At 66.4% G+C, this 57,671-nt stretch carries 49 protein-coding genes (2 of these 49 only partly in view); 35 read left to right on the plus strand and 14 right to left on the minus strand.

The features are described 5' to 3' along the window. Nucleotides 1-2,412, plus strand: partial view of a type I DNA topoisomerase gene (gene topA / locus RAH32_RS09405; protein WP_306607407.1) — the 3' portion only. It extends 267 nt beyond the left edge of the window; only the last 2,412 of its 2,679 coding nucleotides appear in the window; its start codon lies beyond the left edge, outside the window; it ends in the stop codon at nucleotides 2,410-2,412. On the opposite strand, the gene RAH32_RS09410 is transcribed toward topA, so the two are convergent. Further along, the gene (locus tag RAH32_RS09410) at nucleotides 2,409-3,125 is read right to left on the minus strand and encodes a prephenate dehydrogenase (protein WP_306607410.1); all 717 of its coding nucleotides are present in this window, start codon (nucleotides 3,123-3,125) and stop codon (nucleotides 2,409-2,411) included. The genes topA and RAH32_RS09410 overlap by 4 nt on opposite strands. A gap of 248 nt (nucleotides 3,126-3,373) precedes the next feature. Here RAH32_RS09410 and RAH32_RS09415 point away from each other — a divergent pair, with 248 nt between their 5' ends. The 21 genes from RAH32_RS09415 (at nucleotide 3,374) to RAH32_RS09515 (ending at nucleotide 23,123) form a co-directional block, all read left to right on the plus strand. After that, nucleotides 3,374-4,078, plus strand: coding sequence for a CoA transferase subunit A (locus tag RAH32_RS09415; RefSeq protein WP_306607412.1), 705 nt, complete (start codon nucleotides 3,374-3,376; stop codon nucleotides 4,076-4,078). Then, nucleotides 4,078-4,719, plus strand: coding sequence for a CoA transferase subunit B (locus RAH32_RS09420; protein ID WP_306607414.1), 642 nt, complete (start codon nucleotides 4,078-4,080; stop codon nucleotides 4,717-4,719). Before RAH32_RS09415 ends, RAH32_RS09420 begins: the two co-directional genes overlap by 1 nt. Before the next feature lie 98 nt (nucleotides 4,720-4,817). Next, nucleotides 4,818-5,393, plus strand: a complete 576-nt coding sequence (locus RAH32_RS09425) for a hypothetical protein (RefSeq protein ID WP_306607416.1) — start codon at nucleotides 4,818-4,820, stop codon at nucleotides 5,391-5,393. Then, nucleotides 5,390-5,785 (plus strand): tol-pal system-associated acyl-CoA thioesterase, encoded by a 396-nt coding sequence (gene ybgC / locus RAH32_RS09430; RefSeq protein WP_306607418.1) that lies wholly within the window; start codon nucleotides 5,390-5,392, stop codon nucleotides 5,783-5,785. The genes RAH32_RS09425 and ybgC overlap by 4 nt, the downstream gene beginning before the upstream one ends. A 118-nt stretch (nucleotides 5,786-5,903) precedes the next feature. After that, nucleotides 5,904-6,623, plus strand: coding sequence for a protein TolQ (tolQ, locus tag RAH32_RS09435; RefSeq protein ID WP_373429692.1), 720 nt, complete (start codon nucleotides 5,904-5,906; stop codon nucleotides 6,621-6,623). Nucleotide 6,624: 1 nt separating this feature from the next. Further along, a complete protein-coding gene (locus RAH32_RS09440) occupies nucleotides 6,625-7,080 on the plus strand; it encodes an ExbD/TolR family protein (protein WP_306607420.1) in 456 nt (151 codons plus the stop codon). A gap of 4 nt (nucleotides 7,081-7,084) precedes the next feature. Further along, a complete protein-coding gene (locus tag RAH32_RS09445; protein WP_306607422.1) occupies nucleotides 7,085-8,968 on the plus strand; it encodes a protein TolA in 1,884 nt (627 codons plus the stop codon). A 38-nt stretch (nucleotides 8,969-9,006) separates the two neighbouring features. Continuing rightward, a complete protein-coding gene (gene tolB / locus RAH32_RS09450) occupies nucleotides 9,007-10,314 on the plus strand; it encodes a Tol-Pal system beta propeller repeat protein TolB (RefSeq protein ID WP_306607750.1) in 1,308 nt (435 codons plus the stop codon). 25 nt (nucleotides 10,315-10,339) lie between these two features. Next, nucleotides 10,340-10,876 carry a peptidoglycan-associated lipoprotein Pal gene (gene pal / locus RAH32_RS09455; RefSeq protein ID WP_306607424.1) on the plus strand — a complete coding sequence of 179 codons (537 nt, stop codon included), beginning with the start codon at nucleotides 10,340-10,342 and terminating at the stop codon, nucleotides 10,874-10,876. Then, nucleotides 10,873-11,763, plus strand: a complete 891-nt coding sequence (locus tag RAH32_RS09460) for a tol-pal system YbgF family protein (protein ID WP_306607426.1) — start codon at nucleotides 10,873-10,875, stop codon at nucleotides 11,761-11,763. Before pal ends, RAH32_RS09460 begins: the two co-directional genes overlap by 4 nt. A gap of 7 nt (nucleotides 11,764-11,770) precedes the next feature. Continuing rightward, the gene (gene tilS, locus RAH32_RS09465) at nucleotides 11,771-13,006 is read left to right on the plus strand and encodes a tRNA lysidine(34) synthetase TilS (RefSeq protein ID WP_306607428.1); all 1,236 of its coding nucleotides are present in this window, start codon (nucleotides 11,771-11,773) and stop codon (nucleotides 13,004-13,006) included. Between the two features lie 56 nt (nucleotides 13,007-13,062). Continuing rightward, nucleotides 13,063-14,952 (plus strand): ATP-dependent zinc metalloprotease FtsH, encoded by a 1,890-nt coding sequence (ftsH, locus tag RAH32_RS09470; RefSeq protein WP_306607430.1) that lies wholly within the window; start codon nucleotides 13,063-13,065, stop codon nucleotides 14,950-14,952. Between the two features lie 97 nt (nucleotides 14,953-15,049). After that, the gene (locus tag RAH32_RS09475; protein WP_306607432.1) at nucleotides 15,050-15,349 is read left to right on the plus strand and encodes a chorismate mutase; all 300 of its coding nucleotides are present in this window, start codon (nucleotides 15,050-15,052) and stop codon (nucleotides 15,347-15,349) included. Then, nucleotides 15,346-16,239: a bifunctional methylenetetrahydrofolate dehydrogenase/methenyltetrahydrofolate cyclohydrolase FolD gene (gene folD / locus RAH32_RS09480; protein WP_306607434.1), complete on the plus strand. Its 894-nt coding sequence runs from the start codon at nucleotides 15,346-15,348 to the stop codon at nucleotides 16,237-16,239. Before RAH32_RS09475 ends, folD begins: the two co-directional genes overlap by 4 nt. A 542-nt stretch (nucleotides 16,240-16,781) precedes the next feature. Continuing rightward, nucleotides 16,782-17,549: a 7-alpha-hydroxysteroid dehydrogenase gene (gene hdhA, locus RAH32_RS09485; protein WP_306607436.1), complete on the plus strand. Its 768-nt coding sequence runs from the start codon at nucleotides 16,782-16,784 to the stop codon at nucleotides 17,547-17,549. A 34-nt stretch (nucleotides 17,550-17,583) separates the two neighbouring features. Next, nucleotides 17,584-18,378 (plus strand): SDR family oxidoreductase, encoded by a 795-nt coding sequence (locus RAH32_RS09490; RefSeq protein WP_306607438.1) that lies wholly within the window; start codon nucleotides 17,584-17,586, stop codon nucleotides 18,376-18,378. Beyond that, a complete protein-coding gene (locus RAH32_RS09495; RefSeq protein WP_306607440.1) occupies nucleotides 18,375-20,150 on the plus strand; it encodes an alginate export family protein in 1,776 nt (591 codons plus the stop codon). The genes RAH32_RS09490 and RAH32_RS09495 overlap by 4 nt, the downstream gene beginning before the upstream one ends. A 24-nt stretch (nucleotides 20,151-20,174) precedes the next feature. Then, nucleotides 20,175-20,642 (plus strand): hypothetical protein, encoded by a 468-nt coding sequence (locus tag RAH32_RS09500; protein ID WP_306607441.1) that lies wholly within the window; start codon nucleotides 20,175-20,177, stop codon nucleotides 20,640-20,642. A gap of 145 nt (nucleotides 20,643-20,787) precedes the next feature. After that, nucleotides 20,788-21,360 (plus strand): helix-turn-helix domain-containing protein, encoded by a 573-nt coding sequence (locus RAH32_RS09505; RefSeq protein ID WP_306607443.1) that lies wholly within the window; start codon nucleotides 20,788-20,790, stop codon nucleotides 21,358-21,360. Between the two features lie 83 nt (nucleotides 21,361-21,443). After that, complete coding sequence (locus RAH32_RS09510; RefSeq protein ID WP_306607445.1) at nucleotides 21,444-22,052, plus strand: hypothetical protein; 609 nt, start codon at nucleotides 21,444-21,446, stop codon at nucleotides 22,050-22,052. A 15-nt stretch (nucleotides 22,053-22,067) separates the two neighbouring features. Next, nucleotides 22,068-23,123 carry an SDR family NAD(P)-dependent oxidoreductase gene (locus RAH32_RS09515; RefSeq protein ID WP_306607447.1) on the plus strand — a complete coding sequence of 352 codons (1,056 nt, stop codon included), beginning with the start codon at nucleotides 22,068-22,070 and terminating at the stop codon, nucleotides 23,121-23,123. A gap of 416 nt (nucleotides 23,124-23,539) precedes the next feature. Here RAH32_RS09515 and ruvB read toward each other — a convergent pair whose 3' ends face one another. The 5 genes from ruvB to dnaE form a co-directional block, all read right to left on the minus strand. After that, nucleotides 23,540-24,571 (minus strand): Holliday junction branch migration DNA helicase RuvB, encoded by a 1,032-nt coding sequence (gene ruvB, locus RAH32_RS09520; protein WP_306607449.1) that lies wholly within the window; start codon nucleotides 24,569-24,571, stop codon nucleotides 23,540-23,542. Next, a complete protein-coding gene (htpX, locus tag RAH32_RS09525; RefSeq protein ID WP_306607451.1) occupies nucleotides 24,568-25,473 on the minus strand; it encodes a zinc metalloprotease HtpX in 906 nt (301 codons plus the stop codon). Before htpX ends, ruvB begins: the two co-directional genes overlap by 4 nt. Before the next feature lie 9 nt (nucleotides 25,474-25,482). Then, nucleotides 25,483-26,181, minus strand: a complete 699-nt coding sequence (gene ruvA, locus RAH32_RS09530; protein ID WP_306607452.1) for a Holliday junction branch migration protein RuvA — start codon at nucleotides 26,179-26,181, stop codon at nucleotides 25,483-25,485. After that, nucleotides 26,178-26,672 (minus strand): crossover junction endodeoxyribonuclease RuvC, encoded by a 495-nt coding sequence (gene ruvC / locus RAH32_RS09535; RefSeq protein ID WP_306607454.1) that lies wholly within the window; start codon nucleotides 26,670-26,672, stop codon nucleotides 26,178-26,180. Before ruvC ends, ruvA begins: the two co-directional genes overlap by 4 nt. A 127-nt stretch (nucleotides 26,673-26,799) precedes the next feature. Beyond that, entirely contained in the window at nucleotides 26,800-30,270 is a 3,471-nt protein-coding gene (gene dnaE, locus RAH32_RS09540) for a DNA polymerase III subunit alpha (RefSeq protein WP_306607456.1), read from the minus strand. A 99-nt stretch (nucleotides 30,271-30,369) separates the two neighbouring features. On the opposite strand from dnaE, the gene RAH32_RS09545 reads away from it, so the two are divergent. From RAH32_RS09545 to RAH32_RS09560, 4 genes are read left to right on the plus strand one after another with little or no spacing between them, the layout of a single operon-like run. After that, nucleotides 30,370-31,887 (plus strand): ABC transporter ATP-binding protein, encoded by a 1,518-nt coding sequence (locus tag RAH32_RS09545; RefSeq protein WP_306607752.1) that lies wholly within the window; start codon nucleotides 30,370-30,372, stop codon nucleotides 31,885-31,887. Continuing rightward, on the plus strand, nucleotides 31,884-32,960 hold the full coding sequence (locus RAH32_RS09550) for an ABC transporter permease (protein ID WP_306607458.1): 1,077 nt from the start codon (nucleotides 31,884-31,886) through the stop codon (nucleotides 32,958-32,960). Before RAH32_RS09545 ends, RAH32_RS09550 begins: the two co-directional genes overlap by 4 nt. Beyond that, nucleotides 32,957-33,844: an ABC transporter permease gene (locus tag RAH32_RS09555; RefSeq protein ID WP_306607460.1), complete on the plus strand. Its 888-nt coding sequence runs from the start codon at nucleotides 32,957-32,959 to the stop codon at nucleotides 33,842-33,844. The genes RAH32_RS09550 and RAH32_RS09555 overlap by 4 nt, the downstream gene beginning before the upstream one ends. A 30-nt stretch (nucleotides 33,845-33,874) precedes the next feature. Next, entirely contained in the window at nucleotides 33,875-34,954 is a 1,080-nt protein-coding gene (locus RAH32_RS09560; RefSeq protein WP_306607462.1) for a BMP family ABC transporter substrate-binding protein, read from the plus strand. A 285-nt stretch (nucleotides 34,955-35,239) separates the two neighbouring features. Here RAH32_RS09560 and purU read toward each other — a convergent pair whose 3' ends face one another. The 4 genes from purU to RAH32_RS09580 all read right to left on the minus strand — a co-directional run bounded on the left by purU (nucleotide 35,240) and on the right by RAH32_RS09580 (nucleotide 40,933). Beyond that, complete coding sequence (gene purU / locus RAH32_RS09565; RefSeq protein WP_306607464.1) at nucleotides 35,240-36,124, minus strand: formyltetrahydrofolate deformylase; 885 nt, start codon at nucleotides 36,122-36,124, stop codon at nucleotides 35,240-35,242. A gap of 116 nt (nucleotides 36,125-36,240) precedes the next feature. Then, on the minus strand, nucleotides 36,241-37,407 hold the full coding sequence (locus tag RAH32_RS09570) for a M20 aminoacylase family protein (RefSeq protein WP_306607466.1): 1,167 nt from the start codon (nucleotides 37,405-37,407) through the stop codon (nucleotides 36,241-36,243). Nucleotides 37,408-37,555: 148 nt separating this feature from the next. Further along, nucleotides 37,556-38,896 carry a PRC-barrel domain-containing protein gene (locus RAH32_RS09575; RefSeq protein ID WP_306607468.1) on the minus strand — a complete coding sequence of 447 codons (1,341 nt, stop codon included), beginning with the start codon at nucleotides 38,894-38,896 and terminating at the stop codon, nucleotides 37,556-37,558. 204 nt (nucleotides 38,897-39,100) lie between these two features. Continuing rightward, nucleotides 39,101-40,933 carry an ABC transporter ATP-binding protein gene (locus tag RAH32_RS09580; RefSeq protein WP_306607470.1) on the minus strand — a complete coding sequence of 611 codons (1,833 nt, stop codon included), beginning with the start codon at nucleotides 40,931-40,933 and terminating at the stop codon, nucleotides 39,101-39,103. A gap of 257 nt (nucleotides 40,934-41,190) precedes the next feature. On the opposite strand from RAH32_RS09580, the gene RAH32_RS09585 reads away from it, so the two are divergent. The 8 genes from RAH32_RS09585 (at nucleotide 41,191) to RAH32_RS09620 (ending at nucleotide 51,626) form a co-directional block, all read left to right on the plus strand. After that, nucleotides 41,191-42,894 carry a peptide ABC transporter substrate-binding protein gene (locus RAH32_RS09585; protein ID WP_306607472.1) on the plus strand — a complete coding sequence of 568 codons (1,704 nt, stop codon included), beginning with the start codon at nucleotides 41,191-41,193 and terminating at the stop codon, nucleotides 42,892-42,894. Between the two features lie 97 nt (nucleotides 42,895-42,991). After that, nucleotides 42,992-43,999, plus strand: coding sequence for an ABC transporter permease (locus RAH32_RS09590; protein WP_306607474.1), 1,008 nt, complete (start codon nucleotides 42,992-42,994; stop codon nucleotides 43,997-43,999). Continuing rightward, nucleotides 43,992-44,984 (plus strand): ABC transporter permease, encoded by a 993-nt coding sequence (locus tag RAH32_RS09595; protein ID WP_306607475.1) that lies wholly within the window; start codon nucleotides 43,992-43,994, stop codon nucleotides 44,982-44,984. Before RAH32_RS09590 ends, RAH32_RS09595 begins: the two co-directional genes overlap by 8 nt. 71 nt (nucleotides 44,985-45,055) lie before the next feature. Next, a complete protein-coding gene (locus RAH32_RS09600; protein WP_306607754.1) occupies nucleotides 45,056-47,431 on the plus strand; it encodes an ATP-dependent helicase in 2,376 nt (791 codons plus the stop codon). Between the two features lie 61 nt (nucleotides 47,432-47,492). After that, nucleotides 47,493-47,774: a hypothetical protein gene (locus RAH32_RS09605; RefSeq protein ID WP_306607477.1), complete on the plus strand. Its 282-nt coding sequence runs from the start codon at nucleotides 47,493-47,495 to the stop codon at nucleotides 47,772-47,774. Nucleotides 47,775-47,786: 12 nt separating this feature from the next. After that, complete coding sequence (locus tag RAH32_RS09610; protein ID WP_306607479.1) at nucleotides 47,787-48,353, plus strand: DUF1523 family protein; 567 nt, start codon at nucleotides 47,787-47,789, stop codon at nucleotides 48,351-48,353. Next, a complete protein-coding gene (gene deoC / locus RAH32_RS09615) occupies nucleotides 48,350-49,291 on the plus strand; it encodes a deoxyribose-phosphate aldolase (protein ID WP_306607481.1) in 942 nt (313 codons plus the stop codon). Before RAH32_RS09610 ends, deoC begins: the two co-directional genes overlap by 4 nt. 7 nt (nucleotides 49,292-49,298) lie before the next feature. Then, nucleotides 49,299-51,626, plus strand: a complete 2,328-nt coding sequence (locus RAH32_RS09620; protein WP_306607483.1) for an aldehyde dehydrogenase family protein — start codon at nucleotides 49,299-49,301, stop codon at nucleotides 51,624-51,626. A gap of 138 nt (nucleotides 51,627-51,764) precedes the next feature. On the opposite strand, the gene folE2 is transcribed toward RAH32_RS09620, so the two are convergent. Both folE2 and metZ read right to left on the minus strand, forming a co-directional pair. Further along, the gene (gene folE2 / locus RAH32_RS09625) at nucleotides 51,765-52,727 is read right to left on the minus strand and encodes a GTP cyclohydrolase FolE2 (protein WP_306607485.1); all 963 of its coding nucleotides are present in this window, start codon (nucleotides 52,725-52,727) and stop codon (nucleotides 51,765-51,767) included. Between the two features lie 99 nt (nucleotides 52,728-52,826). Beyond that, the gene (metZ, locus tag RAH32_RS09630; protein ID WP_306607487.1) at nucleotides 52,827-54,014 is read right to left on the minus strand and encodes an O-succinylhomoserine sulfhydrylase; all 1,188 of its coding nucleotides are present in this window, start codon (nucleotides 54,012-54,014) and stop codon (nucleotides 52,827-52,829) included. 296 nt (nucleotides 54,015-54,310) lie between these two features. Between metZ and RAH32_RS09635 the strand changes: the two genes are divergently transcribed. Continuing rightward, nucleotides 54,311-54,502, plus strand: a complete 192-nt coding sequence (locus RAH32_RS09635) for a hypothetical protein (protein ID WP_306607489.1) — start codon at nucleotides 54,311-54,313, stop codon at nucleotides 54,500-54,502. Between the two features lie 128 nt (nucleotides 54,503-54,630). Here the strand turns inward: RAH32_RS09635 and RAH32_RS09640 are convergent, their stop codons facing one another. Together RAH32_RS09640 and RAH32_RS09645 are read right to left on the minus strand one after the other, a co-directional pair. Continuing rightward, nucleotides 54,631-55,956, minus strand: coding sequence for a sigma-54-dependent transcriptional regulator (locus tag RAH32_RS09640; protein ID WP_306607491.1), 1,326 nt, complete (start codon nucleotides 55,954-55,956; stop codon nucleotides 54,631-54,633). A gap of 21 nt (nucleotides 55,957-55,977) precedes the next feature. Continuing rightward, nucleotides 55,978-57,671 carry the 3' portion of a sensor histidine kinase gene (locus RAH32_RS09645; RefSeq protein WP_373429701.1) on the minus strand. The gene runs 46 nt beyond the window's last position, so the window shows 1,694 of its 1,740 coding nt (coding positions 47-1,740); the start codon falls outside the window, past its right edge; its stop codon occupies nucleotides 55,978-55,980.

The raw sequence follows: 57,671 nt of genomic DNA on the forward strand, positions 1-57,671 counted from the left end.
TGGCACCTGCTGGAGGCGCTGTCCCCCGCGCTGAAGAAGGGCGCGGCAGTCAACCGCGTCACCTTCAACGCCATCACCAAGACGGCCGTGACCGAGGCGATGGCCAATCCCCGCCAGATCGACCAGCCGCTGGTCGATGCCTATCTGGCACGCCGCGCGCTTGATTACCTGGTGGGCTTCAACCTGTCGCCGGTCCTGTGGCGCAAGCTGCCGGGCGCGAAATCGGCGGGCCGCGTGCAATCGGTCTGCCTGCGCCTGATCGTGGACCGGGAAATGGAGATCGAGGCCTTCAAGGCCCGCGAATACTGGTCGGTCCATGCGCGCCTGGCGACGCCGGGCGGCGCAGAATACGACGCCACGCTGGTGTCGCTGGCGGGCGCGAAGCTGGACCGCTTCGACCTGCCGAACGCGGAAAAGGCCGCCATGGCCGTCAGCGCGGTGGCCAGCCGCAATCTGCGCGTGACCAGCGTCGCCGCCAAGCCCGCGACGCGGAACCCCTGGCCGCCCTTCATGACCTCGACCCTGCAGCAAGAGGCGTCGCGCAAGCTGGGCATGGGCGCCAAGGCCTGCATGTCGGCGGCGCAGCGGCTGTATGAGGCGGGGCTGATCACCTATATGCGGACCGACGGCATCGACATGGCACCCGAGGCCGTCCATGCCACCCGCGACGCGATCAAGGCCAAGTTCGGCGACAAATACGTGCCGTCCAGCCCGCGGATGTACAAGAACAAGGCCAAGAACGCACAGGAAGCGCATGAATGTATCCGCCCCACCGACATGATGCTGTCGCCCGACAAGCTGAAGGTCACGGCGGATGACCAGCGGAAACTCTATGACCTGATCTGGAAGCGCACCATCGCCAGCCAGATGGAAGCCGCGCGCATGGAGCGCACCACAGTCGAGATCGCCAGCCCCGACAACCAGGTCGGCCTGCGCGCAACGGGCCAGGTGATCCTGTTCGATGGCTTCCTGCGCGTCTATGACCAAGGCCGCGACGACGACGACGGCGAAGACAGCGCCCGCCTGCCCGCGATCCAGCAGGGCGAGGCGGCGAAGCTGGTCGGCAAGGCCTTCGATGCCGAATTCGCCAAGGCGCGTGAAAAGGACGACCCGGTCCCCCCTGCCCCCACCGGTCAGCGCGCCGCGCCGGGCCTGCTGCTGAACGACACGGCGGCCGTCGCTGCCCGCCAGCATTTCACCCAGCCGCCCCCCCGCTATACCGAGGCCACGCTGGTCAAGCGGATGGAGGAACTAGGCATCGGGCGCCCCTCGACCTATGCCAGCATCGTCACCACGATCCAGGACCGCGAATATGTCCGCAAGGACAAGAACCGCCTGATCCCCGAGGACAAGGGGCGCCTCGTCACGATCTTCCTGACCAAGTATTTCCCGCGCTATGTCAGCTATGACTTCACGGCGGATCTGGAAAACGAGCTGGACGAGATCAGCGCGGGCGACCTGGTCTGGCGCGAGGTTCTGGGTCGTTTCTGGAAGGATTTTTCAAAGGCCCTCGAAGGCACTTCGGAACTGCGCATCACCGAGGTTCTGGACGCCATCGACGACGCCCTTGCCCCGCATCTCTATCCGCCGCGCGCCGATGGCGGCGATCCGCGCGTCTGCCCGGTTTGCGGCGCGGGACGGCTGAACCTGAAGACGGCGCGGTCCGGCGGGGCCTTCATCGGTTGTTCCAACTATCCCGAATGCCGCTATACGCGTCCGATCTCTGCCCCCGACGGAGAGGAAGCCGTGGGCGACCGCATCCTGGGCGAGCTTGATGGCAAGCCGATCAGCCTCAAGACCGGGCGCTTCGGCCCCTATGTCCAGCGGGGCGAGGCGACCGAGGACAATCCCAAGCCTGCCCGCGCGTCGATCCCCAAGGGCTGGAATCCGGCGACGCTGGATCTGGATCGGGCGGTGCAACTGCTGTCGCTGCCGCGTCCGGTCGGCGCGCATCCCGAGGATGGCGAGTTGATCGAGGCCGGGATCGGCCGCTTCGGCCCCTATGTGAAGCACGGCTCGAAATACGCGAACCTGCCCGATGTGGAGGAAGTCTTCACCATTGGCATGAACCGCGCGGTCGAGGTTCTGGCCGCCAAGCAGACCCGTGGCCGCGCGGCGGCTGCGGCGCCCTTGCGCGAGTTGGGCGAACACCCGGACGGCGGCGCAATTCAGGTGATGAGCGGGCGCTATGGTCCTTATGTGAAATGGGAAAAGGTGAACGCAACCCTGCCCCGCGATGTCGCGCCCGAGGATCTGACGGTTGAGCAGGCGCTTGAACTGATCGCGGCCAAGGCCGGCAAGTCGCCCGCCAAGAAGAAGACCGCGCCCAAGGCCAAGGCCGCTGCGAAGAAGCCTGCCGCCAAGAAGGCCTCCACTCAAAAGTCCTCCGCCAAGAAGGCGGCCAAGGGCTAGAGTTCGTCCGCGATCCCGGCGGCTTCCGCCAGGAACCGCTGCCGGACGCTTGCCGCATGGGGGTTCGCCTTCAGGATCGTCGCCAGCAGTTCGGGAGAGTCGTCCTGGACCATGGCGGCGGCTTCCGCCAGCATCGCGAAGCTGCGGGTCGCCATGTGCCGCGGCAGCGGACCAAGCCGCGACAGGCTGCGCGCGATCAGATGCGTCAGGCCCTGGACCACCGCCATGTCGCGGTCGTGCTGATCAGGGGTCGTCTCGATGACCTCCAGGCCCTGCCCCCGCAGGAAAGCCGCCAGGCGCCGGTGGCCCCTGCCGCGCAGCGGGCACCAGGCAATGCGATGGCCTGCAGGTCCCTCCGCCGCGCTGGCGGGGCCGAACAGCGGGTGGCTGGCAATGATCTCGACGTGATCGGGCAGGATCTGCAGCATCAGACGCGCCGGTTCCAGCTTGACCGAGGCCACGTCGATCACCGTGGCGCCCGGCCGCAGATGCAGGGCGATGGCGTGCAGCACCCCCGCTAGCTGCGGCAGCGGCACCGCGAGGACAACGATGTCCGCGCGCGCCACCTGCGCCAGATCGACCTGCGGCAGGTCGTTCGATCTGACCCGCGGATCGCAGACCGACAGTGCAAGATGCGGGCGCAGGTGGCGCGCGATCAGCTGGCCGAAGGCGCCGAAGCCGATGATGGACAGGGTCTGGGGACGAATGGACATGGTGGACCTTTGGAGCTTGCGCCAAGGTCGTTGTCATGTCGCCGTGTCAACCGCACCTCCGCGCGGTTGACATGCTGCTGCCCCCGCTATGTCAGCGGGCGATAATAGGTCGCAAAGGCAGCGTTGCGGGTTTTCATGGCTTTCTCATGGCTGCGGCCGGGCGCGGTGTCAACCATGCTGCACCGCCGCATTGACTTGCCTGGATGCGCGAGCGACAAATCCGCAGCGGTTCATTCTGGGGAGGAATAATGAAAAAGGTCTATGCCACGGCCGGGGAGGCCCTGGAGGGCTTGCTGCGGGACGGGATGGTGATTGCGGCGGGGGGCTTTGGCCTGTGCGGCATCCCCGAGTTGCTGATCGCGGCGATCCGCGACGCGGGCACGAAGGATCTGACGGTCGCGTCGAACAACTGCGGCGTCGATGATTTCGGTCTGGGCATCCTGCTGCAGACGCGGCAGATCAGGAAGATGATCTCCTCCTATGTCGGCGAGAACGCCGAGTTCATGCGCCAGTATCTGTCGGGCGAGCTGGAGCTGGAGTTCAATCCCCAGGGCACCTTGGCCGAGCGGATGCGGGCGGGCGGCTGCGGCATCCCCGGCTTCTACACCAAGACCGGCGTCGGCACCGTGATCGCCGAGGGCAAGGAGGTCAAGACCTTCGACGGCCAGGATTATATCCTGGAGCGCGGCATCGTGGCCGACCTGTCGATCGTGAAGGCCTGGAAGGCCGACGACACCGGCAACCTGGTGTTCCGCAAGACCGCCCGCAACTTCAACCCGCCCGCCGCCATGTGCGGCCGTGTCTGCGTGGCCGAGGTCGAGGAGATCGTCCCGCGCGGCAGCCTGGACCCCGACCATATCCACCTTCCCGGCATCTATGTGCACCGTATCGTGCAGGGCCCGCACGAGAAGCGCATCGAACAGCGCACCACCCGCAAGAAGGAGACCGCGTGATGGCCGAAGCACCCAAGGGCTGGGATCGCAACCAGATGGCCGCGCGGGCGGCACAGGAACTGGAAGACGGGATGTATGTGAACCTGGGGATCGGCATCCCCACGCTGGTCGCGAACTATGTGGGCGACAAGGACATCACGCTGCAGTCGGAAAACGGGATGCTGGGCATGGGTCCATTCCCGTTCGAGGGCGAGGAGGATCCCGACCTGATCAACGCGGGCAAGCAGACCATCACCGAGCTGAACCGCACTGCCTATTTCGACAGCGCGACCAGCTTCGGCATGATCCGGGGCGGCAAGATCGCGGCCGCAATCCTGGGTGCGATGGAGGTGGCCGAGAACGGCGACCTGGCCAACTGGATGATCCCCGGCAAGCTGGTCAAGGGCATGGGCGGGGCGATGGATCTGGTGGCCGGCGTGGGCCGGGTGATCGTGGTCATGGACCACACCAACAAGGCCGGAGAGTCGAAGGTCTTGCGCGAATGCACCCTGCCCCTGACCGGCAAGGGGGTGGTGGACCGCATCATCACCAACCTGGGCGTGCTGGACGTAGTGCCGGGCGGCCTGCGCATCGTCGAGTGTGCGGACGGCGTGACCGAGGAGGAACTGCGTGCCTCGACCGAGGCGACGATCGTCGGTTGATAGCCGGGAAATGGGGAAATGTTGGCGGGGGGCCTTGCCCCCCGTCGCCGTTTCGGCGACTCCCCCCAGGATATTTGGACCAAAGTGAAAGGCTGGGCATGACCGCAGACGAGATCGCCGCGCTGTTCACTCGCGCCGACGGGACGTTCCTTTGCGCCCGATGGGGCCGGCCGGTCGCGCCGGTGATCTTTGGCCTGGCGGATGAAAGCCTGGACATCTTCCGAGGTGCGATCCGGGCGGGCTTTGCCCATGCACGCCATCCGCTGACCGATACGGACCCTGACATGGGGGCGAACCTGATGCTGTTCTTCGTCCGCGACTGGTCCGACCTGGGGGACATCCCCGACCTTGACCGCCTGACCGATGCGCCGGACCTGCCTGCGCGGCTGGTGCGGGCGGATGCGGACCAGTATCGCATGTTCCGCTTTGACGCCGGTGGAGGCATCAGGGCCTGCCTGGGTTTCCTGCGCATGTCGGGCGCCCTGGCCGACAGCCATCCCGCGCAACTGGCCGAGGCGCTGTTCATGCGCTGCGCGCTGACCTTTGCGCGCGACATCACCCCGTCGGCGGACATGGCGGCGCTGATCCGCGCGGCCTATGATCCGGTCCTGCCGATTGCTGCCACGGACCCTGCCCACGCCTGGCGGCTGGCGGCACGCCTGGGAGGCGCATGATGCACAGCCTTGCCGTCCGCGTCTATTACGAAGACACCGACCTTGCCGGGATCGTCTATTACGCGAATTATCTGAAATTCATCGAGCGGGGTCGGTCGGAATGGCTGCGCGCGCTTGGCGTGGACCAGGTGCGGCTGAAGACCGAGAGCGGCCATGTCTTTGCCGTCCGCCGGATCGAGGCCGACTATCTGCGCCCCGCTCGTTTCGACGACCTTCTGGCGGTGGAAACCACCCTGGACCGGATGACAGCCGCGCGGATCGTCGTCAGCCAAGCCGTCAAGCGTGAGGGCGACCTGCTGTTCACGGCCAAGGTCACGCTGGCCTGCCTGGACGGTCAAGGCCGCCCGGTTCGGCTGCCGAAAGGTCTGGCGGACACCTTGGCGGCGAAGTGAGGCGAAGGGGCCGCACTGTCTAAAAGTGACGCCATTGTGTTGCATCAAGGGGCTGCAACCTTTGTTAGGAAGGCGCTAGAAGGCCCGCAAACCGACCGGAACCCCGGCCGGATCCGTGATGGATCACGATGAAAAGGCAGTGACGATGGAACCGATCCAGGCCGCGCAGGCTCTTGATTTCTCGCTGATGGCGCTGTTTGCGCGCGCCTCGCTGACGGTGCAGGTGGTGATGGTGCTGCTGATCATGGCCTCGGTCTGGGCCTGGGCGATCATCATCCAGAAGTTCCTGGCCTTCGCCAAGGCCCGCAAGGAAGCCGCGCGGTTCGACCGCGCCTTCTGGTCGGGAGAGCCGCTGGACGACCTTTATGACCGGCTGGGCGACCGGCCCTCGGGCGCGTCGGAACGCATCTTCGCGGCGGGCATGACCGAATGGCGCCGCAGCCATCGCGACGACGGGGCGCTGATCCCCGGCGGTCCCGCCCGCATCGACCGTGCCATGAACGTCGCCATCCAGCGCGAGGAATCGCGCCTGTTCCGCGGCCTGTCCTTCCTGGCGACGGTCGGGTCCACCGCCCCCTTCATCGGACTGTTCGGCACCGTCTGGGGCATCAAGACCGCCTTCGAGGGCATCGCCATGTCCCAGGACACCAGCTTGGCCGTGGTGGCCCCTGGCATCGCCGAGGCGCTGCTGGCCACCGCCCTGGGCCTTTTGGCTGCAATTCCCGCCGTCGTCTTCTACAACAAGCTGTCGGGCGACGCCGAGCGCGTGACCGGCAACTGGGAGGCCTTCGCCGACGAATTCTCGACCCTGCTGTCGCGCCAGATGGACGAGGCATAGGATGTCAGCCGCCGTCGTCAAGCGCGTTCGCCGCAAGGGCCGGGGCCATCGCCGCAACGCGCCCATGTCGGAAATCAACGTCACGCCCTTCGTGGACGTGATGCTGGTGCTGCTGGTGATCTTCATGGTGGCCGCCCCCTTGATGACGGCAGGGGTGCCGCTGAACCTGCCCCAGACCGCCGCCACCGCCGTACCCACCGAGCCCGAGGAGCCGCTGGTCATCTCGATCCCCGCCGACGGCGACGTGATGCTGATGGATGCGCCGGTGGCGCAGGACCAGATCGTCACCCGGCTGCGCGAGATCCTGGCCGAACGCGAAAGCCAGCGCGTATTCCTGCGGGCGGATGGCGCGATCCCCTATGCCCGCGTGGTGCAAGTGATGGGCGCGCTGAACGCCGCAGGCCTGTCCGACATCGTGCTGGTGACGGATACCGGCGGGCCGAGGATGGACGGCTGACGCCATGGAGGACCGCGAGGACCGCATCGGCTGGTGGGTTTCGGGATCGGCGCATACCGCGCTGATCCTATGGGCGATTTTGGGCGGGGTGTTCCTGCGCCCGCAGCCATCGACGCCCCTGCGCACCACCGAGGTGGCCACCATGAGCGGGGCCGAGTTCGAGGCGCTTGCCGCCGCATCGCGCGGTGCCGGGCCAGTCGGGCGCGAGGCCACGGCCGTGGCGACGATGCCCGCGCCCCCCATGGATCAGGATGCCGCGCAGGCACCCGCTGCGGCAAGCATCCCGGATGCCGAGGATTCGGCGCAGGATCTGGCGCAGCCCGATGAGTCCGAGGCGCGGCCCGACTTGTCGGACTTCAACAGGCCTGACCCGGTGGCTGTGGCGACCGATCTTGGCGCGCCCGCGGAAAATCAGACCGCGGATGACGCGGCCCCCCTGCCGCCGGCCGACGCGGGCGTGCCAACAGCCGGTGCGCAGCCGGCACGGCCCGAAGCGCCCTCCGCCGACGCTTCCGCAGCGCCGCGATCGGAACTGGCGCTTGACCGATCAGCCCTGCCCCGCCTGCGGCCCGAAGGTCTGGTCGAGCGCCGCAATGCCCGGCTGGCGCAGCAAGAAGCCGAACGCCAGGCTGCCGCCCAGGCAGCCCGCGCCGCGCAGGAAGCGGCCGAAGCGGCAGCTGCCGAGGCGGAAGAACGCCGCCTGACCGCCGAGCGCGAAGCCGCCGAGGAGGCGCGCCGGGCCGAGCAGGCCGAGGCCGAACGGCAGGCCGAAGCAGAGCGTCAGGCCGAAGCAGAGCGTCAGGCAGAGGCGGAGCAGCAGGCCGCCGAGGAGCGCCGCGAAGCCGCCGAACGCCGGGCGGCTGCGGAACGGGCCGAGCGCGAAGAACAGGAACGGCGCGAGGCCCAGGCTCGCGCAGAGGAAGAGCGGCGGGCGGCAGAGGCAGAGCGGCGGGCCGAAGAAGAACGTCGCGCCGCAGAGGCCCGCGCAGAAGAAGAACAGGAAGCCGAGCGCCGCGCCGAGGAAGCCCGGCAGGCGGAAGCAGAGAGGCGGGCTGAAGAAGAACGTCAGGCCGAGGCTGAGCGAAGGGCCGAGGCAGAGCGTCGGGCCGAGGCAGAGCGTCGGGCCGAAGAAGAACGCCGCGCCGCTGCCGCCGAGCGCGAAGCCGAGGAGCGCCGTCTTGCAGCCGAACGCGAGGCGGAAGAACGCCGTGCCGCCGCAGCACGCGCGGCCGAGGAACAGGCCGCAGCCGAGGCAGCCCGTCAGCAGGCGCTGGAGGACGCGCTCCGCGAGGCACAGGACGGCAGCGCCGGTGCGGCCGGGACGGACACCGCCTCGACCGGGGATGCGGTGGGTGGCGACAGCCAGATGATCGACGGAGGCTCCGGCGCCTCGGCCGTGCAGGATCCGCTTGCGGCGGCGCTTGCGGGGGCGATGTCGGGTTCCCCTGCCCCGGCAGATGCCACTGATGCGCAGGACGGCCTTGCGGAGCCCATGCAGCTGGCGCCTTCGCCCATCCGGCCTACGCCGCTGGATGGCATCGACATGTCCAGCCTGTCGCAAGCCCAGCCCTTGTCGCAGGCGGAAAGGGATGCCTTCCGCACCGCGCTGCGCCAGTGCTGGAACGAAGGCGCGCTGTCGGTCGAGGCGTCCGGCATGTCGGTCTCGGTGGCCTTCAGCATGACCGCCGATGCCAGGCCCATCGAGGCCAGCCTGCGGATTTCCGACTATCACGGCGGGTCGGAAGCCGGCGCCCGGCACGCCTTCGAGGTCGCGCGGCGGGCCATCATGATGTGCGGCGGCGCGGGCTTTCCCCTGCCCTTCGACAAATACAGCCGCTGGCGCGATGTCGTGGTCGAGTTTCGCCCCGACGGAATCGGATTTGACTGAGGCCGGATCGGCCCTGTCGCAAGGATGATGAGGATATGATGCTTCGAACGCTGACTTTGGCCTTCACGATGGCCCTTGCCGCTTCGCTGCCCGCCCTGGCGCAGGATGGCCCCTTGAAGATCGAGATCACCGATGGTGTGACCGAACCCATGGCCATCGCCATTCCCGCCTTCCATGGCGACGCCGCCGTGGCGCAGCAGATCCGCGACGTGGTGGCCGCCGATCTGACCGGCACCGGCCTGTTTCGTGAAATTCCCCGTGACGCCCAGGTCGCCCGTCCGGCCAGCTTCGGCGAGGCGATCGCCTATGAGGACTGGCGTGCGGTCAGCGCCCAGGCGCTTGTCTCGGCCGAGGTGACGCAGGCGGGCGACGCGATCAGCGTCAAGTTCAGGCTGTACGACGTCTATGCCGGTCAGGCGCAGGGCGACGGGATGCAGTTCGATGCCCGCGCGACCGACTGGCGCCGGGCCGCGCACAAGATTGCCGACCAGATCTATGCCCGCCTGACGGGGGAACAGCCCTATTTCGACAGCCGCGTGGCCTTTGTCCAGGAAACCGGGCCGAAGGACGCGCGGATCAAGCGCATCGGCGTGATGGATTACGACGGCCAGAACATCCTGTGGATGACCGACAGCTCCTCGCTGGTGCTGGCGCCGCAGTTTTCGCGCGACGGGCGGCGGCTGGTCTATACCAGCTTCGACAGCGGCTTTCCCCAGATCCGCGTGCTGGACATCGCCACCGTGTCGTCGCGCGCGCTGACGCAGGACGCGAACAGCATGGCCTTTTCGCCCCGGTTCAGCCCGGACGGGCGCTGGATCGTCTATTCCCGCGAACAGGGCGGCAATACCGACATCTGGCTGATGGATGCCGCATCGGGGGCGCAGCGGCCGCTGGTCCAGTCGCCCGCCATCGACACCGCGCCCAGCTTCAGCCCCGACGGGCAGCGGATCGTGTTCGAATCCGACCGGTCCGGCAATCCGCAGCTGTATGTGGTGGGCGTGAACGGGGGCGAGCCGTCGCGGATCAGCTTTGGCGACGGACGCTATGGTTCGCCCGCCTGGTCGCCCAAGGGGGATCTGATCGCCTTTACCAAGCAGGTGGGCGACCGGTTCCACATCGCGACGATGCGCACCGACGGGTCGGCGGAAAAGACCCTGACGGAATCTTTCCTTGACGAGTCCCCGACCTGGGCCCCCAATGGCCGCGTGGTGATGTTCACGCGGGTGGCGCCGGGGGGGAACGGACAGCCGCGCCTGCATTCGGTGGACATCACCGGGCGCAATATGCGACCGCTGAGCCTTGACTTTGCTGCCTCGGATCCCTCTTGGGGTCCATTGATGCCCTGAAGCCCCGCGCCATAAGGATGACCCGATGATCGCCTGGAAAAAGCCTGCTGCCGCCACCCTGCTGCTGACCCTTGCCGCCTGCGCGCAGCCCGCGCCGCCGGTGACGCAGACCGTCGTGGACCCTTACGCCAATGCGGCGGGCGGCGCGCTGTATCAGGGCGATCTGGCGGGCGGCACCCTGGGGGCGGAAGCGACGCCCCAATATTTCAACGACACCGTGGGAAACACGGTGCTGTTCGCCGCAAACCAGACCGCCCTCACTTCCGAGGCGCGCACGATCCTGGCCCGGCAGGCGCAATGGCTGAACACCCATACCGGCTTCAGCGCCGTCGTCCAGGGCCATGCCGAGGAAACAGGCACGCGCGAATACAACCTGGCGCTTGGTGCGCGGCGGGCCGGCGCGGTGCAGGAATACCTGATTGCCCAGGGCGTCAGCCCGGACCGTCTCCGCACGCTGAGCTTCGGCAAGGAACGCCCGCGGGAAGTCTGCTCGGACGAGGCCTGCTATGCCCAGAACCGCCGCGCCGTCACGGTGGTCAGCGCAACGGGGGCCGGGTCGTGATCACCCGCGCCATCGCCGCGGCCCTTCTGGCGGCATCGCTGGCTTGGCCGGCGATGGCCCAGGAGCCGACCCTGGCCGACCTGCGCGCCGACCTGAACGATCTGCGCGCCCAGGTGCAGACGCTGCGGGGCGAACTGGTCGCATCGGGCGCGGCGGGATTCCAGGCGGCGGGGGGCGATGCTGCTATCGACCGCATGAACGCGATGGAACAGCGGCTGGCCCGGCTGACCGACCGGACCGAACAGCTGGGGAACCGCATCGACCGGATCACCGCCGATGCCAGCCGCCGCATCGCCGACATCGAGTTCCGCCTGTGCGAGATGGACGAGGGCTGCGACCTTTCGGCCCTGACCATGCAGGATCTGGGCCGCAGCGGCAGCCCTGTTCCGAACCTGGGTCCGGCAACACCCCAGACCCAGCAAGGCAAACCTGCAGGGGCAGGCGAGAAGGCCGATTTCGATGCTGCCCAGCAGGTCATGGCAAGCGGCGACTTCCGCAGGGCGGCCGACATGTTCGGGGCGGTGGCGGAAACCCATGCCGGCGGCGCGCTGACGGCCGAGGCCTTGTTCCTGCGCGGCGCGGCGCTTGACAGCGCGGGCGATGCCAAGGGCGCGGCTGCCGCCTGGCTGGAGGGCTTTGCCGCCGATCCCGATGGGCCACGCGCCGCGGAAAGCCTGCTGGGCATCGCACGGGTGATCGAGGCCGAGGGGGACGCGACGGCGGCCTGCCTTTACCTGGCCGAAATTCCGGCGCGCTTTCCCGGCAGCCCCTTCGCCGCCGAGGCGGAAACCCGGCTCAGCCGACTGGCCTGCGGAGCCAACGACCTGGGCGCCCTGCCGCCCGCAGCCAACCCCGAGGCCGAGGCCGATCTGGCCGAACATCAATAGACGCGCCATGACCCTGCCCCCCACCGATCCGGTCTTTCGCGTTCATGCCGCCTTGGACCGGCTGGCGGGCGACATGCCGGCGATCGGCGTCGCGGTGTCGGGGGGCGGCGATTCCGTGGCCTTGATGCACATGATTGCCGACTGGGGCCGGGGCCGCAGGATCATGGTCGCCACTGTCGATCACGGCATTCGGCCGGAAAGCGCGGCCGAGGCGCGGCAGGTCGGCCGTGCCGCCCGTGCGCTTGGTCTTTCCCATGCCACGCTGGTCTGGCAACGCGGGACGGAAACCGGAAACCTGATGGCCAATGCCCGCGACGCACGGCTTCGCCTGCTGTCCGGCTGGGCGCAGCGCAACGATCTGCCCGCAGTTGTCCTTGGGCATACAGCGGATGATCAGGCCGAAACCCTGCTGATGCGCCTGGGTCGGGGATCGGGGATCGACGGGCTGGCCTCGATGGCGGAATGGCGCGATGCCTTCGGCACCCGCTGGCTGCGCCCGATGCTGGGGGTGGGCCGGCAGGATTTGCGCGACTGGCTGCGTCTGCGAGACATTCCCTGGGTGGACGATCCCAGCAACGACAATGAGGACTTCGACCGCATCCGCGTCCGCCGCGCCATCTCGGCCATGGGCCTGGATATTGCCGCCTTGGCCCGCGCCGCGAATCATATCCAGGAAGCGCGCGATGCGCTGTCCCATTACGCCGCCCATGCCGCGCGGGAAGCCGAGGCGTATAACGGCAGCCTCACCCTGCCTCGCCGCGCCTATGGCGATGCACCTTCGGAAATTCGCCGCCGCCTGATCGTGGCCGCCTGCCGCTGGATCACCGGCGCGGATTATCCGCCGCGCCGCAATACGGTCCTGCACGCGCTGAACGCCATCGCGACCGGCCACCGCGTCACGCTGGACGGCGCGCTGATCGAACCGGCGGGCGATCGGATCCGGCTGTTCCGCGAAGCCGCCGCCGCCCTGCGCGCACCAGATGTTCAGGATGGCATCTGGGATAACCGCTGGCATGTCAGCGGCTTGAAGCCCGGACAGCATGTCGCGGCGCTTGGGATGGGCGAAGTCGCGCGGGTCAAATGGCGCTTGTCTGGCCTTGGCCGGGACGAGGCTGCCGCCACCCCCGCCATCTGGGAAGGCGACCGGCTGATCGCCGCCCCCCTGATCCGTCCCATGGCGCCCTATGATGTGCGGCCCGTGCGTGTTGCGTCACATTTCCGCAGGCTTGTCATGGCGCATTGAACCTGCGCCGATAATCCCTATTTTCAAGCCAAACCGCTTTCTGCCGGAGGTCCGATTTGGGCAACGCACGCAACCTGGCCTTCTGGGTCGTCCTTTTCCTGATGATCCTGGCGCTGTTCAACCTGTTCAGCGACGGCGCGACGACCATGAACAGCCGGCAGATCAGCTATTCCGATTTCATCCAACGCGTCGAGAACGACCAGGTTTCCGCCGTCACCATCGACGGCGAGGAACTGGCGATCACCGGCACCGACGGGAACCAGTATGTCACCGTCCGTCCGCAGGGCGAGGATATCTCGGACCGCCTGATCGCCAAGAACGTCGATGTGAAGGTCGTCCGCCAGCAGCAGTCGGGCTTCATGTCCCTGCTGGGCGTCTGGCTGCCCTTCATCCTGCTGATCGGGGTCTGGATCTTCTTCATGAACCGGATGCAGGGCGGCGGCAAAGGGGGCGCGATGGGCTTTGGCAAGTCGCGCGCCAAGCTCTTGACCGAAAAGCATGGCCGCGTCACCTTCGACGACGTGGCGGGGATCGACGAAGCCAAGGAGGAGCTTGAGGAGATCGTCGAGTTCCTGCGCAATCCGCAGAAGTTCAGCCGCCTGGGCGGCAAGATCCCGAAGGGCGCGCTGCTGGTCGGCCCTCCGGGCACCGGCAAGACCCTGCTGGCCCGCGCCATTGCGGGAGAGGCGGGCGTGCCCTTCTTCACCATCTCGGGGTCCGATTTCGTCGAGATGTTCGTGGGCGTCGGTGCCAGCCGCGTCCGCGACATGTTCGAGCAGGCCAAGAAATCCGCCCCCTGCATCGTCTTCATCGACGAGATCGACGCCGTGGGCCGCGCGCGCGGCGTGGGCATCGGCGGCGGCAACGACGAACGCGAACAAACGCTGAACCAGCTTCTGGTCGAAATGGACGGGTTCGAGGCCAACGAAGGCATCATCATCGTCGCCGCGACCAACCGCCGCGACGTGCTGGACCCCGCCCTGCTGCGCCCGGGCCGCTTCGACCGCCAGATCCATGTCCCGAACCCCGACATCAAGGGGCGCGAGAAGATCCTGTCCGTCCATGCCCGCAAGGTGCCGGTCGGTCCCGACGTGGATCTGCGAATCATCGCGCGCGGCACGCCCGGCTTCTCGGGCGCCGACCTGATGAACCTGGTGAACGAGGCCGCGCTGATGGCCGCCCGCATCGGCCGCCGCTTCGTCAGCATGGAAGATTTCGAGAATGCCAAGGACAAGGTCATGCTGGGCGTCGAACGCCGCAGCATGGTCCTGACGCCCGAGCAGAAGGAAAAGACCGCCTATCACGAGGCGGGCCATGCCGTCGTCGGCCTGTCGCTGCCCAAATGCGATCCGGTCTACAAGGCGACGATCATCCCGCGCGGCGGCGCGCTTGGCATGGTGGTCAGCTTGCCGGAAATGGACCGCCTGAACTTCCACAAGGACGAGGCCAAGCAGAAGCTGGCCATGACCATGGCCGGCAAGGCCGCCGAGATCATCAAGTATGGCGAGGAAGGCGTTTCGAACGGTCCCGCCGGCGACATCCAGCAGGCCAGCCAGCTGGCCCGCGCCATGGTGATGCGATGGGGCATGTCCGACAAGGTCGGCAACATCGACTATGCCGAGGCGCATGAGGGCTATAACGGCTCGACCGGGGGCTTCTCGATCTCAGCCGCGACCAAGGAGTTGATCGAGCAGGAAGTTCGCGACCTGATCGAGCAGGGCTATCAGGAAGCCCGCCGTATCCTGATCGAGAAGGAAGCCGAGTTCGAGCGCCTGGCCCAGGGCCTGCTGGAATACGAGACCCTGACGGGCGAGGAGATCGGCAAGGTCCTGCGGGGCGAACCCCTGGGCGGCGACGACGACATGCCGGGCAGCCTGATCCCCTCGGTCACCGCGATCCCCAAGGCGGGCAAGCCCGCCACGAGCGGCGATCCCGCCCCGGCATGACCTTCCAAAACCCCGGCCATCCGCGCCGGGGTTTTTCTTTGGTCTTGCACCCCGGTGCGGTCCGGTGCATCCCCCTGCCAGCTAATTGGAGGGTCCGATGCGGATCGAGGACATCCTGGACATGGCGACGCTGCGCGCCCGTATTGACGAACTGGACGAACAGCTTGTGGACCTTCTGGCGCAGCGTCACGCGCTGATCGCCCAGGCGGCCCGGATCAAGGAACGGATCGGCCTGCCCGCGCGCATTGATGATCGGGTCGAGGAGGTTGTCGCAAATGCGGGCCGTCACGCCGCATCGCGCGGGCTGGACCCCGCGCTGATCGAGAATATCTGGCGGCAACTGGTCGAAGCCGCCATCGCGCAGGAAGACCGCCATCTGAACGGAGACCGCCCTTGACAGCAACCACGCCCACCCCGGCCACTCTGATCGACGGCAAGGCCTTCGCCGCCGACCTGCGCGCCCGCATCGCCACGCAGGTCCGGTCGATGAAGGACAGCGGCATCACGCCGGGACTGGCGGTGGTGCTGGTGGGCGAGGATCCGGCAAGCCAGGTTTATGTGAACTCCAAGGGGCGGATGACGCGCGAGGTCGGCATGAACTCCTACGAGCACCGTCTGCCGGCTGAAACATCGCAGGACGACCTGCTGGCGCTGATCGACCGCCTGAACGCCGATCCGGCCGTCAACGGCATCCTGGTCCAGCTTCCCCTGCCCCGGCACATGGACGAGGCGGCTGTCATCAACGCCATCGAGCCAGGCAAGGACGTGGACGGGTTTCACATCCTGAACGTCGGACGTCTGGCGACGGGGCAGAAGGCCATGGTGCCCTGCACGCCGTTGGGCTGCCTGATGCTGCTGCGCGATCACCTGGGCAGCCTTGCTGGCAGGAACGCCCTGGTGATCGGGCGCAGCAACATCGTCGGCAAGCCCATGGCGCAACTGCTGCTTCGCGACAGCGCGACCGTCACCGTCGCCCATTCGCGGACAGCGAACCTGCCCGACCTGTGCCGCCAGGCGGATATCGTGGTGGCGGCCGTCGGCCGCGCGCATTTCGTGCAAGGCGACTGGATCAAGCCGGGCGCCGTGGTGATCGACGTGGGGATCAATCGCACCGATGACGGACTGGTCGGCGATGTCGATTTCGAGGCCGCGGCCAGCGTCGCCGGGGCAATCACCCCGGTTCCCGGGGGTGTCGGCCCGATGACCATCGCCTGCCTTCTGGCAAATACGCTTACCGCCACGGCCCGCGCCAATGGCCTGCCCGACCCCGAAGGGCTGACCCCCTGACGCGCCAGAGGCTTCGCTCCTCCTGATCCCGCCGGGATATTCATTGTCCGCAACGGGGCATGAAGAAGTTTAGTCAATCGGCGCGATCACGGTGTAGATCTCTGCGTAAGTTCGCGCTTTGTGCTGCGCTGAAGAACGGACAGCCGAGAACTGACGCAAGCGTGCAGCTGCGGCGCCAGTGCTTGAAAGCGGCCGTCGGATAGCCTCAGCATGTTTTTTCCAGAGTTGCCTGACAGGCATTGACCCAGGCCCCGCAGGCTTCGGCACAGATCCGGCTGCTCGTGCTTCCCGGCACGCTTCAGCGCAAGCCTGGATGGCGGCTCGAAGATCCTCGACATTGGATCCGGTGCGCCGGGACGCCATCGCTCCGCAATCGGAATTGAACCGGTTTCATCAATATTCTTCCGTCAGACTCCCGATATTCCCTGTCGCCCTCCCCCGCGCGGCAGGAACGCCAGGGTGCCCAATCTGGGCAGGTGCTGCCTATCCAGAGCCTGGCCGCGGCGGTAGCTGGTGACATCGGACTCAGATCGGAGGGGGCAATGTTCGATCCAGACCTGTTTCGACTCGATGGCCATGTGGCCGTCGTCACCGGCGCCGGCGCCGGCATCGGGCGGGCAATCGCCCGTGTGTTCTCGGGAGCCGGCGCCTCGGTGGTGGTAAGCGACCTGAAGGCCGAAACGGCCGAAGCGGTCGCCGCAGAGATCGTCGCCGACGGCGGCGAGGCGGTGGGCCTTGCCTGCGACGTGACCAGGGAATCCGACCTTGAAGCGGTGGTGAAGACGGCGCTCGACCGGTTCGGCAAGCTCTCGATCCTCGTCAACAACGCGGGCGGGGGCGGGCCGAAGCCCTTCGACATGCCGATGGACACATTCCGCTGGGCTTACGAGTTGAACGTCTTCTCCTTGTTCCGGCTGACGCAACTCGCCGCGCCGCACATGGCGGCCGCCGGAGAGGGCGCAGTGCTCAACATTTCCTCGATGGCGGGCGAGAACAAGAACCAGAGGATGGCCTCCTACGCCTCGTCGAAGGCCGCAGTGAACCACCTGACGCGGAACATCGCCTTCGATCTTGGCGCGATGGGCATCCGCATCAACGCCATCGCCCCGGGCGCGATCAAGACCGACGCGCTCGCCTCGGTCCTCAACCCCGATATCGAGAAGGCGATGCTGAAGCACACGCCGCTCGGGCGGCTCGGCGAGGCCGAGGACATCGCCTACGCCGCGCTCTTCCTCTGCGCGCCGGCGTCATCCTGGATCTCGGGGCAGGTGCTGACCGTCTCGGGCGGCGGCGTTCAGGAACTCGACTGACCGGGCGCTCGCCCAAGACGCAAAGGACATCATCATGAGCTACGACCCCTTCTCGGAATTTCGGCTGGACGGCCATAACGTCATCATAACCGGCGGTGCGCAGAACATCGGTGCGGGCATTGCGAAATCGCTCTCGGGCGCGGGTGCGAGGGTGATGATCGCCGATCTCAACGGCGACATGGCCGCGGAAACTGCGGGAAAGATTGCGAAAGAGACTGGCAACGAGTGCCTCGGCATGGCCTGCAACGTGACCAGCAAGGACGATATCGACGCCGTGGTGAAGGCGACGGTGGACGCCTTCGGCGGGATATCGACGCTGGTCAACAACGTCGGCTGGGGTGAGCGCCAGCCCGATCCGGCCGCCATTCCCGAGGATGTGTTCCTTGACTCCTACAAGCTCAACACGATCAGCGCCTACCGGATGAGCATGGCTTGTCTTCCCTATCTGGAGAAGGCCGAGAATGCCTCGATCACCAATTCGGGTTCGTTTTCGTCGGCAATCCCGGCCTACGACATCCTGCCCTATGCGACCGCCAAAGCCGCGTTGAACCAGATGATGGTTTCGCTTGCGCATTTGCTGAACAAGCGGGTTCGGGTGAACTCGGTCCTGATCGGCACGGTGATCACGGCCGGCTACGCCGATGCCGGCATCACGCCCGAGATGCAGGAACGGATGATGAAGCCCGACACCCTGACCGGTCGCCCCGGCCGGCCCGAGGACGTCGCAAATGCCATGCTCTGGCTCTGCTCGCCCGCCGGCGGATGGATCAGTGGACAGACGATCAACGTTCACGGCGGCGGCTCGGTGCACAGGCTCTTCGGGCGATGAGCTTCAGGGGCCTCCCCGGTTTGCATGTCGCGCTTTGCGCCGCGGCGCTGGCGGTCGCCCTGCCCGCGGCTGCCCAGGACAGCGGCGCTGGACTCGGCGGCCCGGACGGTGTGCCGCTCCTCTCCGCGGCCGAGACGCGGGTCGTAAGCTCTGTCGGCCTGCGCACCACCGGCTCTACCGGCGACGCGGCGCGCGATGCCTCGATCCTTGCCGAGGCGCGCCGGCGCCTTGGCCTGCGGCCTGGCGACCGGTTGACGCAATCTGCGCTCGATACCGCCCAGTTGCGCCTCGGCGCACTCGCCGGCGTTGCCTCGGTCGAGACCCGACTTGACGCTATCGCCAACGAACCCTCGCACGCGCAGGTGGAAGTGACGCTTTCCCTTGCCCCGGCCGACGCGTTCGAAGGGCCGACGGGTATGCTGGCAGGCGGCGGGCGCGCGGCCTTCCCGATTCTGTGGCAGGACCAGAACAGCCTTCTTCGCTTCCACCTGAACGGTGGCATCGGGATCTATTCCGACGGCAACGCATGGTTTGGCCGTCCAGAGGTCTTCACCCTCGGCAATCCGCTGGTCGAAGATCCCGCGACGGGCGCGCAAACCGGCTCGCGGGCAAGTTGGGCGGAAGCCTTTGTCGAGTTCGGCCTGTCCGGCGTAACACAGCTTGGCGACTCGAACTTTGCACTCTACGGCGCCACGACGGCGATCGCGCCCCTTGCGGTCGGGCAGGACATCTTCCGCGGCGACACGCGCTCGTCCATCGATGTTGAAAAGGCCTATGCCGGTCTGCTCTGGGGAACGGACGACAGGCGGCGCAGCGTCAATCTGTCCTTCGGGCGGCAGAACTTCACCCTGAATGACGGCTTTCTCGTCTCCCAGTTCGGCTCGCAGTGGAACGCCGGACCGCGGCCTGCCGTCTATCTTGCGCCCCGGACGGCGCACGACTTCGCCGCCATCGGGACTGTCAAGTACGATGACTGGACGGCGACCGCCTTCTACCTCGATCCGAACGAATACGAGCCGCTGGAAAGCGATACGGTGCTTGCCGGCGGCAATCTGCGCTATGCGTTCACCGACAGGTTCTGGGTCGATGCCTCGCTTATCCGTGTGCTTGAATCGAAGACCCGCTATGCCGCCCCAGGTGGCGCTGTCGGCACGCGCGAGGGACTGACCACCCTCGCTGCCCACTTGCGCTGGGCCGATCCCGAGGTGGCACCGGGCGTCTGGGTCGAAGGCGAGATCGCGCACCAGAGGCACGACGATTTCGACATGGACGCCTGGGGCGGCTATGCGTCCTTCGGCTACATCGCCCGGGATCTGCCGTGGAGCCCGAGCCTCAGCTACCGCTACGCCGCGCGCAGCGGCGATGACCCGGACACCGCCACATACGAGCGTTTCGACCCGCTGTATGCCGGCGGCCTGTCGGAGTGGCTGGAGGGCGTGTCGATCAGCAAGGCGCTGAACCCGGCGAACCGCGCCACGCACCGGCTCCGGCTGAACCTCGCGCCCGACCCGCGCCTGAATCTTACGTTCGACTGGCATCTGCACCGGGCGCTCGAACTCAACAACCTTGGCGCCAACCCGGCACTTGCGACGCTCTCGAGCCACGACCTCGGGCAGGAATTCTCGTTCACGGCACGCTATGCGCTTTCCGAAAACATCTTCCTGCTGGGCATTGCCTCGGTCGGACGCCCCGGCAGGGCGATCCGCGACGCCACTCCCGGGCCGGACGAGCCGTGGACCACCCTGCAGACACATCTTTTCTGGACTTTCTGACCTGTTCAAACAACGGATCCAGACATGACATCCACTGCACAAGACCTGCCTGAACCTGCGGCGCTCCTGAAAAGCTCCGCGACCACCGGCCTCGTCAATGCTCTCATCAACGGCGCGATCCAGGCCTTTCTCATGGCAGGGCATGGCCCTGTCGCGCTTTCGGCCGACGCGATCGGCACCGAGGAACATACCGTGCTCGGCACCGCCGTCCTGCTTGCGACGATCCTTGCGATGATCCTGACGGCTGTCGGCCATCTGACCCTGAAGGTGCCGAGGCGGCCGTTCCTGCCTGACGGGCTGTGGCTGGTGGTCAAGCACGGTTTGTTTGCATTCGGGGCGGTCATCGCCGCAGCCGTCCTCTGGCAGCGGCTCGCGGGCACCGTCGTCGTCGGTGTGCCCGTGGCGGTCGCCGTTCTTGCTGTCATCGCCGGGATCGTGGCGGCCACCGTCCACTACATGACGATCATCGCGGCCACCGCGCCGCGTCGGTAACCTCCTCAGAAGACCAGCCGCTCGCTGCGCGCCACGATATCGGCTGCTCGATACGGGCAGGTTGTCCGCCCATGACCCCGCGTTACGTGATAGGCTTGCGGCGGAATCGGCCCGCGTTTCCGGGTGCTTGGCAGAGGAGGCCGCCATGCAGCACACAGCGCCCCGGAGCAGGTCGGCCCGGCGCGCCGACGAGGTTCTTGCCGCCTTCGAGGGCGACTACATGGCTTACCAGTATTGCTGGGTAGAGTTCTTCATCGAGCATTTGGCCGACCTCAGCCGGATCTTTCGCGGCGACCTCCAGTCGATGATGGTGCTGGCGCTTGTGGGACAGGTCACCATCCGGGCGACCCGCACCGCGGTGAAAGCCGGAACCGACCCTGCCGCGATACCTGCCGAGCGGCTCAGCATCAGCGCGTCGCGCATTGCCGACGTTACGGGCATCCCGCGAGAGACGGTGCGGCGACGTCTGGCCGCACTTGAACGGAAGGGCTGGCTGGTCCGAACCGGCGATGCCGCCTGGAAGCTTGCGATGGCCGATGGCATCGCCGCGGCCCGCCTTGACCTTGCCGCGATCGACAGGCGGGCCATGGTGCGCCTCGCCAGGCTCTTCGCCGACTTCGAGGTGCTGGTGGAGGCGCATACCAGGCGGCAGGCCGAGCAGGCTTGCGCGGAGGGTGCCCAGGATGGGCAGGCAGACCCTCCCCGGGACGCCGGCTGACGCCGTAATCTCGTGACTGCCGAGGCCGGTGGCGCGTTCCGCATCGCCTGCCTCAACGAGCAGATGTCTAAGGAACAAGCGCAATGACCGAGATGCCATGGGGCGCCCTGTTCGGGCTTCTCTTCATGACGATGGGCCCGATCCGGGCCATTGCCGTCTTTTCGAAGGTCGGCGACAGCGACGCGGCGCCCGGGGTGCGCGGGCTGGCTGGTCGGGCGGCCCTGCTGGTTGCCGGGGCCTTCGCACTTACCGTTGTGATCGGCAATGCGGTATTGGGGGCCTGGGGCGTCAGCTTCCCTGTCTTGATTGCTGCGGCCGGCCTTGTGCCGGTGGCGCTGTCACTGCAGACCCTGCTTGTGCCGGCCGTGTCTGGCCCGCCGCTCGACGCTGCGCAAACCCCCGCCGCAGCCGTAGCCTTTCCCGGCCTCTTTCCCCCGATCGCCGTGTCGGTGCCGCTGATCTTCGCCACGCCCTTTCCGGGCTGGGAGACGAAGTTCGGCATCCTCGCACTTGGCCTTGGGCTGATCGCCGTCAACTGGCTTCTGATGCTGCGGGCGAAGGCGATCCTCGGCGCGATCGGCCCCGTGCCGCTCCAGCTTTTCGGCGCGGTGTTCGGCGTGCTTCAGCTGGCGCTCGGCCTCCAGTTCATCCGTGACGCGGTGGCGATGCTTGGCGCCGCGCCCGCTTTCTGACCGGTGGAGGACACCATGATCCGACGTAATATCCTGAAATCCCTGGTCGCAGCGGCCAGCGGGGCCGGCGGGCTTGGCCTGACGCAGGCCACGGCCGGGGCCGAGGGCGAGAGCCCTGTTCCCCCGCTTGGCAACTACGCCCAGGCCTGGGATCCGGCCGACCCGGCCGTGCCTGGCCGCCTTGGCATTGCGCCGATGCCCGACGATTACTTCGTGCCGGGCCGCTTTGCCGGCAAGACGGTCATCGTCACGGGCTGCGCCCGAGGCATGGGGCGCGGCGCGGCCTGGCGGCTGGCGCGCGAGGGGGCGAACGTCGTCGGCGTGGACTGGCTGGAGGCGGAGGGCCGCGCCACGATGGAGCAGATCGCCGCTGCCGGTCATCCCACGCGCTTCGTCGCGGGCGACGTGGCCGAGGACGCCATCTGCGCGCGCATGGTCGCGACGGCAGTCGAGGCCTTCGGCGGTCTTGACGCCGCGCTCAACAACGCGGGCGTGATGGATGGCGTCCATTCCGGGGCGCCGATCGATTACGCTACGCAAAAGGATCGTGTCTTTGCGCCGATCCACGAGGCGACGGATGAATACTGGGATGCGGTCTTCCGAACGAACGTCAAGGGCGTGTTCCTGTCGATGCGCCACGAACTGCGGCAGATGCTGGCGCAGGGGCGCGGCGGCGCGATCCTCAACGTGGGGTCGATCGCCGGGCTTGCCGGGCTTGCCGGCAACCCTGCCTATGTCGCCTCCAAGCACGCGGTGAACGGGATCACCCGCAACGCGGCGGTGGACTACGCGCCCTGGGGCATCCGCGTGAACTCGGTGAACATGGCCGCGACCGACACGCCGATGATCGCCCGCGCCGGGGCGCTTGTCGCCGCGCAGAACGCCGCCGCCGGGCCGGGCCCGGCGATGGGCCGGCTCAAGACCATGTCCATCCTGGCCTACGCAGACCAGGCCCGCCGTCCCGCGACCGTGGCCGAGCAAGTCTCGATGATGGTCTATCTCCTGTCGCCCGAGTCCGGGAACATGACCGGTGCGACCTATGCGACCGATGGCGGCTGGACGGCCTTTTGAGGTGCCCTTTGCCCGAAACGATCCCGCTTCAGGCAGGCCAAGGACCTCCTTGACGGCGCCACAGCAAAGGACGCCCCGCGGCCTGACTGTGCCGGTGGCCCTCGCCGACAACACGCTGCGGCCGCATGTCAGAATAGCCGAGCCCGCGCAGGGTTCCGCGTGTCGATCTTTCCGTCATGTCTAAACGACTGCCCTCAAGGGTGGCCACGGGCAAGATCGCTGACAAATAGTGCCCGCAGAACCATCACGATCGGCGTGGTAATCTGCGCCTCATGGCAAAGGCGGGGACGCCGATGACCGTGTGCGAAGCAGGCGCCTCATCCTTCACGGGATGGGGCGTTCTTCATCTTTGCAGCGGACTGCAAATTTTCCGGCGGAGTCGCACAAGGAATGACAAGGCCAGCGTCCCCTGCCCTTCAGCCGTCGAAAAGACTGCCCTGCGAAGGCAAGGTCGGCGCCGCAAGCCCCAGATGGCGCCAAGCACCTGCGGTCAACTGCCGCCCGCGCGGCGTCCGCGCAACCAGGCCCTGTTGCAGCAGATAAGGCTCGATCACCTCCTCGATCGCATCGCGGCTTTCGGACAGGGCGGCGGACAGCGTTTCCACCCCCACCGGACCGCCGCCGTAATGCTCGGCCATCTGCAGCAGATAGCGCCGGTCCGCGCCGTCCAGCCCCATGTCGTCCACGCCCAGCCGGGTCAGGGCGGTGTCCGCGATCTGCCGCGTCAGCCGCCCGTCGCCTTCGACCAGGGCGAAGTCCACCACCCGGCGCAGCAGCCGCCCGGCAATCCGGGGCGTGCCGCGCGCGCGGCGGGCGATTTCGCGCGTGCCATCGGGATCGGCGTCGATGCCCATCAGCCGCGCCCCCCGCTGCACGATCAGGTCAAGTTCGGGAATGGTATAGAATTCCAGCCGCGTGGGAATGCCGAACCGGTCGCGCAGCGGCGTCGTCAGCAGGCCAAGGCGGGTCGTGGCGCCCACCAGTGTGAAGGGCTGCAGTTCGATCCGAACGGTGCGGGCCGCCGGGCCTTCGCCGATGACCAGATCCAGCTCGAAATCCTCCATCGCGGGATAGAGAACCTCCTCGACCGCAGGGTTCATGCGGTGAATCTCGTCGATGAAAAGGACGTCGCGGGCTTCCAGGTTCGTCAGGATCGCCGCCAGATCACCCGCCCGCGCCAGAACGGGGCCTGATGTCATGCGGAAGTTCACGCCCAGTTCGCGCGCCATGATCTGCGCCAGTGTGGTCTTGCCCAGACCGGGGGGGCCGAAGAACAGCGTGTGGTCCATCGCCTTGCCGCGCATCCGGGCGCTTTCGATGAAGACGCGCAGGTTTGCGCGCGCCTCGGCCTGGCCCACGAATTCGGACAGCATCTGCGGGCGCAGGGCGCGGTCCTCGGAGTCGCTGTCCATCGGCTCGGGGCGGAGGGTCGGGTCGGGATGGATCATCCGCGCCCCCAGGGACCATCGTCGCGGCCGCTGCGGGGGATGGGGGACGCGCGTTCCGCCATGGCAGGCCGTCCCTCAAGCGCCATCAGCCGGGCAATGCGGTCCTCGGTCGCGGGATGGGTGGCGAACAGGCGGTCCATGCGCAGCCCGCCCAGCGGATTGATGATGAACATCGACGCGGCCGCCGGGTTCTTTTCCGCCGGGATGTTCAGCGTGCGCCCCGCCAGTTGCGAGATCTTCGCCAGGGCCGAGGCCAGCGCCTGCGGCTGCCCGCTGATCCGGGCGCCGGTGGCGTCTGCCTCGAATTCCCGGGTGCGGGAAATCGCCATCTGCACCATCATGGCGGCCATGGGCGCGAAGATCATGGCCAGGATCGCCCCCAGCCCGCCGCCCCTGTCGTCGCGCCCGCCGGTGAACAGCATCATGTTGCCCATCATCGCGATGGCCCCGGCCATGGTCGCTGTGACGGTCATGGTCAGGGTGTCGCGCTGCTTGATATGGGCCAGCTCATGGGCGATCACGCCTGCGATTTCGTCCCGCGACAGGCTGCGCACCAGCCCCTGCGTCACCGCCACGGCCGCGTTTTCCGGGTTGCGGCCGGTGGCAAAGGCATTGGGCTGTTCGGTCGGCAGCAGATACAGCTTGGGCATCGGCAGGTTCGCGCGCCGGGCCAGTTCGGCGGTCATGGCATAAAGATCGCCGCCCTGCTGCGGCGACAGTTCCACCGCCCCTTGCTGACGCAGGACCATCTTGTCGCTGTTCCACCAGGAAAAGACATTCATGCCACCGGCCAGCAACAGCGCGACCACCGCGCCGCCCTGTCCGCCCAGCATCCAGCCCAGCACCATGACCAGGGCGGTCATGGCGGCCATCAGGATGAAGACCTTGGCGTTCCCGTGCATCGGCGTCCCCTATTCCTTCGGTGCCAGCAGGCGCAGCGCGGCGCGGATCAACGCGGGGGTCTGGAGGTTGGGTTCCCGCGCCTGCGCCTGCGCCTCGGCCACGGCCTGCGCGGCCTCGCTGGCAGCATAGCCCAGATTGGTCAGCGCGGACAGCGCGTCGGATGTCGCGCGCGCGGCCAGCATTGCGTCCGATGGCGCCGCGGGCTTGGCGGCGGCGGCAGGTTCGGGAACAGCCATGCCGCCGGTGTCCGCCTCGACCAGCGGCACGCCCATGTCCACCGTCAGCGTCGCGCCAAGCGCCATGACCGAAGGCGCCTTGTCCTTCAGTTCCAGCACAACCCGCTGCGCCAGCTTCGGCCCGACGCCCTGCGCCTTGCGGACGGATGCCCAGTCACCCAGGGCAATCGCCCGGCCCAGGCCTTCCGGCCCCAGGGTGCCCAAGATCGCCAGCGAGACCTTGGCCCCCACGCCCTGCACGCCCGTCAGCAGCCGGTGCCATTCCTTTTCCAGCATCGACGTGAAGCCGAAGAGTTGCAGCAGATCCTCGCGCACCATCAGGTCGGTATAGAGCGCCACCGCCTGGCCCACCGGCGGCAGGCTGGCCGCGGTGCGTTCGCTGACATGGACGATATAGCCCACGCCGCGCACGTCGATCAGCACGTGGTCGCGGGCGCGGTGCAGGATGATCCCGGCGATGCGGCCGATCATGCCGTTCTCGCAATGCGCAGGGTGCGGCCTTGCAGGTGGCGGGCGTGGCAGATGGCGATGGCCAGCGCGTCTGCGGCGTCCGCGCTGTCGAAGGTGACGCCGGGAAGCTGGACCTTGACCATGTGCTGCACCTGTTCCTTGCCCGCATGACCCACGCCGACCACGGTCTTCTTGACGGCGTTCGGGGCATATTCGCCGATCGCCAGCCCGGCCTCGGCCGGAGCCAGCAGGGCAATGCCGCGCGCCTGGCCCAGCTTCAGCGTGCCGACGGCGTCCTTGTTCACGAAGGTCTGCTCGACCGCAGCGGCGTCCGGTGCATGGGCCGTAATGACCGCCGTCAGACCGCGATAAAGCTGCAGAAGGCGCACACCCAGATCCCCCGCATCGGTCTGGATCACGCCATTGGCCACATGGCGCAGGCGCGATCCGTCAACCGCGATCACGCCCCAACCCATGTTCCTCAAGCCCGGGTCGATGCCCAGAACACGCATGAACTGCCCTTTCGGTTTTCCGCAGACCTAGCACGAAAAGAGAACATTTGCCTAGAGGCCAAACCTGCACCGGGGGCGCTTCGCCCCCCGGACCCCCAGAGGATACTTGCGCACAGAAGATGAGGCGTCACTCCTCGACCACGTCCAGAACGCCCGGCACCGCGCGCAGGGCCTGGCGGGCAGGGGTGGTCAGGGGGGCGTCATTTGCGACCTCGATCTCGATCACCTCGTCACCCTCGCGGATGCGCAGCAGAACGGGGCCGCGCGAGCGGGCGGGCACGGTGATTTCGGTGCGGATGCGGGCCAGCGTTTCGGCCAGCCGGGCGATGGTGTCGCTGCCCTGCATTTCCACGGCAAGGCAGCCCGCGCCCGCATCGGCGACGACGTTTTCCAGCAGATCGACGGAATTCGCCAGCATCTTGACCCCGTCTCCCGACGGCTCGACCTTGACCTGCAACACCACGTTCCGCCCCGGTTCCAGGCGGTCGCGCGATGCGGTCAGCAGGTCGGAGAACACCGTGACTTCGTAAAGCCCGGTCGGATCGGACAGGCTGACAAAGGCATAGGGCGTGCCCTTGGCCGACTTGCGTTCCATCCGCGCGGCGACCGTGCCCGCGATGCTGGCGACCAGCGGGCCGCCCAGGGCCTCCTGGCTGATCTCGGCCAATGTCAGGACCTTCTTGCGCTTCAGCGCGGGCAGGTAGTCGTCCAAAGGGTGGCCGGACAGGTAGAAGCCCACGGCCTTGTGTTCCTCGGCCAGCTTTTCGGTGGGCAGCCAGACGCCGGTGATGGGCGCGCGGGGCGGCGGCAGATCCTCGCCCCCGCCGAACAGCGATGTCTGGCTGGAGGCCGCCTGGTCCTGCACCGCCGCCGACCAGGCACACAGCGCGTCCAGCCCCTTGACCACCCGGGCGCGGTTGTCGTCCAGCACGTCGAAGGCACCGGCACGGGCCAGCATCTCCAGCGGGCGCTTGCCCACGCGCTTCATGTCCACGCGGCGGGCGAAGTCGTGGATGTCGCGGAAGGGGGTGTCGCCCCGCGCATCATGGATCAGCTTCATCGCGTCCACGCCCACGCCTTTCAGCGCGCCCAGGGCGTAATGGATGCGGCCCTCGCGCACGCTGAAGGTGGGGGCCGAGCGGTTGACGCAGGGCGGCACGATGGCGATCCCCATGCGGTCGCATTCGCGTTTGTAGATCGCCAGCTTGTCGGTCAGGTGGATGTCGCAGTTCATCACCGCGGCCATGAATTCGACCGGGTGGTTCGCCTTCAGCCATGCCGTCTGATAGCTGACCACGGCATAGGCCGCCGCGTGGGACTTGTTGAAGCCATAGTTGGCGAATTTCTCCAGCAGGTCGAAGACCTCGCCCGCCTTCTTGGCGTCCACGCCGTTCGCCACCGCGCCATCGACGAATTTCGGGCGTTCCTTGGCCATCTCGGCGGCGATCTTCTTGCCCATGGCGCGGCGCAGCAGGTCGGCGCCGCCCAGCGAATATCCCGCCATGACCTGGGCGATCTGCATCACCTGTTCCTGATAGACGATGATGCCCTGCGTCTCGGCCAGGATCGGGTCGATGCTGGGGTGCAGCGATTCCAGTTCCCGCAGCCCGTTCTTGACCTCGCAATAGGTCGGGATGTTCTCCATCGGGCCGGGACGATAGAGCGCCACGAGCGCCACGATATCCTCGATGCAGGTGGGGCGCATCCGGCGCAGCGCGTCCATCATGCCCGAGCTTTCGACTTGGAACACCGCCACCGTCTTGGCGCTGGCGAACAGGTCGTATGTCGCCTTGTCGTCCAGCGGGATCAGGTTGATCTGGTTCTCGGTCCCCGGCGCCGGATCGTAAAGCTTGCGTCCGTCGGCCGCGACATGCAGGGGGCGCCCGCCCCCGTTGATCAGGTCCACGGCGTTCTGGATCACGGTCAGCGTCTTGAGGCCCAGGAAGTCGAACTTCACCAGCCCGGCCTGTTCGACCCATTTCATGTTGAACTGCGTGGCCGGCATGTCGGATGCCGGATCGCGGTAAAGCGGCACCAACTGGTCCAGGGGCCGGTCGCCGATCACCACGCCCGCCGCGTGGGTGGATGCGTTGCGGTAAAGCCCTTCAAGCTGCTCGGCATAGTCCAGCAGGCGCTTGACGACCTCCTCCTTGGCGGCTTCGCGCAAGCGGGGTTCGTCGGCACGGGCCTTGGCGATGCTGACGGGCTTCACGCCCTCGACCGGGATCATCTTGGACAGGCGGTCCACCTGGCCGAAGGGCATCTGCAAGACGCGGCCCACGTCGCGCACGGCGGCCTTGGACAGCAGCGCGCCGAAGGTGATGATCTGGCCCACCTTCTCGGCCCCGTATTTGCCCTGGACGTAGCGGATCACTTCCTCGCGCCGGTCCATGCAGAAGTCGATGTCGAAATCCGGCATGGACACGCGTTCGGGGTTCAGGAAGCGTTCGAACAGCAGGTTGTAGCGCAGGGGGTCAAGGTCGGTGATCGTCAGCGCATAGGCCACCAGCGACCCCGCGCCCGACCCCCGGCCCGGCCCCACGGGAATGTCGTGTTCCTTGGCCCAGCCGATGAAGTCGGCCACGATCAGAAAATAGCCTGGAAATCCCATCTGCTCGATGATGCCCAGCTCGAATTCCAGCCGGTTGTGGTATTCCTCGACGCTGACGGCATGGGGGATGACGGCCAGCCGCCGTTCCAGCCCCTCGCGGGCCTGGCGGCGCAACTCGCTGACCTCGTCATCGGCAAAGCGCGGCAGGATCGGGGCGTGCTTTTTCACGGCGAAGGCGCAGCGGCGGGCGATCTCAACCGTGTTTTCCAGCGCCTCAGGCAAGTCGGCGAACAGCACGGCCATTTCCTCGGCCGACTTGAAGTAATGCTGCGGCGTCAGGCGGCGGCGGGGCTGCGACTGGTCCACATAGGCCTTTTCCGCGATGCAGATCAGGGCATCATGCGCCTCGAACATCTGAGCCTTCGGGAAATAGACATCGTTCGTCGCGACAAGCGGCAGGGATTTCGCATAGGCAAGGTCGATCAGCCCGGATTCGGAAGCGGCCTCGGGGGGCATCAACTGGCCGTTCTCGCCGGGGTGGCGCTGCAATTCGACGTAAAGGCGCGTCGGGAAAGCGGCGGCCAGCCGGTCGGCCAGGGCATCGGCCTTGTCGCGTTGCCCTTGCGCGATCAGGCATCCCAGTGGCCCCGTCGCACCGCCGGTCAAGCAGATCAGGCCCTCGGCATGCTTGCACAGTTCGTCGACCGTGACATGGGGCAGCGCACCGCCGTCGCGCAGGTAAAGGCAGGTGGACAGCGCCATCAGGTTCAGCCAGCCCGCCTGGTTCTGCGCCAGCAGGACCACAGGCCCTGTGGCGCCGTCCTGAAGCGTGATCTGGCAGCCGACGATCGGCTGGACCCCCTTGTCCATCGCCTTCACGCTGAATTCCAGCGCCGCGAACATCGCATTGGTGTCGGTCAGCGCGACGGCAGGCATCCCTGCATCTGCAGCCAGGCCGGGCAGCTTGCCCACGGGAATGGCGCCTTCCAGCAACGAATGCTCGGAATGTGTGCGGAGGTGGATGAATCGGGGGGGTTTTGCGGCCATGCAAGACGTCTATCGCAACCTGCCGAAACAGCGCAATTGCCCTGGACGTCACTTGCGCGATAAGCATGTGTAAGGATTTGACCAAGGGGACAAAGTTTGATCGACGCGGCAGTTTTCCAAGCCAAGGGGATCGGCAAATCCTATCCCGGCGTCCGCGCCAATGACGGTGTGTCCTTTACGGTCGCCCCAGGCGAGATCCACGCCCTTCTGGGCGAAAACGGCGCGGGCAAATCCACGCTGGTCAAGATGATCTATGGCCTGGTCCGCCCCGACGATGGGGAAATGGTGCTGAACGGCCAGCCACACCACCCCGCCGATCCCCGTGCCGCGCGCGCGGCGGGCGTGGCGATGGTCTTCCAGCATTTCAGCCTGTTCGACGCGCTGACGGTCGCGGAAAACATCGCCCTGGGCATGGAGAACCCGCCGCCCCGGCGCGAGTTGTCAGACCGGATCGCGCAGGTCAGCCAGGATTTCGGCCTGCCGCTGAACCCCGCCCGCCGCGTCGTCACTCTGTCGGCGGGCGAGCGCCAGCGGGTCGAGATCATCCGCTGCCTTCTGCAGAACCCGCGCCTGCTGATCATGGACGAGCCAACCAGCGTCCTGACCCCTCAGGAAGCCGAACTGCTGTTTGCGACCTTGCGCAAGCTTGCCGACCAAGGGACCGCGATCCTTTATATCAGCCACAAGCTGGAGGAGATCCGCACCCATTGCGACCGCGCCACGATCCTGCGCGGCGGCCGCGTGGTGGACAGTTGCGATCCGCGCGAACATTCCGCCCGGACGCTGGCCGCGATGATGGTCGGGGGCGAGATGCGCCCCATCGACCGCAGCGGGCGGCAGGCGGGTGACGTTCTGCTGCAGGTCCGCGCCCTGTCCCAACCCGCCCCCACGGCGGAAGGGACGGCGCTGAAATCCGTTGCGCTGACGCTTCGCGCGGGCGAGATCCTGGGCATCGGCGGCGTCGCCGGGAACGGCCAGGACGAACTGCTGGCTGCGCTCTCGGGCGAGATTCGCAGCGCCCCCGGCACGATCCTGCTGGAGGGCGCGGACCTGTCCCGCCATGGTCCCGAGGCGCGCCGCAGCGCCGGCCTTCTGGCCGCGCCCGAGGATCGGCTGGGCCATGCCGCCGTCCCGGATTTCAGCCTGACCGACAACACGCTGCTGACCGCAGGCGCGCGCAAGGGACTGGTCCGCAAGGGGATGATCGACCGCGCCGCCGCCCGCGCCTTTGCCGAAGCGGTCATTCGCGCCTTCGACGTTCGCACCCCTGGCCCTGGGACCGCTGCCAAGGCCCTGTCCGGCGGCAACCTGCAGAAATTCGTGATCGGGCGCGAGGTCATGCAGGCCCCCCGCGTGCTGGTGGTGAACCAGCCCACCTGGGGCGTCGATGCGGGCGCCGCCGCCGCCGTGCGCCAGTCGCTGCTGGATCTGGCGCGGTCCGGGGCGGGCGTCATCGTGATTTCACAGGATCTGGACGAACTCTTGGAACTCTCCGACCGCTTCTGCGCGCTGAACGAAGGCCGCTTGTCCGCCCCCCGCCCGACCGACGGGCTGACGCTTGACCAGATCGGCCTGATGCTGGGCGGCGCGCATGGCATGGAAGTCGCCCATCTATGATCCGCCTCGTTCCCCGCTCTGATACCCCTGCCCTGCTGCAGGTCGCCACGCCCGTGATGGCGGTGCTGGCGACGATGATCGCGGGCGGCATCCTGTTCGCCATCATGGGCTATGACCCCGTCGCCGCCATCAAGACGATCTTCTGGGACCCGCTGTTCGGCCTGGCGGCCAGCTATTCCCGCCCGCAACTGCTGGTGAAGGCCGCGCCCCTGATCCTGATCGCCTCGGGCCTCGCCGTGGGCTTCCGCGCGGGCATCTGGAACATCGGGGCCGAGGGGCAATACATCATCGGCGCCATCACCGGCGCCGCCGTGGCGCTTGCCGCCTATCCCGCGCCCGAGATGTGGATCTTCCCCGCCATGGTCATCGCGGGCGCGGCAGGGGGTTGGGCATGGGGCATGATCCCGGCCCTGCTGCGCAACTGGTTCGGCGCCTCCGAGATCCTGGTCTCGCTGATGCTGGTCTATGTCGCACAGCGCATCGCCGCCTGGATGGCCTTTGGCCCGATGAGGAACCCCGAAGGCTTCGGGATGCCCGGATCGCGCAACCTGCAACAGTATCCCGCAGCCTCGAACCCGGAACTGATCGCCGGGACCGGCGCGCATTGGGGCGTGGTCGCGGCAGCCGCAGCCGTGCTGGCGACCTGGTTCCTGATGTCGCGCCATATCCGAGGCTTCCATATCCGCGCCGCCGGCACCGCCCCGCGGGCTGCGCGTTTTGCGGGAGTGAGGCCGGAAACGCTAGTGGCCTTCTGCCTGGGCCTCTCGGGCGCGCTTGCCGGAATGGCCGGGCTGTTCGAGGTCGCGGGCCCCGCAGGCCAGATCACCGACAAGGTCGGCGTGGGCTATGGCTTTACCGCGATCATCGTGGCCTTCCTGGGCCGGTTGCATCCGGTGGGCATCCTTCTGGCGGGGCTGCTGCTGGCCTTGACCTATATCGGCGGGGAACTGGCGCAATTGACGATGAACCTGCCCGCCGCGACCGTGCAGGTCTTCCAGGGGATGCTGCTGTTCTTCCTGCTGGGCTTCGACCTGCTGACCCGATACCGCATTGCCCGGAGGGTCACGGCATGATCGACCCCATCGCCCTGTTCCTGCTGCTTCTGTCTGCTTCCACACCCATCCTGTTCGCCGCCCTGGGCGAGTTGGTCGTCGAACGCGCGGGCGTCCTGAACCTCGGGGTCGAGGGGATGATGATCATGGGCGCCCTGTCGGGCTTTGCCACCGCCCATTACAGCGGCAACGCCTTCCTGGGCTTCGCCGCAGCCGCCCTGGCCGGTGCCCTGGTCGCCCTGCCCTTCGCGATCCTGACGCAGTTCCTGATGTCGAACCAGGTCGCATCCGGTCTGGCGCTGACGCTGTTCGGGCTGGGGCTGGCCGCGCTGTTCGGCAAGCCGGTCGAGGGGGTGAAGGCACCCACGATGGCCGCGGGACCGCTGGGCCTCAACTGGATCGTCTGGCTGGGTCTGGCGATGGTGCCCGCGATCTGGTGGTTCCTGAACCGGTCGCGCGCGGGCCTGATTCTGCGCGGGGTGGGCGAGAACCACGACGCGGCCCATGCGCTTGGCTATGACGTGCGCCAGGTGCGCCTTGCCGCCATCGCCTTTGGCGGAGCCATGGCGGGCGTGGGCGGGGCCTTCATTTCCATCGCCACCGTGCTGCAATGGACCGAAGGCATGACGGCGGGCGCGGGCTGGATCGCGCTTGCCATCGTGGTCTTTTCCAATTGGACCGCACCGGGCGTGCTGGCGGGCGCATGGCTTTTCGGCGGGGTCACCGTGCTGCAACTGCGCCTTCAGGCGGCGGGCGTGCGGGTGCCGGTGCAGCTTCTGTCCATGGCGCCCTATCTGGCGACGATCATCGTGCTGGTCGCCATTTCGGCCCGGCAGAAATTCAGCCGCCGCGCAGGCGGCGCGGCCCCCGGATCGCTGGGGCAGGATTTCCACGCCCTGCGCTGACAGCGCCGGGCCAATCACAGAGAGGGACACATGAACCGCAGACAGCTTATCGCCAGCGTCGCCGCCATGACGACGATCAGCCTTGCCGTGCCCGCCTGGGCGCAGGACGAGCCGCTGAAGGTCGGCTTCATCTATGTCGGCCCGGTGGGCGACGGCGGCTGGACCTATCAGCACGACCAGGGCCGCCTGGCGGTCGAGGCCGAGTTTGGCGACCGCGTGGAAACCACCTTCATCGAAAGCGTCCCGGAAGGGGCCGACGCCGAACGCGCCATCACCCAGCTTGTGCTGGCGGGAAACAAGCTGATCTTCACGACCAGCTTCGGCTTCATGGATCCCACCATCAACGTCGCCGCGAAATTCCCGGACGTGAAGTTCGAACACGCGACCGGCTACAAGCGCGCGGACAACGTCGCCACCTATGACGCACGCTTCTATGAAGGCCGCGCGGTGATCGGCACCATCGCGGGCCGGATGACCAAGTCGAACAAGATCGGCTATATCGGGTCGTTCCCAATCCCCGAGGTGATCCAGGGCATCAACAGCAGCTTCATCCACGCCCGCAAGGTGAACCCGGATGTCGAGATGAAAGTCGTCTGGGCCTATAGCTGGTTCGACCCCGCGAAAGAAGCCGACGCGGCTGCGGCCCTGCTGGCCGAAGGCGTGGACGTGATCCTGCAACACACCGATTCGACCGCGCCGCTGGCGAAGGCCCAGGAGGCGGGCGCCATCGGCTTTGGCCAGGCCAGCGACATGGCGGCCTTTGCCCCGACCCCGCGCGTGTCCTCGATCATCGACAACTGGGCGCCCTATTACATCAAGCGCGTGGGCCAGGTCCTGGACGGCACCTGGACCTCCGAGGCCACCTGGGCGGGGATCGGCGACGGCGAGGTCGTGATCGGCGAGATCACCGAGGCCGTTCCCGCCGAGGTCAAGGCCGAGGCCCTCGCCCTGCGCGACAAGATCGCGGCGGGCGAATACCACCCCTTCACCGGCCCGTTGAACAAGGCCGACGGTTCCGCCTGGCTGGCCGAGGGCCAGACGGCCACCGACGAGGAACTGTCGGGCATGAACTTCTTTGTCGAAGGCATCACGGCGGAAATCCCGCAATAAGAAAGCCAGGGGCGCTGCCCCCGGACCCCCGGGATATTTTCACCAAGGCAAAGACCATGACGCCCCGCTTCCAAAAGGAAACGGGGCGCTTTGCCTTGGACGGTCATCGGCGTCCCCGCCTGTACCGTAAGTCCCTTCTAACGCCGACAGGTTAAGGAAGCGTTTCGCCTCTTTGCCTTGGCGAAAATATCCTGCTGGTGAGGAGCGCCCGGAAAAGATCCAGTGGACCTTTTCCAGCGACGAACGCGCGTCAACGCGGCGGGGGGCGCAAAGCCCCCTTCTTCTTCACCCCATCCGCTCGCTGACATAGCTGCCCGGCGAAGGCGGGAAGACCACAGTCTTTTCGCCATTCAGGAAGACGCGGCCGTGGATATGAGCATGGACTGCGCGGGCCAGCACCTGCGCCTCGACATCGCGGCCCAGGGACACATAGTCGCCGGGCGACTGCGCATGGGTGACGCGGACGGTGTCCTGTTCGATGATCGGGCCTTCGTCAAGGTCGGCGGTCACGTAATGGCTGGTCGCGCCGATCAGCTTGACCCCGCGTTCATAGGCCTGCTTGTAGGGATTGGCGCCCTTGAAGCTGGGCAGGAAGGAATGGTGGATGTTGATGATCCGGCCCGACATCGCCTGGCACATCTGGTCCGACAGCACCTGCATGTATCGCGCCAGCACGATCAGTTCCGCGCCGGTGTCGCGGACGATGCGCATCTGTTCCGCCTCGGCCTGGGCCTTGTTTTCGTGGGTCACCTTGATGCAATAGTAAGGCAGGTCGTGGTTCACGACGACCTTCTGGTAGTCCATGTGGTTGGAAATCACGGCCACGATGTCGATGGGCAGGGCGCCGATCCGCCAGCGGTACAGCAGGTCGTTCAGGCAATGGCCGAACCGGCTGACCATGATGATGACCTTCTTCTTCACGGCGTCGTCGCTGAAATCGGCCTCCATGCCGAAGCGTTCGGCGATGGGGGTGATGCCTTGCTGCAACTGCTGCAGTGTCGCCTCGCCTTCCGACCGGAAGCTGACGCGCATGAAGAAGCGGCCGGTTTCGGTATCGTCGAACTGCGCGCTGTCGGTGATGTTGCAGTCGTGCCCTGCAAGATAGCCAGAGATCGCGGCCACGATCCCGCGGGTCGAGGCACAGGTCACGCGCAGGGTATAGCTTTTCATGGGCTCCGCTTCCTTGGCTGTCAGGCTGACAGCATTTCGGACGATTGCAGCGGAATGACAATCATGTTTCCGACACCGCCGGGGGCTGGCGCGACATCCCCCGGCGGCAAGCGCGCTCAGGCGGCGGGCATCCGCGATTCGACCATGCCGGCATACCAGCTGGACCCGGCCGGGATCGCGTCGTCGTTGAAGTTGTAGGCCGGGTGATGAACCATCGCCGTGTCGCCGTTGCCCACGAAGATATAGGCGCCGGGCTTTTCGTTCAGCATGTAGCTGAAATCCTCGCCCCCCATCATGGGCAGCATGTCCAGGTTCACGTCGCCTGCGATGTCGCGCGCCACCTCGGCCGCCCAGACGGTCGCCTGGTCGTCGTTCATGGTGACGGGATAGCCACGCTGGTAATCGACCTGCGCGGTGGCACCCATCGCGGCGGCGATGTTGGTGGCGACGCGGGTGATGCCTTCCTCCAACTGGTCGCGGACCACGGGATCCAGGCTGCGGGCGGTGCCCTTCAACTTTACGACCTGCGGGATCACGTTATGGGCGGTCGAATCCGTGCTGACCACGCAGACCGAGATCACGGCGTTCTTCAGCGGGTCGATGTTGCGCGCCACGACCGATTGCAGCGCCACGATGATCTGGGCGGCGGTCAGCGTGGTGTCGATGCATTCGTGCGGCTTGGCCGCATGACCGCCCTTGCCGGTGACGGTGATGTCGAACTGGTCCGCCGCGGCCATCATGGCACCCGGCTTGATCGAGAAGCTGCCCACCGGCATCCCCGGCATGTTGTGCATCCCGTAGAATTCCTGGATGTTCCAGCGGCTGACCAGGCCGTCCTGGACCATGGCGTCACCGCCCCCGCCGCCTTCTTCCGCCGGCTGGAAGATCACCACGGCGGTGCCGTCGAAATTGCGCGTCTCGGCCAGGTATTTCGCGGCCCCCAGCAGCATGGCGGTATGGCCGTCATGGCCGCAGGCGTGCATCTTGCCGGGTGTCTTCGAGGCATAGTCCAGCCCGGTCTGTTCGATGATCGGCAGGGCGTCCATGTCGGCGCGCAGGCCGATCACGCGGCCTTGGCTGTCTGTCTTGCCCTTGATGACGCCGACCACGCCGGTCTTGCCGATCCCCTCGACCACGTCGTCGCAGCCGAAGCTGCGCAAAAGGTCGGCCACCCGGCCTGCCGTGCGGTGGACATCATAAAGCAGTTCGGGATGTTCGTGGAAATCACGGCGCCAGGCGGTGATTTCGGGAAGCAGTTCGGCAAATCGGTTCTTGACTGGCATCTTCGGTCTCCTTCGATGCCAGACTAGGACCGGACATGCCCGGATGAAAGAGAATTTGCGCGACATGCAGGTCTTGAACCGCGCCGTGCTCCAGACGCAGGAAAGGCCCCGCCGACATGGACGGGGCCACTGACATCAGGCGACGGGATCAGTTGGTCATCGCAACCGGCTGATCGTCTTCCAGGGTCGCGTTTTCGTCATACTGGAAGTCGCGGGCACGCTGGATGTCCTGTTCCGTCATGGTGCCCAGCATCAACTGTTCACCACTCGTCGAAACATTGGCCATGGGAACCGGAACAATCTTGTCGCCGATGTCCAGGAACCCGCCCGAGCTGAGAAGCAGGTACTGCTGACCCTCCATGTCGATGACACCCTCGGGATTGCCCAGCTCCTCGCCATCGGCGGTCACAACGATCATGCCCTTCACGTCGCCAACGGTCATCTGACCCGCGCCCGCACCGGCGGCATCGGCCTGGCCGGTCATGCCGGCAGGGGCATCGGTGGCGGCTTGCTGGCTGGCGCGGCGCTGTTCCCGTTCTTCGGGGGTTTCGATCAGCACCCGCGGCTCTCCGGCCATCTGGACGTCGACCGTCGGCTCCTCGGTCATGGTGATCGTCACGTTCGGCTGGTTGGCGCCCGAGAAGGACACTTCGGGTTCGGCGCGGGTGATTTCGACCTGCGGCTGTTCGGACGCGGCGATAAAGCTGATGATCGGCTCGGGCTGGACCAGGTCCACATCGCCCGAGACCTGCTCGGCGCCGTCCCCTTCGGCGCTGTCCTGCGCCTGATCGACGGGCACCTGCTCGCCTTCGGCCACTCCCAGGCCGATGTCCAGTTTAGGATCGGGCTGTGTCACGGTGATCTCGGGTTCGCCCTGGACAACCTCGACCTGCGGATCGGCCTGGGCCACGGAAACCTGCGGATCGCCTTGCAGGACATAGATGCTGGGCGCGGGCATCGTTACACGAACGTTGATCGTCGGGATCTCGACCGCGATCTCAGGCTGTGCCTGCTGCACCTCGATCTGGGGGGCGCCATCCTGCACGCTGACCTGCGGCGGAACGTTGCGCACGGTGACTTCCGGCTGGGGCACCCGGACATCGACGTTGGGTTCGGGAACGCGGACAACGGCCTCGCCGACAATGGTCGCCTCCTGGGAGGTCACGACGGATTCGGTGGTTGCCTCGGCCTCGGCCTCGGCTGTGTCGGTGTCTTGCGCCGTGTCCCCCTGCGCTATCAGCAGGGTCTGGATTTCAGCGCATTCGCTGGCCACATCGTTGTTGACGGCTTCGGCAACGCGGGTTGGTTCGGCGCCGGTGATGTTGCCGTTTCGGTCAGCGATGAATTGCCCCAGGGACCGGCATTCTTCGCTTTTGCCCTCAAGTTCTGCAACGTCAACATTCAGGGTCTGAGCAAAGGCTGGCACTGCGAATGCCACCGTCAGGGCAGACCCCGCCAAGAGGGTTTTCAGGTTTGCTGGATTGTTCATGTCGAATGACCTCCTTGCTATCCGGCCTGCCGAAAAAGAAAAGATTGGGCGGCAGGTACGGGGCAAAGGCTTCCCGACAGGCGATGTTCCGCCTAGCCCGGATAACTTATGTTAATTCGCTTATAAGTTACTCATACAAGGCGGTGAATTCGCACTTCACAAACAAGTCAGAAACACGGCTGCAGGTTTGAAGAAAACCTTTCCTCAACTGTGCGTCACCGGATCAACCAGAACCCTGTGACCCGGTGCGACCTCTTTATACACCGACGGCACCGCCTGATAATCGACCGGATGGATCGGCGAGGGGATCGGCTTGAAGTTCAGATCCTCGCTGATCTTCTTCTGGCGCGGATCGGCCACCGGCACGGCTGCCATCAGCTGCCGGGTATAGCTGTGCTGCGGGTTCTCGAACACCTGCTGGCGGGTGCCGATTTCCACGATGCGGCCCAGATACATCACGCCGACATGGTGGCTGACACGTTCGACGACCGCCATGTCGTGGCTGATGAACAGCATGGAAATGCCCAGATCCTGTTGCAATTCCATCAGCAGGTTCAGAACCTGCGCCTGCACCGACACGTCCAGCGCCGACACCGCCTCGTCCGCGATGATCAGCTTGGGGTTTAGGGCCAGGGCGCGGGCGATGGCGATGCGTTGCCGCTGGCCGCCCGACATTTCGTGGGGGTATCGGCGCATGAAGCTGCGCGGCAGTTCCACCCGGTCGAACAGCGCGGCGATGCGGTCGCGGCGTTCGGACCGGCTGCCCATGCCGAAATTCTCCATCGGTTCGGCCACCTGGTCGTAAAGCTTCATATGCGGATCAAGACTGGCAAAGGGATCCTGGAAGATCATCTGCATGTCGCGGCGCGCCCGGCGCAGTTCGCGCGGCGACAGGGCCGGGATGTCGGTCCCGCCCAGATCGACCCGTCCCGATTCGGGTTCGACCAGCCGCAGGATCGACCGGCCACAGGTGGATTTGCCGCATCCCGATTCGCCCACCAGCGACAGCGTTTCGCCCGCATTGATGGTGAAGCTGACATCCTCGACCGCGTGGACGCGTGCCACGGTGCGGCGCAGCAGCCCGCCCTTGACGGCAAAGCGGGTGGTCAGGCCTTCCACCGTCAGCAGGGGCTTCGGATCCTTGACGATGATCGGTTCCGGCGCACTGACGGTGCCGTCGCGCATCAGCCGCATCCGTTCGGGCGCGGGCTTGCCTGTCATCTCGCCCAGGCGCGGCACGGCGGCCAGCAGCATCTTGGTGTAATCCTCGCGCGGATTTTCAAAGATCTGCTCGACCGGGCCTTCCTCGACCTTGTCGCCGCGATACATGACGACGACGCGGTCGGCCATCTGGGCCACCACGGCCATGTCATGCGTGATGAACAGGACCGCAATCTGCTTTTCGCGCTTCAGCCGGTCGATCAGCGCCAGGATCTCGGCCTGGATGGTCACGTCCAGCGCGGTCGTGGGCTCGTCGCAGATCAAGAGGCGCGGCTCGCAGGCCATGGCGATGGCGATGACGACGCGCTGGCGCATCCCGCCCGACAACTCGTGCGGATACTGGTCCAGCCGGCGTTCGGGTTCCGGGATGCGGACCTGGCGCAGGATTTCCAGCGCGCGGGCGCGGGCCTGGGCCTTGGTCATGCCGCGATGGACCATCAGCCCCTCGGTCAGCTGGTCGCCCACGGTGAAGACCGGGTTCAGTGCCGTCATCGGCTCCTGGAAGATCATGCCGATCTGGTTGCCCCGGATGTCGCGCATCGTGGGCGAAGACTGCTGGGCCAGGTCGATGACCTTGCCATCGCCCCCGTCGAACATCAGCCGGCCGCCCGCGATGGTGCCGCCGCCGAATTCGACCAGGCGCATCAGGGACAGCGAGCTGACCGACTTGCCCGACCCGGATTCGCCCACCACGCAGACGCATTCGCCCGGATTGATGGAAAAGCTGACATCCTTGACGCCGACGACGATGCCGTCGCCCGTCTCGAATTCGACCCGAAGTTTTTCAATGGAAACAAGCGGCTTGTCGTCCAGCATCCCGTCGCCCCCGGCCTGTGCTTTTGCGAAGGCTAGCGGGCGGGCGGGAAATGTCAAAGCCGAAAGGCCCCGGCGACGTCACGCGATAAGGCTTGCTTTCCAAACGGGCTTCGATTGAAACTGATCGCATTCCGCAGGACGGCGGGATCGGAACAATGTCCCGGCAACCCAAGGGAAACAACGACATAAGCGTGCCAAAGGCACCAAAGCGTTCCGACACCGCGCCCGCGGGTCGCAACTTCCGACAGGAGAGATCGATGAAATTGAAGACACTGCTGATGAGCGCAGCCGCCACGCTGGCCTTGGCACCCGCCGCCATGGCTGAACGTGGAAGCGACGGCGCGCTGAACATCATCATGTGGCAGGCCCCGTCCACGATGAACCCCTATCTTTCGGGGGGAACCAAGGAACTGATCGCGTCCAGCATGGTGCTGGAGCCGCTGGCCAGCATGACCCCCGAGGGCGAGCATGTCCCGCGCCTGGCGGCCGAAATCCCGACCCTGGAAAACGGCGGCATTGCCGAGGATCTGAAATCGGTCACATGGAAGTTGCAGGAAGGCCTGAAATGGTCGGACGGCACGCCCGTCACCTCGGCCGACGTGGTGTTTTCCGGCCAGTACTGCATGGACCCCGAAGGGGGCTGCTCGCAGCTTGCCAAGTTCGAGGGGATCGAGGCCATCGAGGCTGTCGATGACCTGACGGTCAAGATCACCTTCAAGGAACCGATGCCCGATCCCTATTCGGCCTTTGTGGGCGCGAACGGGCCGATCATCCAGAAGGCGCAGTTCGAAAACTGCCTGGGCGCCAATGCGCCGACCTGCACCGACCAGAACTTCAATCCCATCGGCACCGGTCCGTTCCGCGTCACGCAGTTCCTGACCAACGACGTCATCACCTTCGGGGCCAACCCCGAATATCGCGACCCGGCGAAGCCCGCCTTCGCGACCGCCACCATCAAGGGCGGCGGCGATGCGGCGGCCGCGGCGCGTTCGGTTCTGGAAACGGGCGAATACGATTACGCCTGGAACACCCAGCTTTCCCCCGACGTGATCGCCGGGATGGAGCAGATGGGCAAGGGAAAGGTCAGCGCGGCCTTCGGCAGCCTTGTCGAACGGATCCATGTGAACCTGACCGACCCGTCGCCCTCCCTCCCCGAGGGAGAGCGTTCGACGAACGCCCATCCCCATCCCTTCCTGACCGATCCGGCCGTGCGCAAGGCGCTGTCCATGGCCATCGACCGCCAGTTGCTGACGGAAATCGGCTATGGCGCCTCGGGCAAGCCGACCTGCAACTATGTCCCCGCGCCCGAGGCCTGGGCCTCGCCCAACGAGGAATGCCTGACCCAGGACATCGAGGGCGCCAAGGCGCTGCTGGAGGAAGCGGGCTGGACCGTGGGCGCCAACGGCATTCGCGAAAAGGACGGCGTGCCGCTGAAGATGGTCTTCCAGACCTCGGTCAACGCGGTGCGCCAGGACTTCCAGGCGCTGATCAAGCAGTGGTGGTCGGAAATCGGGGTCGATACCGAACTGAAGACCGTCGATGCTTCGGTGTTCTTCGGGACCGATCCCGGCTCGCCGGACACGCTGCAAAAGTTCTATGCCGACGTGCAGATGTATGCCGACAACTTCGAGGGCGGAAATCCCGCCCCCTATCTGGCAAAATGGACCTGCGACAAGGCGCCCAGCCCTGCGAACCAATGGCAGGGTGAAAACATCAGCCGCTATTGCGATCCGGCCTATGACGCGCTGCTGGTTGAACTTGGCAAGACGGTCGATCCGGCCGAACGCGGCAAGATCGGCCAGAAGCTGAACGAGATGCTGACCAAGGAAAGCAACGCGATCATTCCGCTGATCTATCGCGGCACGGCCTCGGCCCATTCGAACACCCTGGGCGGCGTCCAGATCAACGCCTGGGATTCGGAGCTGTGGAACGTGGCCGACTGGACCCGCGTGCAGCAGTGATCCTTGCCGGCCCCGCGATCCGTCGCGGGGCCGGCTTCACACCGGTCAATCCCAACGACAATCGCGCCGAAACGAAGCGCCCTGACCGAGGCACACGATGCTGACATACACCATCCGCCGCCTGCTGCTGGCGATCCCGACGCTTCTGTTCATTTCGCTGGTGATCTTCCTGTTGCTGGAAGCCTCGCCGGGCGATCCGCTGGGCGACGTGCCCCTGACCGTCCCGCCCGAGGTGAAGGAACGAATGCGCGAGGCGCTTGGCCTGGGGTCGCCCTGGTATGTCCGCTACGTCCTGTGGCTGAAGCAATTCTTCTGGGTCGAGCCTTTGTATTGGTTCGACCATGTCTTCGGCACGCAGTTCAGCGCCGGGATGCAGCGGATCATCAGCTTCCAGTCGCGCAGCCCGGTCTTCGACGTGATCGCGCAGCGCGTGCCGCAAACGCTGACCGTGGTGGGCTTTTCCTATCTGCTGGGCGTGCTGATCGCCCTGCCGATCGGCATCATCTCGGCCTACAAGCAATATTCCTGGTTCGACCAGCTTGGCACCTTCGTGTCGATGATCGGCTTTTCGATGCCGACATTCTTCACGGGCGTGGTGCTGATCATCATCTTCGGGGTGAAGCTGCAATGGTTCCCGTCTGTCTATGACACGACCTTGGAGGTGCGGGACTGGAACAGCTTTTGGGCACAGGTCCGGCAGATGGTCATGCCGGTGACGGTGCTGGCCTTGTACAACGCGGCCCAGATCAGCCGCTTCATGCGGGCCTCCATGCTGGACAACCTGGGCCAGGACTATGTCCGCACCGCCCGCGCCAAGGGCCTGTCGGAACGGACCGTGGTGCTGAAGCATGTGCTGAGGAACAGCCTGATCCCGGTCATCACCGTGATCGCGCTCGGCCTGCCCGCAGTCTTCGGCGGCGCGATCATCACGGAACAGGTCTTCAAGGTGAACGGGTTGGGCCAGTTGCTGATCACCGCGATCCACGGCAACGACATCCCCATGGTGCTGACGCTGACCTTCATCTTCGCGATCCTGATTGTGCTGTTCACCCTGATTGCCGACATCCTTTACGGCGTCCTTGACCCGAGGATCCGCTATGACTGAAACGGAACGCCAGCACGATTTGTCCGTGACCGAGACCGTGGACGCCAGCGCCGCATCCGCCGGGGCGGTCGCCGCCCTGCCGCCCGACAATCCCCTCCATGCCGGCGAGACGCGCAGCCAGTGGCGCGACATCTGGCGCCAGTTCCGCAGCCATCGCGGCGCCATGGTGGCGCTGGTGCTGTTCCTGGCGACGATCCTGTTCGTGGTCGTGGGACCCTATGTCTGGACCATCGACCCGACCTATGTGGACATCCGCGCCCGCAACCAGGGCTTCAGCGCCGCCCATCCCCTGGGCACCGACCAGCTGGGCCGCGACATGCTGGCCCGGCTGATGGCGGGGGGCCGCGTCTCCATCGCCGTGGGCCTGACGGCCATGATCATCGCCATCACCCTGGGCAGCCTGATCGGCGTCGTCTCGGGCTATTTCCGCAGGCTGGACGCACCCCTGATGCGCCTGACCGAGCTGTTCCTGGCCCTGCCCCTGCTGCCGCTGCTGCTGCTGATGGTGACGCTGTTCCGCGAACCGTTGTCGCAGTCCTTCGGACCCGCCATGGGGACCTTCATCCTGATCGTGTCCGCCATCGGCGCGACAAGCTGGATGCAGGCCGCGCGCATCGTGCGGGGCGACGTGCTGGGCCTGAAGGAGCGCGAATTCATCCTGGCCGCCAAATCCATCGGCACCCCCGCGCATCGCATGATCCTGCGCCATGTGCTGCCCAACGTGCTGTCGCCGATCATGGTCGCGGCCACGCTGGGCATCGCCACCGCGATCATCACCGAAAGCGCCCTGTCTTTCCTGGGCCTGGGCTTTCCACCCGACTTCCCGACCTGGGGGCGACTGCTTTATGACGCGGTGGACCAGATGATCATGTACCCGTCGCGGGTGATCCTGCCGGGGCTGTTCATCTCGCTGACGGTGCTGTGCGTGAACTACATCGGCGACGGGCTGCGCGACGCGATGGACCCCCGCATCCGGGGCCGGTAATTCGACCGCAGATGCGAACGAAGGCGGAACATGGGCTTTCCATGATCCGCCTTCCCGCCTATGTTGGCGGGATGGAGCTTTTGGACGATTCCGACGACATGGGCGGCGTGCCGCTGTCACAACGCGCGATGGCCGCGCGCCCTGTCCCCTACCTGGACGGGCTGAACCCCGCTCAGCGCGCGGCGGTCGAGACGCTGGACGGCCCGGTGCTGATGCTGGCGGGCGCGGGCACGGGCAAGACGCGGGCGCTGACCACGCGGATCGCGCATCTGCTGATGCTGGGCCGCGCGCGGCCGGGCCAGATCCTGGCCGTGACCTTCACCAACAAGGCCGCGCGCGAGATGAAGAACCGCATCGCCCGCCTGCTGGGCGAGACGGTCGAGGGGATGCCCTGGCTGGGCACCTTCCATTCCATCAGCGTCAAGATCCTGCGCCGCCATGCCGAACTGATCGGCAATGGCGAATTGCACCTGAAGCCGTCTTTCACCATCCTGGACACCGATGATCAGATACGCCTGCTGAAACAACTCATCCAGGCCGAGAACCTGGATGAGAAACGCTGGCCCGCCCGTCAGCTTGCCGGGCTGATCGACGGCTGGAAGAATCGCTGCCTGACACCCGCGAACCTGCCCAAGGGAGAGGTCGCCAGCTTCGACGGCTGGGGCGGGCGGCTGTATGCCGCCTATCAGAACCGGCTGCTGGCGCTGAACGCGGTCGATTTCGGCGACCTTCTGATGCATTGCGTGACGCTGTTCCAGGCGCATCCCGACGTGCTGCGCGGCTGGCAGGACCGCTTCCGCTATATCCTGGTGGACGAATACCAGGACACCAACGTCGCGCAATACATGTGGCTGCGGCTGCTGGCCCAGGCGCATCGCAATATCTGCTGCGTGGGCGACGACGACCAGTCGATCTATGGCTGGCGCGGCGCCGAGGTCGGCAACATCCTGCGCTTCGAGAAGGACTTCCCCGGCGCGCAGGTGATCCGGCTGGAACAGAACTACCGCTCCACCCCGCAGATTCTGGCGGCGGCATCCGGCCTGATCGCCGCAAACCAGGGCCGCCTGGGCAAGACCCTGTGGACCGAGGCCGAGGGCGGAGAGCCGGTGCGCCTGATCGGCCATTGGGACAGCGAAGCCGAGGCCCGCTGGATCGGCGAGGAGATCGAGGCCTTCCACGGCGGCCACCGCGCCAGCGTCGGCCGCACCAGCCTGAACGACATCGCCATCCTTGTCCGCGCCTCGCATCAAATGCGCGCCTTCGAGGACCGCTTCATGTCGATCGGCCTGCCCTATCGCGTGATCGGCGGCCCGCGCTTCTATGAACGCGCCGAGATCCGCGACGCCATGGCCTATTTCAGGCTGGTGGTCAGCCCCGCCGACGATCTTGCCTTCGAACGCATCGCCAACACGCCGAAACGTGGTCTTGGCGAAAAGGGCCTGCAAGCCATCCAGCACATGGCGCGGGCGCGCGGGCTGTCGCTGCTGGACGGCACGGTCGCGGCGCTGACGGCGGGCGACCTGTCGGGCAAGGCCGCCGCCCAGATGCGCCAGTTCACCGAGGCCGTGGGCCGCTGGCACGCCGACGCCTTGGACGACCGCGTCAACCATGTCGAACTGGCCGAACGGATCCTGGACGAATCCGGCTATACGGCCATGTGGCAGAACGACAAGTCGCCGGACGCGCCGGGGCGGCTCGACAACCTCAAGGAACTGATCAAGGCGCTGGAGGAGTTCGACAACCTCCAGGGCTTCCTGGAACACGTGGCCCTGGTCATGGACCGGGACGAGGGCGAGGCAGCCGAGCAGGTCAGCATCATGACGCTGCATGCCGCCAAGGGTCTGGAGTTCCCCATCGTCTTCCTGCCGGGGTGGGAGGACGGGCTGTTCCCCAGCCAGCGCGCCATGGACGAAAACGGCACCAAGGGTTTGGAGGAGGAGCGCCGCCTGGCTTACGTCGGCATTACCCGCGCGGAACGGCTGGCCACGATCAGCTTCGCGGGCAACCGGCGCCTTTACGGGCAATGGCAAAGCTCCATGCCCTCGCGCTTTGTCGATGAGTTGCCGCCCGAGCATGTCGAGGTGCTGACCCCGCCCGGCCTTTACGGCGGCGGCTATGGCGCGGCGATGGCCTTTGCGGCAGGCGGGCCGGTCAACGCGCTGCACGAACGCGCGGCCAAGGCGGATGTCTACAACTCGCCCGGTTGGAAACGGATGCAGGCCCGCGCGTCTGAACGCAAGGCCCCCGTCCACCGCGCGCCCATCATCATCGACGCCGAGCCTGCGTCGAAATTCACCGTGGGCGACCGCGTGAGCCACGCCAAGTTCGGCGAAGGCACGATCATGGGCATTGCCGAGGACACGCTGACCGTCCAGTTCGCGACAGGCTTCAAGAACATCAAGGCGGCCTATGTCCAGCCCTTGGGCGGGAATGACGTTCCTTTCTGATCCGCTGGCCCCCTGCCCCCTGCGGTGCTAGCCTGCGGGCCAAACCACATCGGGACCGCCCTTGGCCGCCTTCATCCGCCTGATCCTGTTCCTGCTGATCGCCGAGGCCGCGTTCTACCTGCTGCTGCGGGTCTATCTTCGGTCGCTGCGGACCGAGCGGCTGGAGGAGATCTGGGACGAACGCCACCCCTCCATGCCGGGGAACACGCCTGCGCGGCGCGCGTTCGTCCGCAGATCCATGATCGGGTTCGACAGGACGCTGCGTTCGCGGCTGTTGCTTCTGGTCTTCGTTCTGCCCAATCTGGCGGTCATGGGCATCGTCTATTGGATCAACTGGCAGTAAGGACCGCTCTCCATGCATTACCTCAAGGTCGCGGTCGGCGTGCTGTTCGGCATCGCGGTGTTTTTGTTTCTGGATTATGCACTGCCGTCCAAGAACACGGTGCGCATCACCAACACCTACAACCGCCTGACCTCGGTCACGCCCTCGAACGCGATCTTCTTTGCGTCCGACAACACCGGCACGGTGGAGAACGCGGCAGGCCAGCGCGACGTGCGCTTCATCGAGACGGTGCGCCCGAACGGCAAGGTCTTCGTCTATCGCAATGAGGATACCGGCTGGATCTGGCCGCCCTATTTCAAATACGACAGCGCCAACCTGCAGGCCGAGGCGACGAACCTGCAATCGACCCGCGACAATCCGCAATGGGTCAGCGTAACGGCCTATGGTTGGCGGATGGCCTGGCTGTCCACCTATCCCAATGCCGTCAGCATCGACACGCTTTCAGGGCCGGACGAACGCCCGCGCAACTGGGCGGCAAGCATCGTCTGCATCGTCCTGCTGGCGTTTTTGGCCCTGATCTGGCGCATGTGGGCGCAGTTCCAGGAACGCGGGTTCCGCGGCTGGCGAGGGAAGGCATGACTCGCAATCCCGGCACCGACCTGCGCACCGACGGGTTCGCGGACATCCGCATCAACACCCCCGCCGTGGAACGCCGCGCGGCCACCCTGCCCGCCCGGCGCAGCCTGAAGAAGGACCACCAGGCCGCCTGGCTGCTGAACGCCGTGCACTGCATCGACCTGACGACTCTGGCAGGCGACGACACGCCCGACCGCGTGGCCCGGCTTTGCGCCAAGGCGCGCCAGCCGATTGCAGCGGATATGCTGGCGGCCATGGGGGTCGAGGGCCTGACCACCGGCGCGGTCTGCGTCTATCCGACGATGGTGGCGCCTGCGAAACGCGCGCTCGGCAACTCCGGCATTCCCGTCGCCAGCGTAGCGACCGGCTTTCCGGCGGGCCTGATGCCGCTGAACCTGCGGCTGGCCGAGATCCTGTATGCCGTCGAACATGGCGCGGACGAGATCGACATCGTCATCACCCGCGCCCATGTGCTGCGCGCCGACTGGACCGCGCTTTACGACGAACTCCGCGCCATGCGCGAGGCCTGCGGCGATGCGAAGATGAAGGCGATCCTGGCGACGGGCGACCTGAAGTCGCTGGAGAATGTCGCCCGCGCCAGCCATGTGGCGATGCAGTCGGGGGCGGATTGGATCAAGACCTCGACCGGCAAGGAAGGGGTGAACGCCACCCTGCCCGTGTCGCTGGTGATGTGCCGGGCGATCCGCGATTATCGCGACCAGACGGGCCATGTTGTGGGCTTCAAGCCCGCCGGGGGCCTGCGCACCGCCAAGGACGCGCTGAACTGGCAGGTGCTGATGGCCGAGGAACTGGGCCGCGACTGGCTGCGCCCGGACCTGTTCCGCATCGGCGCCTCCAGCCTGCTGGGCGACATCGAGCGCCAGATCAGCCACCATGTGACGGGCCGCTACGCCGCCGCCCATCGCCAAGCGATTGCCTGAGGGACGCATGACCAGCGTGAGCGAATTGATGGAAACGATGGAATACGGCCCCTCGGTCGAGGACAGCGGCGCCGTGCGCGACTGGCTGGCGCAGCGGGGGGCCTTCGGGCATTTCATCGGCGGGGCCTTCACCGAGCCGGGCACACTGTTCGACACGCGCGACCCCGCGACCGGCGAGGTTCTAGCGCAGGTGACGCAGGGCACGGAGGATGACGTAGCGGCGGCGGTTGCGGCGGCGCGCAAGGCGCAGCCCGACTGGGCGGCGCTGACGGGGTCGCAGCGGGCGCGTTATCTTTATGCCCTGGCCCGGCATGTGCAGAAACGCGAACGCTTCCTGTCGGTGCTGGAAACGCTGGACAACGGCAAGCCGGTCCGGGAATCGCGCGACATCGACGTGCCGCTGGTCGCGCGGCATTTCTATCACCATGCCGGTTGGGCGGAACTGCGCGACACGGCCTTTCCCGGCCATGCGCCGATCGGTGTCTGCGGCCAGATCATCCCCTGGAACTTTCCGCTGCTGATGCTGGCCTGGAAGATCGCGCCGGCGCTTGCGGCGGGCAATACGGTCGTGCTGAAGCCCGCCGAATACACGCCGCTGAGTGCCTTGGCCTTTGCGGAGATCTGCCAGGAAGTCGGCCTGCCCGCCGGCGTCGTGAACATTGTCACCGGCGATGGCGAGACCGGCGCGGCCCTTGTCGGCTCGGAGGTGGACAAGATCGCCTTCACCGGCTCGACCGAGGTGGGGCGCGCGATTGCGGGCCATTTGGCAGGCACCGGCAAGCGGCTGGCCCTGGAATTGGGCGGCAAGTCGCCCTTCGTGGTCATGCCCGATGCCGACCTGGACGCGGCGGTCGAGGGCGTGGTGGATTCGATATGGTTCAACGGGGGCCAGGTCTGCTGCGCCGGATCGCGCATCCTGGTGGCCGAGGCGGTGGCAGAGCGCTTTGAAACCCTGCTGTCCACCCGCATGAAGCGGCTGCGGGTCGGATCGCCCTTGGACAAGTCCACCGATGTCGGCGCCATCGTCGATCCCATCCAGAAGGACCGGATCCTCTCGATCTGCGCCGCCGCCGTCGATGCCGGGGCGGAACTGGTCGGCGGCGCGGCCTCCCCGGGCTGCTTTATCGCGCCGGGCTATCTGCGAAATATCGCCCCTGCCAATCCGGGCTTCGAGCAGGAGATCTTCGGCCCCATCGCCACCCTGTCCACCTTCCGCACGGCAGACGAGGCGGTCGAGCTGGCCAACAACACGCGCTATGGCCTTGCGGCCTCGATCTGGTCGGAAAGCGCGGCGGTGGCGACGGATATTGCCGCCAAGGTAAAGGCGGGCGTGGTCTGGATCAACTGCGCCAACCTGTTCGACGCTGCGGCGCCCTTTGGCGGCTATCGCGAAAGCGGTTTCGGGCGCGAGGGCGGGCGCGCGGGAATGCTGGACTATCTGGCGGAACCCCCGGTCGATACCGTGCAGGAACCCGCCGCCGCTGCGCCGGTCGCCACCCCCACCGGCAGCGGCCAGCCGAGCGATCTGGATCGCACGGCCAAGCTGTATATCGGCGGGGCGCAGAAGCGGCCTGATGGCGGGGCCAGCTATACGGTTCCGGGCGGCCTTGCGCCGCTGGGCAGCCGCAAGGACATCCGCAACGCCGTCGAGGCCGCCGCGAAAGCTGGCAGGTGGGCGGCCATGGGCGGCCATGCCCGCGCGCAAGTCTTGTATTACATCGCCGAGAACCTGTCCGCCCGCGCCGATGAATTCGCCGCCCGCACCAGCCGGGCCGAGGTCGAGGCCGCCATCGCCCGCGCCTTCCATTACGCCGCCTGGGCCGACAAGTTCGACGGCGCGAACGTGCAGGCCAAGCCGGGCCATCTGCTGAACGTGGTCAACGAACCCTATGGCGTGATCGGCATCGCCTGCCCGAATGCGCAGCCCCTGGCCGCGTTCATGTCGCTGGTCATGCCCGCCATCGCCATGGGCAACCGCGTGGTCGCCATCGCTGCGCAGGACGATCCTCTGGCGGTGACGGTTCTGTATCAGGTCTTCGACACCTCGGACCTGCCGGGCGGCGTGGTTAATATCGTTACCGGCCCGCGCGATGACCTGGCAAAGGCCCTCGCCGCGCATGACGAGGTCGCGGCGATGTGGATGGTCGGCGGCGACCTGGCGGCGGTGGAAAGGGCGGCAGGCGGCAATCTCAAGCCCGTCTGGGCGCCCGCGCATCGCGACTGGTGTGGCTCTCAGGCGCAGGGCGAGGTCTTCCTGCACCACGGCACGCAGACCAAGACGATCTGGCTGCCCTATGGCGCCTTGCCCGAGGGCACGGGGGCCGCCGCCTACTGAGCAGAAAAGGCATCCTCAGCGCAAACGACCCGCTTCAAACAGGGCATATGAGCAAGGAAGAAGAACCCTGCCGTTTCTTCTTTGTCCCAATACCCTCCGGGGGGTCCGGGGGGCGAAGCGCCCCCGGCTTTCGGCCTATCAGGCCCGCAACCCCGCGAAGGTCATCGGGTCCAGCGAGGCTTGGGCGAAGGTCGGCCCGCTGGTCATCAGGCTGACCGCGTCGTGGGAATGCAGCGATTCCTGGTGGCTGGCGACGACCCGGAAATCGCCGAAGCGCGGGTCGGCCAGCAGTTCCTGGGCAAAGGCCCGCACCGCGTCCTCGACAAAGATCGGGTTCGAGGCGTTGAGTTCGGCAAAGGCCTGCTCGTCCTCGCGCTTGACCATGACCTGCGTCTCGGTCGGCACGGCGCGGCGGCACAGTTCCACCATGTCCTCGAACCAGATTTTCTCCGGCCCGACCATCACCGCCGAAATCCGCGCAATCGACCGCTGCGAATGGGGCGTCGCCAGACGCGATCGGGTTTCGCGCGCATGTTCCGACAGTTCCAGCGAACAGGGGCAGGTCGAGGAATAGACATAGTCGAAATGCATGATCCGCAGTCGCTGGCCGTGGAAGTCCAGGATCTCCATCGCAATGTCGTAATACTGCCAGCCGGACAGCCCAGACCGCAGCGAATCCACCCGCATGGGATAGGAGAACTTCATCTGGATCCGCGCGTCATAGGCGTCCAGGTCGGCTTGATAGTCGTCCAGCGCGGCTTCCAGCACCTTGAGGCTGAAGGCATGTTCGGAATGGGCATAGAAGGACCGCATGATCCGCGACATATTGATGCCTTTGCGGTCGGCTTCCAGGCTGACGGTCCCGGTCACGCTGGTTTCCAGCGTCAGTTCGCCTCCGTCGCGCGTCTGGTACCGGATCGGCAGGCGGAAGTTGGAGATGCCCACATGCTGGATCGGTGCACGGGCGCCGACGATCAGGCTGGCGGGACCGTTCTGAAGGTCGGGCAGACCGGCCTTGTAGGCATCGTCCACCCTGAAGCCCGCGTCATAGCTGCGCGCCAGGGCCGGATAGGCTGGGATCATCGGGCGGGCTTCGGTCATTGGGGCATCCCTTGTCGGATTGCGGCCAATATGGGGGCCGAGGGCCAGAATCCAAAGAAGAAATTCGACATGCCGGACCGCCTGCGCGACCCGGCCGGTTCATGCGTCGAGGGCCTGCTTCAAGTCCGCGATCAGGTCGGCCGGATGTTCAAGGCCGATCGACAGCCGCAGCAGGCCCGGCGTGATGCCAAGGCGGTCGCGATCCTCGTCCGACAGGCGCTGGTGGGTGGTCGTCGCGGGATGGGTCACGATGGACTTCGCATCGCCCAGATTGTTCGAGATGCTGACGATCCCCAGCCGGTTCAGGCAGGCGAAGGCCGTGTCCTTGCCGCCCGCGACCTCAAACGCGATCATGGTGCCGCCCGACCCCATCTGCCGCATGGCCAGGTCATGCTGGGGATGGTCGGCCAGTCCCGGATAGATCACGCGCGACAGGGCCGGATGGCCTTGCAGCGCCTGGGCAACAGCCAGGGCGCTGTCGGCCTGGGCGCGCACGCGCAGGTCCATCGTCGTCAGCCCGTTCAGCATGATCCAGCTGTGGAACGGGCTGATCGCGCCGCCGGTATGTTTCAGATACGGCTCGGCAACCTCGCGCACGAACTGGCGGGTGCCGCAGATCACGCCCGCAAGCGCCCGCCCCCCGCCGTCGATATGCTTGGTCGCGGAATAGACCACGACATCGGCGCCCAGTTCGGCGGCGCGGGAAAAGACCGGAGTGGCGAAGACATTGTCGGCCACAACCAGGGCGCCGACCTTGTGGGCCAGATCGGCCACGGCCTGGATGTCGATCACCTCCAGCGTGGGGTTCGACATGGTCTCGAAGAAGGCAGCCTTTGTGCCGGGCCGCAGCGCCGCGCGCCACTGGTCTAGGTCGGTGCCGTCGACATAGGTCACCTCGACCCCGAATTTGGCCAGCAGGTCCAGCACATACAGGCAGGATCCGAACAAGGCGCGGGCCGCCACGACATGATCGCCGGGCTTGCACATCGAAAACAGCGCGCCGTTGACCGCCGCCATGCCGCTGGCGGTGGCGAAGGCGTCCTCGGTCCCTTCCAGGGCGGCGATGCGATCCTCGAACATGCGGCTGGTCGGGTTTCCATAGCGGGCATAGATGAACTCGTCCGGGCCGGTTCCCTTGAAGCGGGCCTCGGCCTGTTCGGCGCTGTCATAGACGAAGCCCTGCGTCAGGAAGATCGCCTCGGCCATTTCCCCATACTGGCTGCGGCGGATGCCGTGATGAACGGCCTGGGTGCGCGGGTGAAGCCCCTTGGCGGAACTGTCGCTCATGTCGGAATGCCTTCTGCTGACCCCGGCGGGGTTAGCGTCCCGGCGATCATGGCGCAAGGGCCAAGCCATGTTGCAAACGATCGCCTGGCGAGCGATACCGGCGGACCTGTCCGCGATTTGTCCGTGCATACTTGCAGGAATTGCAATTCGTTAACCAAAACATGCCGCCATGAACACGTGCATGTTAATTGCCCAAATGGACAGGTTGAGCCATGGGTGACGCGAAAGTAACTTGATCCAGCAGTCAGCAAAAGACTGCACAAGAAGGGACGGCCTGAACAGCCGGATTGCGGTTTATGACATTGGAATATGCCAACGAATATCCTGATGTCCTGCCGCGCAGGAATGGCGGGGCAGGCCTTTGCGACCGCACCTTCTTCCGGGGTGCGGATCATTCGAAGCAGAACGGCAAGTCAGAATTGGTGTTTGACGGCGCATCTTCCGACGATCCTGTCGCGGATCTGCTGGGTGAATGCGTCGGTGTATAGGTGGATGAACTTGCCGGTAGACCAATCCACTGCGGATCGGTCCCTGTTTGGGCTAAGTTTCTGGTATCGTTTCTTGTAAAGGCCCGGTGCGACACATTGGGGGCGGAGAAATCCGCCCCCTGTTGCATTCACAGATAATCGCCCCGCTGCAGGCCGTACTTGGCCATCTTTTCATTCAGCGTGCGGCGCGGCAGGCACAACTCCTCCATCACGCCGGCGATGCTGCCCTTGTGGCGGCGCATGGTGTTGTCGATCAGCATCTTTTCGAAGCTTTCCACATATTCCTTCAGCGGCTTGCCTTCGGTCGTGGTGGCCTGCTGGTTGTCCTCTCCATCCGCCATCAGCAGGGACGCGATGGACCCCGATCCACGCCGGTTCTGAAGGACGGCGCGTTCGGCCACGTTGATCAGCTGGCGGATATTGCCGGGCCAGGGCGCCTGAAGCAGTTGGGCCGCTTCCTGGGCGCTGACCTGCGGCGGCTCGCAGCCGTATTCTTCGGAGAACTGCTCGGTCATGCGGGTGAACAGCGACAGGATATCCTCGCCCCGCGCGCGCAGGGGCGGCAGGGTGATCTTCAGCGCGGACAGGCGATAGAACAGGTCGGGGCGCAGCGAATCCTCGGCCCGGCGGCCCTCGCCGCGGGCGTTGGAAATGGCGATGATGCGGGTTTCCGCCGGCGTGCCCTGGTCGCTGATGAAGGCCAGCAGTCGCGCCTGCAGCGGTTCGGACAGTGCCTCTATATCCTCGAGGCACAGGGTGCCGCCGCGCGCTTCTTCGACCGCGGGGATGCCGTCCTCCAGCGGGCCGAACAGGCGGGCCGACAGCGCCTCGTCGTTATAGGCGGCGCAGGACACGGGCACGAATTTCCGGGACGCGCGCGGGCCGACCGCGTGCAGAGCATGGGCCACCAGCGTCTTGCCGGTGCCGGTCTCGCCATCGATCAGGACATGCCCGTCGGCCTGGCCCAGATCCAGGATATCCTCGCGCAAGCGTTCCATGACCGGGCTGGTGCCGATCAGCTTGGACATCACCTGCTGGCCCTCCGACAGGTCGCGGCGCAAGGCGCGGTTGTCCAGCGTCATGCGCCGCATCTGCGTCGCCTTCTTGGCAAGCGTCGTCATCTTGTCGGGGTTGAAGGGCTTTTCCATGAAGTCCATGGCCCCGATCCGCATGGCCTCGACCGCCATCGGCACGTCGCCATGGCCGGTGATCAGGATCACCGGCAGGCCCGAATCCAGGCCCATCAGGCGCTTGAGGAAGGCGATGCCGTCCATGCCGGGCATGCGGATGTCGGACACGACGATTCCAGGCCAGTCGGCCCCGATGACCTTCAGCGCGTCTTCGGCACTGGGATAGGTTTCGGTTTCGAAACCGGACAGAACCAACCACTGGCTGATCGATTCCCGCATGTCCGGTTCATCATCAACGATCGCAATCTTCAATTTGCGGGACATAGGTCTTCCTCTCTCGAATATTCACTCGGCGGCCAGCGTCTGCGTGGCCTGCCCCGGCTTGTGCAAAGGCATCTCGACCGCGAACACGGCGCCGCCCTGGTCTCCGTTATGCGCGGTCAGGCGACCGCCGAAATCGGCCATGATGGACGAGGAGATGGCCAGCCCCAGCCCTGTCCCCTCGCCCGGTTTCTTGGTGGTCCAGAAGGGTTCGAACAGCTTTTCCAGGTCCGAAATGCCCGGCCCGTTGTCGCGCACCAGCACATGGGCATTGGTGCCGGTTTCCACCGTGATCTCGATCCGGGCATCGCGCCTGTCGCGGACTGCATCGACGGCATTGCGCAGCAGGTTGATGATGACCTGTTCCAGCCGGATGCGGTCGGCCATGACCATCACCGGGCCGCGCGGAAGGTTGCGGGTCACGCGGATGGCGCGCCCGCGAAGCTGCGGTTCCATCATGGTCAGGGCGCTGCTGACGGCAGCGCGCAGATCCACCGGCTCGACCGCCTCGCCGCCCTTGCGGGCATAGGACTTGAGTTGCCGGGTAATGGCGCCCATGCGTTCGATCAGGTCGTCGATGCGCTGAAAGCTGGACAGCGCCTCCTCGGCCCGGCCGCGTTGCAGCAGAAGCCGCGCCCCCGCCAGATAGGTCTTCATCGCGGCCAGAGGCTGGTTCAATTCGTGGCTGACACCTGCCGACATCTCGCCCAGAGCCGCCAGCTTCGAACTTTGCTGGACGGTCTGTTCAGCGACCCGCAGTTCCTTCTGCATCCGCTCTCGTTCGGCGATCTCTCGGGTCAGGCGCATGTTCAGGGCGCGCAGGTCGGCCGATTCGCGCATATAGGCGACCGACTGGCTGCGGGCGCGGCGCGACAGGACATAGAACGCACCAGCCAGCAGGATCGCGAATCCCATGATTTCCAGCGCGAGGATCGCGTTCACCTGTTCGCGTACGGAAGCATAGGTGGTGAAGCTGATCATCCGCCAGCCGCGGAACGGGATGCGCGCTTCGGACTGCATGACGGCCCGGCCCTGGACATAGGCGTCGATCGGCATGGCGGTCCAGTCGGCCGTGACCTGAAAGGCCCGCTGGATGGCGGATGGCGCGTCGCGCACGGCCAGGGCCTCGGGCATGGTCAGCCCGCGCCATCGAGGTTCGGTCGCCAGGATGATGCGGCCTTCGCTGTCGGTGACGGCCACGGCGTCGGAAATGCCCGCCCAGGACCGTTCCAGCCGCGACAGGTCGGCGCCGACGACGATCACCCCGAGGGTCTTGCCATCGGCAACCACCGCACGGGAATAGGTGAATTCATACCCGCTGCCCTCGTTTGCCACGGTAAAGACCGTGTCACGCGACCGCAGCGCCTCGACATAGAATGGCGACAGGACGTTGTTCGCGCCCAACTGGAACCGGTCGGTGGCCCCGACTGTGCGGCCCGAGGCATCCAGAAGCCGGATCGAGGCCGCGCCGATTTCCTTTTGCGCCGCAATCAGCCGGGCCGAGGTGGTCGAGAAATCGTTGCTGTTCAACGACCCGATCAGCGCCGGATCACGGGCCAGCAGCAACGGCACCACTGCCGTGCGCTGCAGTTCGGACAAAAGGTTGCCGGTATAGAGCGCAAGCCGCAGTTCCGACCGGACACGGGTGTTTTCCGAAAAGCGGGCGGTCAGCCAGGCATTCGTCGTCCAGACGGACAGGATCGCCAGGGCAAAGATCA

Origin of the sequence: Paracoccus yibinensis, assembly GCF_030846195.1 — a bacterium.
GTDB classification, from domain to species: Bacteria; Pseudomonadota; Alphaproteobacteria; order Rhodobacterales; family Rhodobacteraceae; genus Paracoccus; species Paracoccus yibinensis.

Bases quoted from the DNA above. Each gene is read 5' to 3' on its own strand.
- RAH32_RS09410 (WP_306607410.1), bottom strand. From the start codon at position 3,125: ATGTCCATTCGTCCCCAGACCCTGTCCATCATCGGCTTCGGCGCCTTC.
- RAH32_RS09415 (WP_306607412.1), top strand. From the start codon at position 3,374: ATGAAAAAGGTCTATGCCACGGCCGGGGAGGCCCTGGAGGGCTTGCTG.
- RAH32_RS09420 (WP_306607414.1), top strand. From the start codon at position 4,078: ATGGCCGAAGCACCCAAGGGCTGGGATCGCAACCAGATGGCCGCGCGG.
- RAH32_RS09425 (WP_306607416.1), top strand. From the start codon at position 4,818: ATGACCGCAGACGAGATCGCCGCGCTGTTCACTCGCGCCGACGGGACG.
- ybgC (WP_306607418.1), top strand. From the start codon at position 5,390: ATGATGCACAGCCTTGCCGTCCGCGTCTATTACGAAGACACCGACCTT.
- tolQ (WP_373429692.1), top strand. From the start codon at position 5,904: ATGGATCACGATGAAAAGGCAGTGACGATGGAACCGATCCAGGCCGCG.
- RAH32_RS09440 (WP_306607420.1), top strand. From the start codon at position 6,625: ATGTCAGCCGCCGTCGTCAAGCGCGTTCGCCGCAAGGGCCGGGGCCAT.
- RAH32_RS09445 (WP_306607422.1), top strand. From the start codon at position 7,085: ATGGAGGACCGCGAGGACCGCATCGGCTGGTGGGTTTCGGGATCGGCG.
- tolB (WP_306607750.1), top strand. From the start codon at position 9,007: ATGCTTCGAACGCTGACTTTGGCCTTCACGATGGCCCTTGCCGCTTCG.
- pal (WP_306607424.1), top strand. From the start codon at position 10,340: ATGATCGCCTGGAAAAAGCCTGCTGCCGCCACCCTGCTGCTGACCCTT.
- tilS (WP_306607428.1), top strand. From the start codon at position 11,771: ATGACCCTGCCCCCCACCGATCCGGTCTTTCGCGTTCATGCCGCCTTG.
- RAH32_RS09475 (WP_306607432.1), top strand. From the start codon at position 15,050: ATGCGGATCGAGGACATCCTGGACATGGCGACGCTGCGCGCCCGTATT.
- hdhA (WP_306607436.1), top strand. From the start codon at position 16,782: ATGTTCGATCCAGACCTGTTTCGACTCGATGGCCATGTGGCCGTCGTC.
- RAH32_RS09490 (WP_306607438.1), top strand. From the start codon at position 17,584: ATGAGCTACGACCCCTTCTCGGAATTTCGGCTGGACGGCCATAACGTC.
- RAH32_RS09495 (WP_306607440.1), top strand. From the start codon at position 18,375: ATGAGCTTCAGGGGCCTCCCCGGTTTGCATGTCGCGCTTTGCGCCGCG.
- RAH32_RS09500 (WP_306607441.1), top strand. From the start codon at position 20,175: ATGACATCCACTGCACAAGACCTGCCTGAACCTGCGGCGCTCCTGAAA.
- RAH32_RS09505 (WP_306607443.1), top strand. From the start codon at position 20,788: ATGCAGCACACAGCGCCCCGGAGCAGGTCGGCCCGGCGCGCCGACGAG.
- RAH32_RS09510 (WP_306607445.1), top strand. From the start codon at position 21,444: ATGACCGAGATGCCATGGGGCGCCCTGTTCGGGCTTCTCTTCATGACG.
- RAH32_RS09515 (WP_306607447.1), top strand. From the start codon at position 22,068: ATGATCCGACGTAATATCCTGAAATCCCTGGTCGCAGCGGCCAGCGGG.
- ruvB (WP_306607449.1), bottom strand. From the start codon at position 24,571: ATGATCCATCCCGACCCGACCCTCCGCCCCGAGCCGATGGACAGCGAC.
- htpX (WP_306607451.1), bottom strand. From the start codon at position 25,473: ATGCACGGGAACGCCAAGGTCTTCATCCTGATGGCCGCCATGACCGCC.
- ruvA (WP_306607452.1), bottom strand. From the start codon at position 26,181: ATGATCGGCCGCATCGCCGGGATCATCCTGCACCGCGCCCGCGACCAC.
- ruvC (WP_306607454.1), bottom strand. From the start codon at position 26,672: ATGCGTGTTCTGGGCATCGACCCGGGCTTGAGGAACATGGGTTGGGGC.
- dnaE (WP_306607456.1), bottom strand. From the start codon at position 30,270: ATGGCCGCAAAACCCCCCCGATTCATCCACCTCCGCACACATTCCGAG.
- RAH32_RS09550 (WP_306607458.1), top strand. From the start codon at position 31,884: ATGATCCGCCTCGTTCCCCGCTCTGATACCCCTGCCCTGCTGCAGGTC.
- RAH32_RS09555 (WP_306607460.1), top strand. From the start codon at position 32,957: ATGATCGACCCCATCGCCCTGTTCCTGCTGCTTCTGTCTGCTTCCACA.
- RAH32_RS09560 (WP_306607462.1), top strand. From the start codon at position 33,875: ATGAACCGCAGACAGCTTATCGCCAGCGTCGCCGCCATGACGACGATC.
- purU (WP_306607464.1), bottom strand. From the start codon at position 36,124: ATGAAAAGCTATACCCTGCGCGTGACCTGTGCCTCGACCCGCGGGATC.
- RAH32_RS09570 (WP_306607466.1), bottom strand. From the start codon at position 37,407: ATGCCAGTCAAGAACCGATTTGCCGAACTGCTTCCCGAAATCACCGCC.
- RAH32_RS09575 (WP_306607468.1), bottom strand. From the start codon at position 38,896: ATGAACAATCCAGCAAACCTGAAAACCCTCTTGGCGGGGTCTGCCCTG.
- RAH32_RS09580 (WP_306607470.1), bottom strand. From the start codon at position 40,933: ATGCTGGACGACAAGCCGCTTGTTTCCATTGAAAAACTTCGGGTCGAA.
- RAH32_RS09585 (WP_306607472.1), top strand. From the start codon at position 41,191: ATGAAATTGAAGACACTGCTGATGAGCGCAGCCGCCACGCTGGCCTTG.
- RAH32_RS09590 (WP_306607474.1), top strand. From the start codon at position 42,992: ATGCTGACATACACCATCCGCCGCCTGCTGCTGGCGATCCCGACGCTT.
- RAH32_RS09595 (WP_306607475.1), top strand. From the start codon at position 43,992: ATGACTGAAACGGAACGCCAGCACGATTTGTCCGTGACCGAGACCGTG.
- RAH32_RS09600 (WP_306607754.1), top strand. From the start codon at position 45,056: ATGGAGCTTTTGGACGATTCCGACGACATGGGCGGCGTGCCGCTGTCA.
- RAH32_RS09610 (WP_306607479.1), top strand. From the start codon at position 47,787: ATGCATTACCTCAAGGTCGCGGTCGGCGTGCTGTTCGGCATCGCGGTG.
- deoC (WP_306607481.1), top strand. From the start codon at position 48,350: ATGACTCGCAATCCCGGCACCGACCTGCGCACCGACGGGTTCGCGGAC.
- RAH32_RS09620 (WP_306607483.1), top strand. From the start codon at position 49,299: ATGACCAGCGTGAGCGAATTGATGGAAACGATGGAATACGGCCCCTCG.
- folE2 (WP_306607485.1), bottom strand. From the start codon at position 52,727: ATGACCGAAGCCCGCCCGATGATCCCAGCCTATCCGGCCCTGGCGCGC.
- metZ (WP_306607487.1), bottom strand. From the start codon at position 54,014: ATGAGCGACAGTTCCGCCAAGGGGCTTCACCCGCGCACCCAGGCCGTT.
- RAH32_RS09635 (WP_306607489.1), top strand. From the start codon at position 54,311: ATGACATTGGAATATGCCAACGAATATCCTGATGTCCTGCCGCGCAGG.
- RAH32_RS09640 (WP_306607491.1), bottom strand. From the start codon at position 55,956: ATGTCCCGCAAATTGAAGATTGCGATCGTTGATGATGAACCGGACATG.